Annotated in this window: 53 protein-coding genes (1 of these 53 running past the window's edge); 28 read left to right on the forward strand and 25 right to left on the reverse strand. The window is 72.4% G+C overall.

The features are described from left to right. Nucleotides 1-63: 63 nt before the first annotated feature. The 3 genes from ACXNSR_RS24050 to ACXNSR_RS24060 form a co-directional block, all read right to left on the reverse strand. Nucleotides 64-1,095, reverse strand: coding sequence for a helix-turn-helix transcriptional regulator (locus ACXNSR_RS24050; RefSeq protein ID WP_458637544.1), 1,032 nt, complete (start codon nt 1,093-1,095; stop codon nt 64-66). A gap of 309 nt (nt 1,096-1,404) precedes the next feature. Then, entirely contained in the window at nt 1,405-1,776 is a 372-nt protein-coding gene (locus ACXNSR_RS24055) for a cupin domain-containing protein (RefSeq protein WP_458637545.1), read from the reverse strand. 76 nt (nt 1,777-1,852) lie between these two features. Further along, on the reverse strand, nt 1,853-2,587 hold the full coding sequence (locus ACXNSR_RS24060; protein WP_458637546.1) for an alpha/beta hydrolase: 735 nt from the start codon (nt 2,585-2,587) through the stop codon (nt 1,853-1,855). 113 nt (nt 2,588-2,700) lie between these two features. On the opposite strand from ACXNSR_RS24060, the gene ACXNSR_RS24065 reads away from it, so the two are divergent. The 3 genes from ACXNSR_RS24065 to ACXNSR_RS24075 all read left to right on the forward strand — a co-directional run bounded on the left by ACXNSR_RS24065 (nt 2,701) and on the right by ACXNSR_RS24075 (nt 5,155). Beyond that, complete coding sequence (locus tag ACXNSR_RS24065) at nt 2,701-3,849, forward strand: adenosine deaminase (RefSeq protein WP_033219622.1); 1,149 nt, start codon at nt 2,701-2,703, stop codon at nt 3,847-3,849. Between the two features lie 139 nt (nt 3,850-3,988). Continuing rightward, nucleotides 3,989-4,246: a hypothetical protein gene (locus ACXNSR_RS24070; RefSeq protein ID WP_458637547.1), complete on the forward strand. Its 258-nt coding sequence runs from the start codon at nt 3,989-3,991 to the stop codon at nt 4,244-4,246. 132 nt (nt 4,247-4,378) lie between these two features. After that, nucleotides 4,379-5,155, forward strand: coding sequence for a hypothetical protein (locus ACXNSR_RS24075; protein ID WP_458637548.1), 777 nt, complete (start codon nt 4,379-4,381; stop codon nt 5,153-5,155). A 38-nt stretch (nt 5,156-5,193) separates the two neighbouring features. On the opposite strand, the gene ACXNSR_RS24080 is transcribed toward ACXNSR_RS24075, so the two are convergent. From ACXNSR_RS24080 to ACXNSR_RS24100, 5 genes are all read right to left on the reverse strand, one after another. Further along, a complete protein-coding gene (locus ACXNSR_RS24080; RefSeq protein ID WP_386464015.1) occupies nt 5,194-5,394 on the reverse strand; it encodes a PspC domain-containing protein in 201 nt (66 codons plus the stop codon). A gap of 37 nt (nt 5,395-5,431) precedes the next feature. Then, nucleotides 5,432-6,004, reverse strand: coding sequence for a VanZ family protein (locus tag ACXNSR_RS24085; RefSeq protein WP_458637549.1), 573 nt, complete (start codon nt 6,002-6,004; stop codon nt 5,432-5,434). Between the two features lie 109 nt (nt 6,005-6,113). Next, nucleotides 6,114-6,767 carry a PH domain-containing protein gene (locus ACXNSR_RS24090; RefSeq protein WP_458637550.1) on the reverse strand — a complete coding sequence of 218 codons (654 nt, stop codon included), beginning with the start codon at nt 6,765-6,767 and terminating at the stop codon, nt 6,114-6,116. Nucleotides 6,768-6,803: 36 nt separating this feature from the next. Continuing rightward, nucleotides 6,804-7,427, reverse strand: a complete 624-nt coding sequence (locus ACXNSR_RS24095) for a class F sortase (RefSeq protein ID WP_458637551.1) — start codon at nt 7,425-7,427, stop codon at nt 6,804-6,806. A gap of 88 nt (nt 7,428-7,515) precedes the next feature. Continuing rightward, complete coding sequence (locus ACXNSR_RS24100; protein WP_458637552.1) at nt 7,516-8,781, reverse strand: hypothetical protein; 1,266 nt, start codon at nt 8,779-8,781, stop codon at nt 7,516-7,518. A 244-nt stretch (nt 8,782-9,025) separates the two neighbouring features. On the opposite strand from ACXNSR_RS24100, the gene deoC reads away from it, so the two are divergent. The 3 genes from deoC to ACXNSR_RS24115 are packed head-to-tail and all read left to right on the forward strand — an operon-like array spanning nt 9,026 to nt 12,322. Further along, a complete protein-coding gene (deoC, locus tag ACXNSR_RS24105; protein ID WP_458643377.1) occupies nt 9,026-9,988 on the forward strand; it encodes a deoxyribose-phosphate aldolase in 963 nt (320 codons plus the stop codon). A gap of 5 nt (nt 9,989-9,993) precedes the next feature. Beyond that, on the forward strand, nt 9,994-11,430 hold the full coding sequence (locus tag ACXNSR_RS24110) for an aldehyde dehydrogenase family protein (protein WP_030010884.1): 1,437 nt from the start codon (nt 9,994-9,996) through the stop codon (nt 11,428-11,430). Next, the gene (locus ACXNSR_RS24115) at nt 11,423-12,322 is read left to right on the forward strand and encodes an aldehyde dehydrogenase family protein (RefSeq protein WP_382539948.1); all 900 of its coding nucleotides are present in this window, start codon (nt 11,423-11,425) and stop codon (nt 12,320-12,322) included. Before ACXNSR_RS24110 ends, ACXNSR_RS24115 begins: the two co-directional genes overlap by 8 nt. Nucleotides 12,323-12,769: 447 nt before the next feature. Here the strand turns inward: ACXNSR_RS24115 and ACXNSR_RS24120 are convergent, their stop codons facing one another. Further along, nucleotides 12,770-13,117, reverse strand: a complete 348-nt coding sequence (locus ACXNSR_RS24120; RefSeq protein ID WP_458637553.1) for a hypothetical protein — start codon at nt 13,115-13,117, stop codon at nt 12,770-12,772. A gap of 51 nt (nt 13,118-13,168) precedes the next feature. Here ACXNSR_RS24120 and ACXNSR_RS24125 point away from each other — a divergent pair, with 51 nt between their 5' ends. Beyond that, nucleotides 13,169-13,870 (forward strand): uridine kinase family protein, encoded by a 702-nt coding sequence (locus ACXNSR_RS24125; RefSeq protein WP_189733730.1) that lies wholly within the window; start codon nt 13,169-13,171, stop codon nt 13,868-13,870. 13 nt (nt 13,871-13,883) lie between these two features. On the opposite strand, the gene ACXNSR_RS24130 is transcribed toward ACXNSR_RS24125, so the two are convergent. Further along, the gene (locus ACXNSR_RS24130) at nt 13,884-14,750 is read right to left on the reverse strand and encodes a hypothetical protein (protein ID WP_458637554.1); all 867 of its coding nucleotides are present in this window, start codon (nt 14,748-14,750) and stop codon (nt 13,884-13,886) included. Nucleotides 14,751-15,055: 305 nt separating this feature from the next. Between ACXNSR_RS24130 and ACXNSR_RS24135 the strand changes: the two genes are divergently transcribed. The 4 genes from ACXNSR_RS24135 to ACXNSR_RS24150 are packed head-to-tail and all read left to right on the forward strand — an operon-like array spanning nt 15,056 to nt 20,480. Next, nucleotides 15,056-17,314 (forward strand): HAMP domain-containing protein, encoded by a 2,259-nt coding sequence (locus ACXNSR_RS24135; protein WP_458643378.1) that lies wholly within the window; start codon nt 15,056-15,058, stop codon nt 17,312-17,314. Between the two features lie 6 nt (nt 17,315-17,320). Beyond that, complete coding sequence (gene pgsB, locus ACXNSR_RS24140; protein ID WP_458637555.1) at nt 17,321-18,889, forward strand: poly-gamma-glutamate synthase PgsB; 1,569 nt, start codon at nt 17,321-17,323, stop codon at nt 18,887-18,889. Continuing rightward, nucleotides 18,886-19,368: a poly-gamma-glutamate biosynthesis protein PgsC/CapC gene (locus tag ACXNSR_RS24145; protein ID WP_030712455.1), complete on the forward strand. Its 483-nt coding sequence runs from the start codon at nt 18,886-18,888 to the stop codon at nt 19,366-19,368. The genes pgsB and ACXNSR_RS24145 overlap by 4 nt, the downstream gene beginning before the upstream one ends. Before the next feature lie 41 nt (nt 19,369-19,409). After that, complete coding sequence (locus tag ACXNSR_RS24150; RefSeq protein ID WP_458637556.1) at nt 19,410-20,480, forward strand: C40 family peptidase; 1,071 nt, start codon at nt 19,410-19,412, stop codon at nt 20,478-20,480. Between the two features lie 154 nt (nt 20,481-20,634). On the opposite strand, the gene ACXNSR_RS24155 is transcribed toward ACXNSR_RS24150, so the two are convergent. After that, nucleotides 20,635-21,333 (reverse strand): SigE family RNA polymerase sigma factor, encoded by a 699-nt coding sequence (locus ACXNSR_RS24155; protein ID WP_405529458.1) that lies wholly within the window; start codon nt 21,331-21,333, stop codon nt 20,635-20,637. A 189-nt stretch (nt 21,334-21,522) separates the two neighbouring features. Between ACXNSR_RS24155 and afsQ1 the strand changes: the two genes are divergently transcribed. The 3 genes from afsQ1 to ACXNSR_RS24170 are packed head-to-tail and all read left to right on the forward strand — an operon-like array spanning nt 21,523 to nt 24,294. Next, the gene (gene afsQ1 / locus ACXNSR_RS24160) at nt 21,523-22,200 is read left to right on the forward strand and encodes a two-component system response regulator AfsQ1 (protein WP_063754818.1); all 678 of its coding nucleotides are present in this window, start codon (nt 21,523-21,525) and stop codon (nt 22,198-22,200) included. 53 nt (nt 22,201-22,253) lie between these two features. Next, nucleotides 22,254-23,684, forward strand: coding sequence for a sensor histidine kinase (locus ACXNSR_RS24165; RefSeq protein WP_458643379.1), 1,431 nt, complete (start codon nt 22,254-22,256; stop codon nt 23,682-23,684). Continuing rightward, a complete protein-coding gene (locus ACXNSR_RS24170) occupies nt 23,677-24,294 on the forward strand; it encodes a hypothetical protein (protein ID WP_458637557.1) in 618 nt (205 codons plus the stop codon). The genes ACXNSR_RS24165 and ACXNSR_RS24170 overlap by 8 nt, the downstream gene beginning before the upstream one ends. A 285-nt stretch (nt 24,295-24,579) precedes the next feature. Here the strand turns inward: ACXNSR_RS24170 and ACXNSR_RS24175 are convergent, their stop codons facing one another. From ACXNSR_RS24175 to ACXNSR_RS24185, 3 genes are all read right to left on the reverse strand, one after another. Continuing rightward, nucleotides 24,580-26,244: a phospho-sugar mutase gene (locus tag ACXNSR_RS24175; RefSeq protein WP_458637558.1), complete on the reverse strand. Its 1,665-nt coding sequence runs from the start codon at nt 26,242-26,244 to the stop codon at nt 24,580-24,582. 28 nt (nt 26,245-26,272) lie between these two features. Next, nucleotides 26,273-27,079, reverse strand: coding sequence for a purine-nucleoside phosphorylase (locus ACXNSR_RS24180; RefSeq protein ID WP_150258917.1), 807 nt, complete (start codon nt 27,077-27,079; stop codon nt 26,273-26,275). 220 nt (nt 27,080-27,299) lie between these two features. Further along, nucleotides 27,300-27,737, reverse strand: a complete 438-nt coding sequence (locus ACXNSR_RS24185) for a gamma-glutamylcyclotransferase (protein WP_030012228.1) — start codon at nt 27,735-27,737, stop codon at nt 27,300-27,302. 173 nt (nt 27,738-27,910) lie between these two features. Between ACXNSR_RS24185 and ACXNSR_RS24190 the strand changes: the two genes are divergently transcribed. Together ACXNSR_RS24190 and ACXNSR_RS24195 are read left to right on the forward strand one after the other, a co-directional pair. Beyond that, nucleotides 27,911-29,350, forward strand: a complete 1,440-nt coding sequence (locus ACXNSR_RS24190) for an NAD(P)H-quinone dehydrogenase (protein WP_458637559.1) — start codon at nt 27,911-27,913, stop codon at nt 29,348-29,350. A 175-nt stretch (nt 29,351-29,525) separates the two neighbouring features. Beyond that, nucleotides 29,526-30,476, forward strand: a complete 951-nt coding sequence (locus ACXNSR_RS24195; protein WP_189733088.1) for a DeoR/GlpR family DNA-binding transcription regulator — start codon at nt 29,526-29,528, stop codon at nt 30,474-30,476. Nucleotides 30,477-30,577: 101 nt separating this feature from the next. Here the strand turns inward: ACXNSR_RS24195 and ACXNSR_RS24200 are convergent, their stop codons facing one another. Then, nucleotides 30,578-32,341, reverse strand: coding sequence for an acetyl/propionyl/methylcrotonyl-CoA carboxylase subunit alpha (locus tag ACXNSR_RS24200; protein ID WP_458637560.1), 1,764 nt, complete (start codon nt 32,339-32,341; stop codon nt 30,578-30,580). A gap of 608 nt (nt 32,342-32,949) precedes the next feature. Between ACXNSR_RS24200 and ACXNSR_RS24205 the strand changes: the two genes are divergently transcribed. After that, nucleotides 32,950-34,491 carry an MFS transporter gene (locus ACXNSR_RS24205; protein WP_458637561.1) on the forward strand — a complete coding sequence of 514 codons (1,542 nt, stop codon included), beginning with the start codon at nt 32,950-32,952 and terminating at the stop codon, nt 34,489-34,491. A gap of 132 nt (nt 34,492-34,623) precedes the next feature. Beyond that, a complete protein-coding gene (locus tag ACXNSR_RS24210) occupies nt 34,624-35,121 on the forward strand; it encodes a hypothetical protein (protein ID WP_458637562.1) in 498 nt (165 codons plus the stop codon). Here the strand turns inward: ACXNSR_RS24210 and ACXNSR_RS24215 are convergent. The 4 genes from ACXNSR_RS24215 to ACXNSR_RS24230 all read right to left on the reverse strand — a co-directional run bounded on the left by ACXNSR_RS24215 (nt 35,102) and on the right by ACXNSR_RS24230 (nt 37,978). Beyond that, nucleotides 35,102-35,737, reverse strand: a complete 636-nt coding sequence (locus tag ACXNSR_RS24215; protein WP_458637563.1) for a nucleoside triphosphate pyrophosphatase — start codon at nt 35,735-35,737, stop codon at nt 35,102-35,104. The two genes, ACXNSR_RS24210 and ACXNSR_RS24215, sit on opposite strands and share 20 nt — an antisense overlap. Before the next feature lie 205 nt (nt 35,738-35,942). Continuing rightward, nucleotides 35,943-36,077 carry a morphogenic membrane protein MmpB gene (gene mmpB, locus ACXNSR_RS24220; RefSeq protein ID WP_263411711.1) on the reverse strand — a complete coding sequence of 45 codons (135 nt, stop codon included), beginning with the start codon at nt 36,075-36,077 and terminating at the stop codon, nt 35,943-35,945. Between the two features lie 80 nt (nt 36,078-36,157). Further along, a complete protein-coding gene (locus ACXNSR_RS24225) occupies nt 36,158-36,367 on the reverse strand; it encodes an acyl-CoA carboxylase epsilon subunit (RefSeq protein WP_458637564.1) in 210 nt (69 codons plus the stop codon). A gap of 18 nt (nt 36,368-36,385) precedes the next feature. Beyond that, complete coding sequence (locus tag ACXNSR_RS24230; protein ID WP_458637565.1) at nt 36,386-37,978, reverse strand: acyl-CoA carboxylase subunit beta; 1,593 nt, start codon at nt 37,976-37,978, stop codon at nt 36,386-36,388. A 131-nt stretch (nt 37,979-38,109) separates the two neighbouring features. Here ACXNSR_RS24230 and ACXNSR_RS24235 point away from each other — a divergent pair, with 131 nt between their 5' ends. From ACXNSR_RS24235 to hutH, 5 genes are all read left to right on the forward strand, one after another. Continuing rightward, nucleotides 38,110-38,976, forward strand: a complete 867-nt coding sequence (locus ACXNSR_RS24235) for a biotin--[acetyl-CoA-carboxylase] ligase (RefSeq protein WP_458637566.1) — start codon at nt 38,110-38,112, stop codon at nt 38,974-38,976. A 196-nt stretch (nt 38,977-39,172) separates the two neighbouring features. Further along, complete coding sequence (locus ACXNSR_RS24240; RefSeq protein WP_458637567.1) at nt 39,173-40,336, forward strand: adenylate/guanylate cyclase domain-containing protein; 1,164 nt, start codon at nt 39,173-39,175, stop codon at nt 40,334-40,336. A gap of 198 nt (nt 40,337-40,534) precedes the next feature. Next, a complete protein-coding gene (locus ACXNSR_RS24245) occupies nt 40,535-41,335 on the forward strand; it encodes an enoyl-CoA hydratase/isomerase family protein (RefSeq protein ID WP_458637568.1) in 801 nt (266 codons plus the stop codon). Nucleotides 41,336-41,437: 102 nt separating this feature from the next. Then, nucleotides 41,438-42,553, forward strand: coding sequence for a GGDEF domain-containing protein (locus ACXNSR_RS24250; RefSeq protein WP_458637569.1), 1,116 nt, complete (start codon nt 41,438-41,440; stop codon nt 42,551-42,553). Nucleotides 42,554-42,660: 107 nt separating this feature from the next. Beyond that, on the forward strand, nt 42,661-44,202 hold the full coding sequence (gene hutH / locus ACXNSR_RS24255) for a histidine ammonia-lyase (protein WP_458643380.1): 1,542 nt from the start codon (nt 42,661-42,663) through the stop codon (nt 44,200-44,202). A gap of 97 nt (nt 44,203-44,299) precedes the next feature. Here hutH and ACXNSR_RS24260 read toward each other — a convergent pair whose 3' ends face one another. Next, nucleotides 44,300-44,662 carry a hypothetical protein gene (locus tag ACXNSR_RS24260; RefSeq protein WP_458637570.1) on the reverse strand — a complete coding sequence of 121 codons (363 nt, stop codon included), beginning with the start codon at nt 44,660-44,662 and terminating at the stop codon, nt 44,300-44,302. Between the two features lie 164 nt (nt 44,663-44,826). Between ACXNSR_RS24260 and ACXNSR_RS24265 the strand changes: the two genes are divergently transcribed. The 3 genes from ACXNSR_RS24265 (at nt 44,827) to ACXNSR_RS24275 (ending at nt 47,649) form a co-directional block, all read left to right on the forward strand. Continuing rightward, nucleotides 44,827-45,111, forward strand: a complete 285-nt coding sequence (locus ACXNSR_RS24265) for a hypothetical protein (protein WP_458637571.1) — start codon at nt 44,827-44,829, stop codon at nt 45,109-45,111. A gap of 134 nt (nt 45,112-45,245) precedes the next feature. Beyond that, nucleotides 45,246-46,514 carry a L,D-transpeptidase gene (locus ACXNSR_RS24270; protein WP_458637572.1) on the forward strand — a complete coding sequence of 423 codons (1,269 nt, stop codon included), beginning with the start codon at nt 45,246-45,248 and terminating at the stop codon, nt 46,512-46,514. Between the two features lie 175 nt (nt 46,515-46,689). After that, on the forward strand, nt 46,690-47,649 hold the full coding sequence (locus ACXNSR_RS24275) for a GNAT family N-acetyltransferase (RefSeq protein WP_458637573.1): 960 nt from the start codon (nt 46,690-46,692) through the stop codon (nt 47,647-47,649). 165 nt (nt 47,650-47,814) lie between these two features. Here the strand turns inward: ACXNSR_RS24275 and ACXNSR_RS24280 are convergent, their stop codons facing one another. After that, nucleotides 47,815-48,747, reverse strand: a complete 933-nt coding sequence (locus ACXNSR_RS24280; RefSeq protein ID WP_458637574.1) for a helix-turn-helix transcriptional regulator — start codon at nt 48,745-48,747, stop codon at nt 47,815-47,817. 164 nt (nt 48,748-48,911) lie between these two features. Between ACXNSR_RS24280 and ACXNSR_RS24285 the strand changes: the two genes are divergently transcribed. Then, nucleotides 48,912-49,976: an NAD(P)-dependent alcohol dehydrogenase gene (locus tag ACXNSR_RS24285; RefSeq protein WP_458637575.1), complete on the forward strand. Its 1,065-nt coding sequence runs from the start codon at nt 48,912-48,914 to the stop codon at nt 49,974-49,976. A gap of 18 nt (nt 49,977-49,994) precedes the next feature. Here the strand turns inward: ACXNSR_RS24285 and msrA are convergent, their stop codons facing one another. From msrA to ACXNSR_RS24305, 4 genes are all read right to left on the reverse strand, one after another. Beyond that, the gene (msrA, locus tag ACXNSR_RS24290; protein WP_030011412.1) at nt 49,995-50,663 is read right to left on the reverse strand and encodes a peptide-methionine (S)-S-oxide reductase MsrA; all 669 of its coding nucleotides are present in this window, start codon (nt 50,661-50,663) and stop codon (nt 49,995-49,997) included. 72 nt (nt 50,664-50,735) lie between these two features. Continuing rightward, nucleotides 50,736-51,902 (reverse strand): hypothetical protein, encoded by a 1,167-nt coding sequence (locus ACXNSR_RS24295; protein WP_458637576.1) that lies wholly within the window; start codon nt 51,900-51,902, stop codon nt 50,736-50,738. Beyond that, nucleotides 51,899-53,497 (reverse strand): M48 family metallopeptidase, encoded by a 1,599-nt coding sequence (locus ACXNSR_RS24300; RefSeq protein ID WP_458637577.1) that lies wholly within the window; start codon nt 53,495-53,497, stop codon nt 51,899-51,901. Before ACXNSR_RS24300 ends, ACXNSR_RS24295 begins: the two co-directional genes overlap by 4 nt. Nucleotides 53,498-53,796: 299 nt before the next feature. Beyond that, nucleotides 53,797-54,903, reverse strand: a complete 1,107-nt coding sequence (locus ACXNSR_RS24305) for a hypothetical protein (protein WP_458637578.1) — start codon at nt 54,901-54,903, stop codon at nt 53,797-53,799. Nucleotides 54,904-54,977: 74 nt separating this feature from the next. Between ACXNSR_RS24305 and ACXNSR_RS24310 the strand changes: the two genes are divergently transcribed. After that, nucleotides 54,978-55,772, forward strand: the 5' portion of a protein-coding gene (locus ACXNSR_RS24310) for a cystathionine gamma-synthase (RefSeq protein ID WP_458637579.1). It continues 363 nt past the right edge of the window; the window shows 795 of its 1,158 coding nt (coding positions 1-795); it begins with the start codon at nt 54,978-54,980; the stop codon falls past the right edge of the window.

Genomic DNA, 55,772 nt, shown 5'->3' on the forward strand with positions numbered 1-55,772 from the left:
GGGCCGAGCTCGTCGGGCAGGTCTCCAGGGCGAGTTTGGTGCGGTACTTCAAAGAGACACGCGCTAGGCCGGCTCCGGCGGCCGGGCCGGGGTCGGGGTCGGTGAGAGCAAGTAGCCCGCCTGGAAGCGGGACTTGGCGCCCACCGCGCGCATGATCTCGGCGATGTGGCGCTGGCAGGTCCGTTCCGACATGCCCAGGCGGCGCGCGATGACCTTGTCCTCCAGCCCCTCCGACAGCAGCCGGACGATCGTCTGCCGCAGTTCGTCCGAGATCGACCGGGCCGCCTCCGGGCTCACCGACGTGGGGAAGGGCTCCGCGCCCACCCAGGAGCGCTCGAAGGCCGCCGTCATGAAGTGCACGACGCTCGGCTCCCGCACCACCAGCGCGGCCCCGTTGCGGTCCGGCACCGCCATCACGCCCGTGTGGCCGTCGAAGACCAGCATCCGCATCAGCCCGTCACCCAGGGTCCGTACCTGGGCGCCCAGCGCCGTCACCCGCTCGACGTACGCCGCCGTGGGCCGTGAGTAGCGGGCCGTGTGCTGGTAGATCGTGCGCATCCGGACCCCGCGCGTCAGCAGGGACTCGTCCCGCCCGATCGACTCCTCCAGCGTCTCCAGCGGGCGGCCCCCGCCCGGCTGCGAGGTCAGCAGCTCCCGCTCGCACGCCGCGACGAGCTCCGCGATCAGCCCCCGTACCGCCCCGAGGTCCGTGACCAGCTCCAGCCGTCCCGAACCGCCGAGGTCCCGCTGCGCGCTCCCCGCCTCGTACGCGGGTACCAGCGCCTCCAGCCGCCCGCGCAGCCGGTCCATCTCGTCGTGGGTCTCCCGTACGAGCAGGGCCAGCGGGGCCAGGGCCCGGGCAGCCGCGGCCCGGGGAGCCACCGCGCTCCAGCGGTCCGGTTCGTCGCCCGGGACCCGCTGGAGCAGGTGCGCGGCGGCCAGCTCGGTGATCGCGGCGGCCGCGCGCACCCCGAGGGCCCCGGTGGCCTCGCACAGGTCAAAGGCGTGCCGCTCGACGGCGTACGCGTACAGGCGCCGGGCGGCGGGGCTCAGCTCCCCGGCCGCTCCGGGCGGCCCGGATTCCTCGGCAGGCATAGGCGTATCCGTCCCGGGTTGGGTCGGTTTGTAAACCCCTCGTGTTCCCGCAAGGCGGCAAGACGACGCCTGGACGGCCGTCATCGGCATATGCCGAAGAGGCACAGTGGTCAGCACGGCGTGAGGGGGAAGCGCGGTATGCGGCAGCGGACACCCAGGCGAGGACGGGGGCCCGTGTCCTGCTGAGCCCGCGGCCCGCCGTGGTGGTCGCGCCGGATCCGTCGGTGCCATCCGACCGTGAGGGGGCGGAACGGCGGGTACGGACGGACCGGCGCGACCCGGAACGCGCGCCCGAAGGGCGCGGACCCGTCAGCCGTCAGCCGGCTTTGCGTAGTCGGTGTAGCCGGTCCAGTCCAGCGCGACGCACGGCTCGTCACCCAGGACCCAGGCGTCGTGCCCGGGGGCGATCTGGATGAAGTCCCCCGGGCCGATCTCGGCGCTCTCCCCGTCATCCATGACGATCTTCATCCGGCCGCTCACGACGTACCCGGTGTGGGCCGAGCGGCAGCTGTCCGTCCCGGCCAGCGGCTTGATGTGCAGCGACCAGCGCCACCCCGGCTCGAAGACCGCACGTCCCACCGCCCCGCCCTCGGTGTTGAACAGGTCCAGCCTGCCCGTGCCGGCCTCGAAGGGCCGCGTCTCGTCGGGCTTGTCGAAGTTCCTGTGGACCAATCCGCCCATGGCCGGTCGCCTCCGGGAGTCGAGCAGCACCCCGAGTTCACCTCCCACGGTACGCGCGCCGTGCCGCGTCCGTGGATCACCGCCCGAGCGACCTCCCGAACCCCGAGGCCAGCGGCATCCGCAGGCCCAGCGGCGGGGGCGCGGCCAGGGCGTCCGTCACCGGCCGCGAGTACCGCCCCGAGGCGACCGCGCCCAGGATGAAGTCCACGGCCAGTGCCACCACTTCCGGCTGGTGCTCGCGCAGCCCGTGCCCGTCCGAATGCACCTCGAAGCGGCAGGTCGAACGATTCGCCTTCTTCGCGCGCGCCGCCAGCTGGAAGGAGGCCTCCGGGTCGCTGCGGGCGTCGTTGGTGCCGTGCACGATCAGCACCTGCCGTCCCGACAGCTGTTTCACCGGTTCAGGGGAGCCGTCCGGTGCCGCCGCCGGTAAGCAAGGGGCGATCACCACGACCGAGTTGACGGCCCCGTGCCCCGCCGCCCGCAGCGCGGCCAGGCCCCCCGCGTCGTATCCGGCCAGGCACACCGGCACGTCCCCGTACCGCCGCACCGCCTCGTCCGCGGCCCACCCCGCCTGCTCCTCCCGGGCGGAGTCCCCGCCGTGGATGACCATGTGCGTGACCAGCCCCTCCGCCCCGCCCGCCCGGGCCAGCGCCCGTGCGAGCGGACGCATGGGACCCGGCGAGAACCGGGAGGCCCCGGGCAGCAGGAGCACCACCCCGTTGACCGCACTTTCCGTCGAACCCGAGCCGGTTCTCGCGCCGGCCGCCCGCCCCAGGCGGGCCCCGCGCGCCGGCGGCGCATGCTGTGCCATGGCGGAACAGTCTCAGACCTTCAGGTGTACGCCATCCGTCCGCGCGGTCTCTGTTACATATCGACGCCCGCCGGGGACATTCCGCTCTACGCGCGTAGGAGTAGAGTGCGCAGATGACGAGCGAGACCCCCAACCTGCCGACCCCGGATCAGATCCGTCGTTCCCCGAAGGTGCTCCTGCACGATCACCTCGACGGTGGACTTCGCCCCGGGACCATCATCGAGCTGGCCCGCGAGGTCGGTTACGAGAACCTCCCCGAGACCGATGCCGACAAGCTCGGCATCTGGTTCCGCGAGGCCGCCGACTCCGGTTCCCTGCCGCGCTACCTGGAGACCTTCGCGCACACCTGCGCGGTCATGCAGACGAAGGCCGCCCTCTTCCGGGTCGCCGCCGAGTGCGCCGAGGACCTGGCCGAGGACGGCGTCGTGTACGCCGAGATCCGCTACGCGCCCGAGCAGCACCTGGAAGCCGGCCTTTCCCTCGAAGAGGTCGTCGAGGCCGTCAATGACGGCTTCCGCGAGGGCGAGCGCCGCGCGAAGGCCAACGGGCACCGCATCCGCGTCGGCGCCCTGCTGACCGCGATGCGCCATGCCGCCCGTGCGCTGGAGATCGCCGAGCTGGCCAACCGCTACCGCGACAACGGTGTGGTCGGCTTCGACATCGCCGGTGCCGAGGCCGGGTTCCCCCCCACCCGCCACCTCGACGCCTTCGAGTACCTCAAGCGCGAGAACAACCACTTCACCATCCACGCGGGCGAGGCCTTCGGCCTGCCGTCGATCTGGCAGGCCCTGCAGTGGTGCGGCGCCGACCGCCTCGGTCACGGCGTGAAGATCATCGATGACATCGAGGTCGCCGAGGACGGCTCCGTGACCCTGGGCCGCCTGGCCTCGTACGTCCGGGACAAGCGCATCCCCCTGGAGATGTGCCCGACCTCGAACCTGCAGACCGCCGCGGCCGCCTCGTACGCCGAACACCCGATCGGTCTGCTGCGCAAGCTGCACTTCAGGCTCACGGTCAACACGGACAACCGCCTGATGAGCGGCACCAGCATGAGCCGCGAGTTCGAGCACCTGGTCGACACCTTCGGCTACACCCTCGACGACATGCAGTGGTTCACCGTCAATGCGATGAAGTCCGCGTTCATTCCTTTCGATGAACGACTGGCCATGATCAACGAAGTGATCAAGCCCGGTTACGCGGAGCTGAAGTCGGAGTGGCTGTTCCAGCAGACCGCTTCCACCAGCGGTTCCGTCTCGGCCTAGGCCATGGCATGACATAGCGGGAGCGCCCGGGAAGGATAATTCCCGGGCGCTTTCTCGTATTTAAGGATGTTTGCGGACCGGGGTTTGAAGTGACTAGTTTGCGGAGCCGCTCAATTCCCCGTCGCAAGGACAACTCTTCATGAAGAAGTCAGCTGCCAAGACCCTCGGTACCGCCGTTCTCGGTGTCGCGTTCGCCGCGGTCGCCGCCGGTACCGCCTCCGCCGCCGTTCCGGCGGTCGGCCTCACCGACGCGCTGGGATCCGCCACGGGCATGCTCCAGGGCGCCACCAGCCAGCAGAAGGTGGGCGGCGAGGCTCAGCAGTCGAGCGACCCCACCACCCAGATCACCGGGGCCCTGAACCCGCTGACCAACGCCCTGAACGGCCTCGGCGGCTAATACTGCCTCCGCTGTGACGCGTACACGTGTGCGGTGGGTGCATGCTCCTCGATCGGGCATGTGTCCCGCCGTCCCGTGTGCCACGATCGCCACCAACTGCCCGCCGACGTCTTGGGTACGAGGTTCTCGGTCATGCGCATGAAGGCACGAGCGACGATGGTCGCGCTGGTCCCCGTCCTGCTGTTCGCGGCGGTGGGGTGCAGCAGTACGAACACCCCCGCGACGGGCGAGGCCCCCGACCCCAAGGGCTCCGCGGGCAGCGCCCCCACCGCGCCCGGAGCCCCGGCGCCGTCCGCCGCGGCGACGGCATCGGCAGCGCCCAAGACCGGTGGCAGCAGGCTTGAGCGGTCCGCGCTGGCACAGGGCGACCTGCCCGGCTACCAGGTCTCCGTCCAGGGCAAGAACCCCAATGCCCCGGAAGGCCGGCCGACGGCCGACAAGAAGGCCTGCCAGCCGCTGGCCGACGTCATGCGCGACGCCCCGGATCCCTCCGCGCGCGAGACCCTCAGCCGCACCATCGGCTCCCAGAAGCAGGTCGGGCTGGCCGTCTCCGCCGCCGTCAGCTCCTACTCCGAGAGCGACGCCAAGGCGCTGATCACCCGGCTCAAGGCGGCGGTCGCCGCCTGCGGTACGGGCTTCTCCGCCACGATCGGGAAGCAGACCGGCGCCTACCGCGAGGTGCGCCCCGCCGACTACCGCACGGGCGGCGACGAGAGGGTCAGCTGGACCATGACCGCCGCCGCCGAGGGGGTCTCGGCGCAGGTCCACCTGGTCGTCGTGCGCGAGGGCGACACCGTCGTGCGGCTGACGGCCCTCGATGTGGCGGGGGGACAGCAGAAGGCGCGGGTGCCGCAGGAAGTGGCCGACAAGCAGCTGGAGAAGATCCGGAAGGTCCAGCAGTCCGGCTGACCGGCCGCTCTCGACCGGCCGCCCCGCCGGCCGCCGGACTACCAGGCGGCCGAAGCGGACTTCTCGTTCGGCAGCAGCACCCACAGCGCTATGTAGATCAGGAACTGCGGGCCGGGCAGCAGACACGAGACGGCGAAAATGGCGCGCATCGTGTTGGCGGAAATTCCGAAACGCCGCGCCAGTCCGGCGCACACTCCACCGATCCAGCGGCCGTCACGGGGGCGGACCAGGGCGCTCATGAGATTCTCCTTCGTCGGTATCGCTTTCTGCGATGACTCAATACTCCCGCTGGACCGCCGACAGAACGTCGGTCCAGGGGCCGAGCCCGACCCTGGAAATCTTCGGGGTCTCCCCCTGATAAACGGTGTGTGAGCGCCTCAGCCGGGCCCGCAGCGCCGGTACGACGGCCACGTGCGCGAGCACCACGCCGAGGGTGTTCAGCAGCACCGAGTCCACGTCCACGACCTGCCCCGGAACCGCGGTCTGCAGCATCTCGATGCACACCGAGACCAGCGCGCCCGCGGCGGCCGTCCGGGCCAGCGAGGACCACGCGGACAGCGCCGACGGCGCGAGCCGTCCGCTGATCAACGGCACCAGCACCCCGAGCGGGGCCAGCAGCGCGAGCCCCTCACCGATCTGCCGGGCGGCCTCCAGCGGTCCGAGAGCCAGGTCCGCCGCGATCCCGTCCAGCGGGCTCAGATTGGCCGCCGCGGCCCAGGGCACGTCCAGCGGCCGCAGAGTCAGCCAGCCGACGACCACGAAATGGGCGGCGAGCAGGACCCCGGCCAGGAGTCGGAGACGGACGTGGATCGCGGTGGCGGCGTTTTCGCCGCCCTCATGACGCTGCACACCTGCGAGGACGCAGCACCCGGTGGCCCCGGTTCCGGCCCGGAGGGGGGGTGTGGCGGGGAGCACCCGACAGCACCAGGACAGGGCCGGGATCCGGCATCCCGGCCGGTCAGCGCGTGGCGATGAGGACGATCAGGAGCAGCGCGCCGACCAGGGCGGGCGCGATGATCTCGTACGACCAGCGCACGCGCACACTGCCCTGCGCGGCCGGCCGCGCGGCGTTCAGCTCGGCCAGTCCCTGGAGCTCGTCGACGATCCGGTCGGCGCTGGCCCGCATCGGTTCGGAGGCGGCGGCGGAGGTGCGGGACCGCGCGGCGGGGTCGCCCGTGCTGCCCGGGTCGCGGCGGTCGATCGCGTTGCGGCGCATCTGCTGCCGGTTGGCCTTCTTCCGCTCCCGCAGCGAGACCGGCACGGACCACAGCTGGTACTTCGACCCCTCGGCCAGCACCTCGGCCGAGTATCCGGCGCGCACCGCGTCCACGGCCGCCCAGGGCAGTTCGACGATCCGGAAGGGGTTGCGCACGCGCAGCCGGTTCTCGTTGGCGAAGACGGCCGGGCGGATCGTGAACGCGACGACCAGGGGTACGGCGCACAGCGCAACCGCCAGCCCGATCCACCGGGTGCTGCCGGAGCCCCGCAGCACGGCGTCGCCGCACAGCCAGGCGATCAGCGCGAGCAGCAGGACCCCCGAGACGATGCCCATGGAGGATCGGTAGACCCGGTCTGCGTACACCGGCTCGTCGGTCGGCTGCTGGCTGCTCATGGGGTCGATTCTGCCCCACTGCGCCGCCCGGGTGTATCAGCCCACGAGATCGGCGTACAGGATGATGTTGTCGGGCCGGTGGCCGTCGGCGAGCTCGCCGCCGCAGGTGATGACGCGCAGCTCAGGGCGGGTGGTGTCGCCGTACACCTTGGCGGTCGGGAACTCCTTCTTCCCGACCTGCTCCAGCTCCCGGACGCGGAAGACGGCGGTGGTGCCGTCCGCCCGGGAGACGGTGATCTCCTCGCCGGTGCGCACGCGGGAGACGTCCTTGAGCACGGCCGGGCCGCGCGCGGTGTCGAAGTGGCCGATCAGTACGGCGGGACCGGTCTGGCCGGGCGTGACGCCCTTGGTGTACCAGCCGATCTTGTCGGCGTCGGCCACCGAGGGCACCTCGACGGTGCCGTCGGCGGCCAGCCCCAGGCCCAGCACCGGGGAGGCGTCCACCCCGGCGGAGGGGATCCGTACGCGTACCGGCTCCGAGGCGGGCATCGGGCGGGCGGCCGGGGCCTCGGCCGGAGCGGCGGAGGCCGGGGCGATGTACGGGGTGGCCTGCGGGGCGGCCGGCGCCGGGTCCGCGGCGGGGGCGCCGCCGCAGCCGGTCAGGGCGGCGAAGGCGAGCGGGGCGAGCAGTGCGGTGGCGCGGAGGGCGGCGCGGGACATGCGGGGCTCCTGAACGGGGACCGGCGGGCCACCACGAGGGTGGCCCGCCTGAAGGGGTGTCACGGGGGCCGCGCGGGGCGGCCGTTGGTCAGCTGTGGCTGCGGCGGCGGCGCAGGAACGTCGCACCGAGCACGGCGCCGAGCGCGAGGAGGGCGGAGCCGGCCGCGACCGTGATGCTGTTGTCGGTGTCCTCGGCGGCGATCTCGGCGCCCGCGGCGACGGCACCCCGGGGGACGACCGTGGTCTGGCCGGTGGTCTGGGCGGAGACGTTCGTGGTGGCGGTCACCGGCTTGGCGGTGGAGGGCTCGGGCTTCGGGGCCGGGGTCTCCTCCGTGACCTTGTACGCGAGGGTGCAGCCCTTGGGGAGGGCGGGGAAGTCGGCGAAGTGGGAGGGGACGTTCGGGCCGCCCTGGGTCTTCCACTCGAAGACGGGCTTGGCGCCGTTCGGGTCGTTGATGCGGGCGAAGTAGTCCGGGGAGCCCTGGGGGGCGTACCGGTTGAGGCTCTGCTTCCAGGTCGAGCCGGGCTCGGTGCTGTACATGAAGGCCACGGGGCCCTCGGTGGACATGGTCAGGTCGACCAGGAGCCCGGCGCCGAGGCCGATCGCCTTGAGCTGGGAGACGCAGGTCGTGGACTCGTTGTCGTGGAGCGGGTACCCGGGGGTGCAGCCCTTGGGGAGGGCGGGGAAGTCCACGAAGTGGGAGGGGACGTGGCCGCCCTGGGTCCTCCACTCGAAGACGGGCTTGGCGCCGCTCGGGTTGTCGATGCGGGCGAAGTAGTCCCGGGAGCCCTGGGGGCTGGTGCGGGTGAGGGTCTGGGACCAGGTGTCGCCGGGCTCGTCGCCGTGCATGAAGGCCTTGGGGCCCTCGGGGGACATGGTCAGCTCGACCAGCAGCCCGCCGCCGAGGTTGAGGTGCTTGGCCTCGGAGACGCATTCGGCCGGGGCAGCCGTCGCCTGCGGCAGCGGGTAGGACTTGGTCGCGCCGTCCTTGGTCGCCGTGAGGGCGTGGCCCTTGCCGCTCTTGACGAGCTCCAGCTCCAGGCCCTTCACCGAGGCCTTGGGGTGCTTGGCGTCCAGCGTGGCGAGCGCGCCGGACGTGTACTCGTCGCCCGGCTTCCAGCTGTCGGAAACGGCGTGGATGCGGGCCTCGGGACCCTCGGACCCGTTGCGCAGGACCGCGACGACGCCCGGGCCGATCAGGACGGGGGTGCCGGCCTCGGCGTCGGGGGCGGTCCCGGCGGCCGCCGCGGCCGGGCCGGTGGTCGTGGCGGCATGCGCGGTGCCCGCGATCGGGGCGAGGAGGGCGCCGGCGAGGACGGCGGTGGAGATGGAGGCACGGAGGGCGGTACGCATAACGACTCCTTGAAGCGTTGTCTCGGGAAAGTGGAGGAGAGTCGCATGCCGCGGTTTTCTCTGTCGGTGAGAGCCGGGTGAGTGTCTGGCGGGCTGCTGAGAACAAAGTTATGGATCTTGTGCGCGCGGAAGATCATGCTCCTGTCATCGCTTCGTAACGGAGAGTGGAGGTGTCGATTCCGTAGCGGATCCGGGGGCGGGGGTGACAGGTCGCTACGCGCGTAGATATGCTCATCTGGTGACCATGCCCACCACCCTCACCGCATTCGCTGACGTGACGACGTCCGACAGTGCGCTGCGCCGCTTCCTGCACGGGCTGCCCGGCGTCGACGCTGTCGGCCTGGAGGCCCGCGCGGCCTCCCTCGGCACCCGTTCGATCAAGACGACGGCCAAGGCGTACGCCATCGACCTGGCCATCTCGATGATCGACCTGACGACGCTCGAAGGCGCGGACACCCCGGGCAAGGTCCGGGCGCTCTCCGCCAAGGCCGTCAATCCCGATCCGACCGACCGTACGACCCCGATGACGGCCGCCGTCTGTGTCTACCCCGACATGGTGGCCACGGCGAAGGCGGCGCTGAACGGCGCCGACGTCAAGATCGCCTCCGTCGCGACCGCCTTCCCGGCCGGCCGCGCCGCCCTGCCCGTCAAGCTCGCGGACACCCGTGACGCCGTCGCCGCCGGCGCCGACGAGATCGACATGGTCATCGACCGTGGCGCCTTCCTCGCCGGCCGCTACCTGGAGACGTACGAGCTGATCAGGGCCGTCAAGGAGGCCTGCGTCCGCGAGGACGGCAGCGCCGCGCGCCTGAAGGTCATCTTCGAGACCGGTGAGCTGTCGACCTACGACAACATCCGCCGCGCCTCCTGGATCGGCATGCTGGCGGGCGCCGACTTCATCAAGACGTCGACCGGCAAGGTCGGGGTCAACGCCACTCCGGCGAACACCCTGCTCATGCTCGAAGCCGTACGCGACTTCCGCGCGCAGACTGGAATCCAGATCGGCGTGAAGCCGGCCGGCGGCATCCGCACCACCAAGGACGCGATCAAGTTCCTGGTCCTGGTCAACGAGACCGCGGGCGAGGACTGGCTGAGCAACACCTGGTTCCGCTTCGGCGCCTCCAGCCTGCTCAACGACCTGTTGATGCAGCGCCAGAAGCTGAGCACCGGCCGTTACTCCGGTCCCGACTACGTGACGGTGGACTGATCACCATGGCATCTGCATTCGAGTACGCACCGGCTCCCGAGTCCCGCTCGGTCGTCGACATCGCCCCCTCCTACGGGCTCTTCATCGACGGTGAGTTCACCGACGCCGCCGACGGCAAGGTCTTCAAGACCGTCTCGCCGAGCAGTGAGGAGGTGCTCGCCGAGGTCGCCCAGGCGGGCGCCGCCGATGTGGACCGCGCCGTCAAGGCCGCCCGCAAGGCCTTCGCCTCCTGGTCCGCGCTGCCGGGCTCCGAGCGCGCCAAGTACCTCTTCCGCATCGCCCGGATCATCCAGGAGCGCAGCCGCGAGCTCGCCGTCCTGGAGACCCTGGACAACGGCAAGCCGATCAAGGAGACCCGCGACGCGGACCTCCCGCTGGTCGCCGCGCACTTCTTCTACTACGCGGGCTGGGCCGACAAGCTCGACCACGCGGGCTACGGCCCGAACCCGCGCCCCCTCGGCGTGGCCGGCCAGGTCATCCCGTGGAACTTCCCGCTGCTGATGCTGGCCTGGAAGATCGCCCCGGCGCTCGCCACCGGCAACACCGTCGTGCTGAAGCCCGCAGAGACGACCCCCCTCTCCGCGCTGTTCTTCGCGGACATCTGCCGCCAGGCGGGTCTGCCCAAGGGCGTCGTCAACATCCTCACCGGCTACGGCGACGCGGGCGCGGCCCTCGTCGAGCACCCGGACGTCAACAAGGTCGCCTTCACCGGCTCGACCGCGGTGGGCAAGAAGATCGCCCGCCACGTCGCCGGCACCGACAAGAAGGTCACCCTGGAACTGGGCGGCAAGGGCGCCAACATCGTCTTCGACGACGCCCCCATCGACCAGGCCGTCGAGGGCATCGTCAACGGCATCTTCTTCAACCAGGGCCAGGTCTGCTGCGCGGGCTCCCGCCTGCTGGTCCAGGAGTCGATCCACGACGAGCTGCTGGACTCCCTCAAGCGCCGCCTCTCCACGCTGCGCCTGGGCGACCCGCTCGACAAGAACACCGACATCGGCGCGATCAACTCCGCCGAGCAGCTCGCCCGGATCACCGCGCTCGCGGAGACCGGCGAGGCCGAGGGTGCCGAGCGCTGGTCCCCGGCGTGCGAGCTGCCGTCCTCCGGCTACTGGTTCGCCCCGACGCTCTTCACGAACGTCACCCAGGCGCACACCGTCGCCCGTGACGAGATCTTCGGCCCGGTGCTGTCCGTGCTGACCTTCCGCACGCCCGACGAGGCCGTCGCCAAGGCCAACAACAGCCAGTACGGCCTGTCCGCCGGCATCTGGACGGAGAAGGGCTCGCGCATCCTCGCGGTCGCGAACCAGCTGCGCGCCGGAGTCGTCTGGGCCAACACGTTCAACAAGTTCGACCCGACCTCGCCCTTCGGCGGCTACAAGGAGTCGGGCTTCGGCCGCGAGGGCGGCCGCCACGGCCTGGAGGGCTACCTCGATGTCTGAGTCTTCTGCGACCCGTCTGAACGTCTTCAAGACCTACAAGCTGTACGTCGGGGGCAAGTTCCCCCGCTCCGAGAGCGGCCGGGTGTACGAGGTGAGCGACTCCAAGGGCAAGTGGCTGGCCAACGCCCCGCTGTCCTCCCGCAAGGACGCGCGTGACGCCGTCGTCGCGGCCCGCAAGGCCTTCGGCGGCTGGTCCGGCGCGACCGCGTACAACCGCGGGCAGATCCTCTACCGCATCGCCGAGATGCTGGAGGGCCGCCGCGAGCAGTTCGTCCGCGAGGTCGGCGAGGCCGAGGGCCTGTCGAAGTCGAAGGCCGGCGCGGTCGTCGACGCGGCCATCGACCGCTGGGTCTGGTACGCGGGCTGGACCGACAAGATCGGCCAGATCGTGGGCGGGGCCAACCCGGTCGCGGGCCCGTTCTTCAACCTCTCCACCCCGGAGCCGACCGGTGTCGTCACGGTCGTCGCCCCGCAGGAGTCGTCCTTCCTGGGCCTGGTCTCGGTGATCGCCCCGGTGATCGCGACGGGCAACACCGCCGTCGTCATCGCCAGCGAGAAGTCCCCGCTGCCGGCCCTGTCCCTGGGTGAGGTGCTCGCCACCTCCGACCTGCCCGGCGGCGTGGTCAACATCCTGTCCGGCAAGGCCGGCGAGATGGGCCCGCACCTGGCGTCCCACCAGGACGTCAACGCGATCGACCTGGCCGGAGCCGATGCGGCGCTGGCCAAGGAGCTGGAGATCGCGGCGGCCGACAACCTCAAGCGCGTCCTGCGTCCACAGCCTGTGGACGACTGGAGCGCCGACCCGGGCACCTCCCGGATGACGGCGTTCCTGGAGACCAAGACCGTCTGGCACCCCACCGGGTCGCTGGGCGCGGGCGGCTCGTCCTACTAGTACGTCCGGGACGGCCCCCGTACGAGACCGGCCCCGGCAGCGTCCCCCGCGCTGCCGGGGCCTCCTCTTTTTTTGGGGCTCGGTTCGCCTCCGGCGGCGCTTCTGCCGGCTCCAGGCGTGCGTGCGTCCTCGAAACCGCTCGTTCCTCACGGTTCCTCCGGGCGCTCGCCCGCCTTCGCCGGCGCGCCGCCTTCGGCTCACTCGCCGGGGGCGTGTGCCGGCTCCAGGTGTGCGTGCGTCCTCGAAACCGTTCGTTCCTCACGGTTCCTCCGGGCGCTCGCCCGCCTTCGCCGGCGCGCCGCCTTCGGCTCACTCGCCGGGGGCGTGTGCCGGCTCCAGGCGTGCGTGCGTCCTCGAAACCGCTCGTTCCTCACGGTTCCTCCGGGCGCTCGCCCGCCTTCGCCGGCGCGCCGCCTTCGGCTCACTCGCCGGGGGCGTGGTGGGACCTCAGCGGGGGGCGAGGGGGCCCAGGAGGGACGAGACCGTCGCCGCGGGCAGCTCGCCCACGGAGGGCCCCTGGGTCAGGATTCCGGTGACCATGCCCGTCCCGACGGACGGGAAGTCGGCGACCTTCGTGGCGACGCCGTTGTCCAGCGGGTCCACGCCGGTGTGGGCGAGCGGGTTCACCTTCAGGTTCGCGATGGGGTCGGTGACCCCGGCCACGGCCGCCGGTACGTCGAGTTCACCGGCCTGCGCCCCGCCCGCGGCCATCGCCAGGGCCGCACCGGCCATCGAGACGGTCAGTCCCGCGCTGCGGAGCCTGTTCGGAAGGGAAGGGGCTGCGTGACGTGCCATGGGGATCCCGCCTGAGGTCGTGGTCGCGTGCGCACGCAGCGTAGTCGAGGTGTGTTCCTGGACACCAACCGGTCACCGGGAGGATCCCCTACCCGGGGGAATGGTTCAGACTGGTGTCCCGTGAGCTCCCCCTCTACTTCACCGACCCGCGTCGTCCTGCTGACCGGTCCGTCGGGCTCCGGAAAATCCTCGCTGGCCGCCCGATCGGGCCTGCCCGTGCTGCGCCTCGACGACTTCTACAAGGAAGGCGTCGACCCGACCCTCCCGCTCGTCGACGGCAGCTCCGACATCGACTGGGACTCCCCGCTGTCCTGGGACGCGGACGCGGCGGTCGCCGCGATCGCCGAACTGTGCGCGGCGGGGCGGACCGACGTCCCCGTCTACGACATCGCGACGAGCTCCCGCACGGGCACCGAGAGCCTCGACATCGCCCGCACCCCGCTGTTCATCGCGGAGGGCATCTTCGCCGCCGACGTGGCCGCCCGCTGCCAGGAGCTCGGCCTCCTCGCGGACGCCATCTGCCTGCGGGGGCGCCCCTCGACGACCTTCCGCCGCCGGCTGGCCCGCGACCTGCGCGAAGGCCGCAAGTCGGTGCCGTTCCTGCTGCGCAGGGGCCTGCGGCTGATGCGCGCCGAACGCGGCATCGTGGCCCGCCATGTCGCGCTGGGCGCGCACGCCTGCGCCGGCGACGAGGCGCTCGGCCGCCTGGCGGCGGCCGCGGCGGGCCGCCACCGCACGGCGACCCCGGCGTAGGGGTACGGCTCGCTCACCGCCGGGACCAGCGGTCCGTCAGGGTGGTGAGGGCGGCCGCGGCCCGGTCGAGGCCGCGGTCGTCGCCGCGGAGCGTCTTGTTCAGTTCGACGTGAAGGAAGCGGGACTGCCGGTCGGCGGCGGTCCTGCCCTGTTCGTTCTCCCGCCCGGCGAGCTTGCAGCGCTCGGAGTACGCCGTGCAGACCGCCAGGCCGTCGCGCCGCAGCGCGGCGGTCAGCCGCTCGGCGTCCGCCACGGCGCTGTCGCCGGCTCCCGTGGAGACCACCGCGTCGCGCCCGCGGAACGACTCGTCCGCGAATCCGTGCAGCTGGACCCCCGGCAGGTTCCGCCGGGCCAGCTCCTCCACCACGCCGTGGAAGACCGAGTCGTCGCGGTGCGCCACGTCCGCCGCCCCGTCCTCGCCCGCGTCGCGGTGGGCGCCCGCGAGGACCAGTACCCCGCCGGGTGCGCCGCGCAGCACCCGGGCCCCCAGGAGCTCGGTGCGCGAATCGGCGACGGGGTGGGGGACCTGGACCGACCAGCGTGCGGGCCGGTCCAGGTCGACGTACACCCGGCCCCAGCCGCGGCCGGTGTGGCCCGATTCACTCACCCCGTCGGCCACCTCGGCGTACCGGCGCCCGCCGTCGGCGTCCGTGACGGTGCGCAGGGTGAAGTCGATCTCGGCGAAGCCGGTCCGCGCCGCTTCCTCGTCGCCGTCGAGGAGGTGGGCGAACGCCCGGACGAACGCGAGTCTTTCCTGTTCCGTGGGGGTGCGGTACCCGCCGCTCTCGCCGAAGCCGGCGGTGAAGCGGGCGATCCGCTGCTCCAGGCCGAGGTCGGCCGGGCGCTGTGGAGCGGGACCGGCCGGACGGGCCGGCGGCACGTCTCCCGAGCGCTCCGCCCGAAGAGCCAAAACGGCACAAAGGGCGATGAAAACGCCGCACAGAACCGCAATCGTTATTCGCCTGGTCAGTGGAGCGTTCATAGTCGTACGAAAATAACGGAGTGATGCCCTCCGCTTCTCGTTGCCGACCGGACGCACCGAGGCCCGCGCGGTAATCCCCGCGCGCCAGTGAGCCGGATCATCACACTCCTTTGGCCGCACCGGCTCCAGGACAGAACGAAGAGGAGCCCGCGTTGGCCGCGTCGCGACCGAAGCGGCGGCATGGGATCCGCCGCCGGGCCGACATGTCGCTGCTGGGCGGCATCCGTCCGCCCATCGCCGCCCTGTCAGCCCTGCTGCTGGCCCTCGCCGCCCTCACCGCGTTCCAGCTCGGCCACGTCGGCCGGGAGAGCGTACCGCCGGCCGTCCGCACTTCCCAGCAGTACTTCGCGGAGGACGGCGCCATCGCCCTGCGCGCCTCCCTGGACGAGAGCATCACGGACATCGGCAGGACCGCCTCCCTGTTCAGCTCCGGCGAACCGGTCTCGCCCGACTCCGTGCTCGACAAGCTCGGCAGCGTCTACCAGAAGTGGCGCGGCACGGCCGTCATCGAGATCAAGTCGGGCCGGCTGGAGGCACAGCGCGGCGAGAACCTCCCGCTGACCGCCCTCGACCTGACCGCGCTCGACGGGGAGTCCGGCCTCGCGCCCCGCATGGTCCGGCTGGAGAACGGCGAGACCCGCCTGCTCACCCTCGCCCTGCTGTCCTGGCCCGACCGCCCCCAGCAGCTCCTGGTCGCCTCCAGCAGCCTGAACGTCCCCGGCATCAGCCTGGGTCCCTCCCGCGCCATCGCCGTCCTCGACTCCTCCGGCCAGGTCCTCGGCAGCGACGGCATCGGTGGTTCCGGGCAGGAGAAGAAGCAGCTCGCGAAGTTCGCGAAGACCGTCGCCCAGAAGGCCGGGCAGCACCCCCTCCAGGCCAAGGAACCCGGATCCGGTGGCTTCGCGGGCGTCAGCGGCAGCCTCCTCGGGGACTCCAGGGACGGTCGCCGCTCCGTGGCCGGCTACGCGAAGCTCACCGGTTCGCAGCCCGGCGTGGGCACCGACGCGACCGCCCTCGGCCTCACCGTCGTCTCGTTCGTCGGCGTCGCCGAGGAACGCTCCGCCGCCGTCGACTCCTTCTTCTGGATCGCCGCGTCCGCCGCCCTGCTCGTGCTCGGAGCACTGGCCGTGGCCCTGCTCGTGACCACCGTGCAGCGCCCGCTGCTGCGGCTGTTCCTGGAGAGCCGCCGGATCGGCCGCGGCGACCTGAACCGGCCGGTCACCGTGCCGAAGTACGGCGAGGCCGCCCGTATCGGCGCCGCCCTCGACCGGCTGCGCCGGCAGCTCCTCGGCGAGCCCGGAGCGCAGACCGGGAGCCCCCGCGGGGGCCGCCGCTCCCGGATCGGGACCCGCGCCCTCCTCGGGGTGTGCGGGATCCTGCTCCTGGTGTGGTCGGCGCCGCTCCTGCTGACGCTCAACCGGGCGGGCGCCTCCGTCGACGTACCCAAGGCGATCGTCGACGACCAGCGCGAACGCACCGACACCCTGGCCGACCGGGTACGCCGCGCCCTCAACGAAGGACACGCCGACCTCACCTCCGTCGCCTCGGTCATCAGCGACAGGACCACCCCGGCCGAGCTGACCAAGCTGCTGGAGCGCACCCGGAACCAGCACGGACGCTACGAATCCCTGTACGTCCTGAAGGCCGACGGCACCGTCCTGGCCCGCGCCGGAGGCACGCCCCACCACCCCGCCGGCAAGGGCCCCTCGAAGCAGCCCGTGACCCTCGTCGACAGCGGCAACCGGCCGGTCATCACCGAGTACGCCGAGGCGACCGGCCTGGCCGGCGCGGCCGTCGTCGGCGAGCTGCGCATCGACTTCCTCAACGCCCTGCTCAAGCGGCCCGGCCTCGGCGAGGTCCGCGTCGTCGACGCGGATCACCGGGTGATCGGCTCCAGCGACGGGTACCGGGCCTTCACGCCGCTGTCGGACGCGGGGCTCGACGCCCTGGTCGGCTCCGCCAACGACACGAGCGGCGCGGACGCGAAGAGCGCCGCCGGCGAGAAGCCGGGCAAGGGACCGCGCGCCAAGAGCGCCCTGATCCGCGACGGCGGCGTCGCCGTCGCCGCCGCGGCGCCGATGACCGGCGGCGGCGTGGCCCAGCCCCTGGCCTGGACCGTCGTCACCCACCAGTCCGCCAAGGGCCTGGAGATCCCGGCGTACACCGCCCAGAACCGCACCGTCCTGGCCGGACTGCTCGGCCTCACGGGCGCCGTGGCCTGCCTCGGCTGGATCCACATCATCGTGGTGCGGCCGCTGCGCGACCTCGCCCGGCGCGCGGAGGCCCTGGCCGACGGCGACCGCCGCACCGTCGTCTACCCGACCCACCACGACGAGGTCGGCGCCGTCACCCGCAGCCTCGAAGTCATCCGCCTGCAGCTGCTGGAGCAGCGCAAGCGGGACGCCGCCGGCGGCACCACCGGCCGGACGCCCGGCCCTGCCACCCCGGCCGGAAGGAACTGATCCGCCGTGCTCTTCCTCTACTGCGTGCTGCTCTTCTGCTGCCTGGTCATGCTCGTCGCGGGCGTCGTCGAGCAGCGCCGGCACTACGCCAACCTCGCGCAGATACCCAACCGGGTGCTGGTCAACGGCATCCGCGGCAAGAGCTCCATCACCCGGCTGTGCGCGGGAGCCCTGCGCGGCGGCGGGCTGCTGACGGTCGCGAAGACCACCGGCACCGCGGCCCGGTTCATCCACCCGGACGCGACCGAGGAGCCCGTCTACCGGAAGTTCGGCATCGCCAACGTCGTCGAACAGATCGGCATCGTCCGGCGCGCCGCGGCCTACCGGCCGCACGCCCTGGTCATGGAGTGCATGGCCGTCATGCCCGCACTCCAGGAGATCAACCAGTCGAAGCTGATCCAGTCGACCATCGGCGTCCTGTGCAACGTCCGCGAGGACCACGTCGCCGAGATGGGACCCACCCTCGACGACATCGCGCGCTCCCTGTCCCGCTCGATGCCGCACGGCGGAATCTGTGTCACTGCCGAGAAGGAACGTTTCCACGTCCTCCAGGAGGAGGCCGACGCGCGCAACTGCACGCTCGTCTACGCCGACCCCGACACGGTCAGCGACGACGAGCTGCGCGGCTTCAGCTGGTTCACCTTCAAGGAGAACGTCGCCATCGCGCTCACCGTCGCCGAGCTCCTCGGCGTCGACCGCGAAACCGCCCTCCAGGGGATGTACGACGCCCCGCCGGACCCCGGCGTGCTCTCCGTCGAGCGGTACGTGGCCCCCGGCGGCAAGCGGGTGCGCTTCGCCAACGTCTTCGCCGCGAACGACCCCGAGTCGACGCTGATGAACATCAACCAGCTCCTCGACCTCGGCGCCGTCGACCGCCCCCTCAACGTCGTCATCAACTGCCGCCCGGACCGCGTCGAGCGCAACGGCCAGATGGGCGCGATCGTCCCGGACCTGATGCCCGACAAGGTCTTCGTGATCGGGCACCCGGCCAAGAGCGCCATCGACGCGATCCCGGCCGAGTGGCGCGGGCGCGCCGTCGACCTCGGCGGCGACCAGCGCGACGGCGAGGAGTTCATGAACGAGCTGCTCGGCCACCTGGGCGAGAGCTCCTCCCTGGTCGCCATCGGCAACATCCACGGCCAGGGCGAGATCCTCCTGGAACACCTGGCGGAACTCCCCGGCTTCGAGGACGAGCCCGACCGGGACGAGCCCGACCGGGACGAGCCCCCCGCGGCGGCCCGGGACCGCGAGCCCGGCGTGCCCCGGCAGGCCGCCCCCGTGGCGCCGCTGTACGTACCGCACCTCGACCCGTACGCCGACCTCACCGCCGCCCAGGAACTCCGGTTCGCGCAGCCCCCCGTGCCGCGGCAGTACGTCCACCCACCGCAGCAGCATCCCCGGCCCGCCCCCCAGGACCGGCCGCCGTACCAGGAGCAGGGCCCGTACCCGCCGCAGCCGGACGGGCAGTGGCACCAGGGCCCGTATCCCCAGCAGCAGTACGGGGAGCCGTGGCCGCCCCGCCCGTACGAGCCCCACCCGAACCAGCAGTGGCAGAGTCCAGGAGACCCCCGTTGATCCCCGCAGTCCTCACCCCCGAGATCGCCGCGATCGGCATCGCGCTGGGCCTGCTCTTCTCCCTGCTGTGCTACCTGACGACGAACCTCTCGCCCGGCGGCATGATCACCCCCGGCTGGCTCGCGCTCACCCTCATCGAGGACCTGCAGCGCGCCGCGCTCGTCGTCGGCATCACCGCCCTGACGTACGCGCTCACCCTCGTCACCCAGAAGTTCGTCATCCTCTACGGCAAGCGCCTGTTCGCGGCCGTCGTCCTCATCGGAGTGCTCCTCCAGGCCACCGTGGTCATCGTGCTCCAGATGAAGTTCCCGCTGCTGTACGCGAACCAGACCCTCGGCTTCATCGTCCCCGGCCTGATCGCCTACCAGCTCGTCCGCCAGCCCAAGGGCGCCACGCTGCTCGCCACCGGCTCCGCGACCCTCATGACCTACGTCGTGCTGACCGCGGGCATCCTGCTCGGCTTCATGCCGCACGCCTGACCGACGCCGGCCCGACCACCCGCACCGCCCGGAGCACACCGATGACCGCCAAGCCCGCCCGCCGCACCCGTCCCGTCCTGCACGCCGCCGTCGTGGGGGTCCTGCTGGCAGGCAGCGCGTACTTCACCTACGAGCTGCGCAAGGAGGAGCAGGCCAAGGCCCCCGCCGTGCTGCGCGTCACCGACCGGGCCCAGCAGGGCGGCGCCCAGCAGGGCGCCCAGAAGTGGGAGCGGCTGAAGAACCCGGAACGCTCGGTCCTGCGTGGCGCCGACGGCGCCGTCCTCGCCACCTTCACGGACGGCGCGCGCACCGCGTCGCTCACCGGCAAGAGCCGCACCTTCACCGAGCCGGCCACCACCGGGACCCGCGTCGTCACCGACAACTGGGTCCGCCTGCTGCCGGAGAGCTGGCGCAGCGGCGCGGAGCGCGAGCAGTGGTTCCAGGACTGGTTCAAGAAGTACTACGGGAGCGAGGAGGACGACCTCTTCGCCATCGCCTTCCAGTACGGGGACCAGGCGCCGGTCAAGAAGGACGCGGCCGGCGTCCTGTACGCGGGCGACGCGTCCTTCGGGCCGATCAACCCGAACGGCTCCGTGGGCAACGACCTCCGCCTGGAGCAGTCGGACTTCTACGACTACCTCGGCATCCCGTACACCTTCCGCAACGGCACCACGCAGACGCCGGAGAAGGCCAAGCACCGGTCCCTGGACTGCTCCGGCTTCATCCGCACGGTCTTCGGCTACCGCGGCCGCTTCCCCCTGATGGCCTCCGACACCACCGGCAACGGACTGCCGCGCACCGCCAACGGAATGGCCCGCTCGAAGACCGGCGTGGACATCCTGCCCCTCAAGGGCGTCGGCCCGCAGGACCGGCCGGCCTCCGTCGACGTCCTCCAGCCCGGCGACCTGGTGTTCTTCAAGCTCGACGCGCGCACCGGCGAACGGCTGGACCACACCGGCATGTACCTCGGCAACGACACCGAAGGGCACAAGATCTTCATATCGAGCCGTGAAGAGGCCAACGGCCCCACCATCGGCGACAAGGGCGGCGCCTCCCGCCTCGACGGCAACGGCTACTACGCCGCCGCCCTGCGCAGCGCCAAGCGCCTGTGACCGGCCGTCCGCGCGGCCCGCGGACGCACCGGACATGCGAAAAGGCGGGATCAGGCGGACCCCCGTCCGCTTGATCCCGCCTTTTCCCCCCGCGACCCCCGTCCCACCCCCGTAGGACGGGCCCCCCGGCCCGATGGCTTTTGTGGTCGCCGCGCTACGCGACGAGCTCCTCGAAGGACTCCGCCTCGTCACGGCCGAAGCTGAGCGCCTCGTCCTCCCGCAGGCGGCGCAGCGAGCGCCAGATGCTCGACTTCACCGTGCCGACGCTGATGCCGAGGATCTCCGCGATCTCCGGGTCCGTGCGGCCCTCGTAGTAGCGGAGCACCAGCATCGTGCGCTGCGGCTCCGGGATACGGGTCAGGGCCTGCCACAGCACCGCGCGCAGCTCCGTACCGCGCATCGCGTCCGTGTCGGAGGCCGTCTCGGGCAGCTCCTCCGTCGGGTACTCGTTCAGCTTCCGCCGACGCCACGCGCTGATGTGCAGGTTCGTCATCGTGCGGCGCAGGTAGCCGCCGACGGCCGCCTTGTCGCTGATCCGGTCCCAGGCGCGGTAGGTGGAGAACAGCGCGCTCTGCAGCAGGTCCTCGGCCTCGTACCGGTCGCCGGTGAGGTGGAAGGCCGTCGCGTACAGGGCGGCGCGCCGTTCCTGGACGTACGCCGTGAACTCCGCCTCCGAGGTGGTGGAAGGAGTCTGCTCGGCGGCGGGAACCGCCTGGTACTGGTTTGCGTCAATGGCTACGACGTGGGCCGGCCGGGGACGGGCGACCGCCACCGTACGGACACCCGCCCGGCGGTTCACATCGTGCAGCCGCGTGACAACCGCGCTGGTCGTGGTGCTGTGCAGCGTGTTCATCTCGCGCCCCCCGTCGTGGAGTGTCTGTGCTTCGGTCCGCTGTGCGTTGATGAAAAGATTGCCGGGCCGACTTAACCGCGGTGTCCGTCGACTGTCACAGCCGTGTCACAGCGACTCCTGACAGGACCCCGACAGGATCACGTCGCACGACGGTCGAACTCCCGACGGCCGATGGGTCAGAATGAGCCCGTGCCTTTCCTGTTGCTGATCGAGGACGACGACGCCATCCGCACGGCCCTCGAACTCTCCCTGTCACGCCAGGGCCACCGTGTGGCCACCGCGGCGACGGGCGAGGACGGCCTGAAACTGCTGCGCGAGCAGCGGCCGGATCTGATCGTGCTGGACGTGATGCTGCCCGGGATCGACGGCTTCGAGGTGTGCCGGCGGATCCGCCGCACCGACCAGCTGCCGATCATCCTGCTCACCGCGCGCAGCGATGACATCGACGTGGTCGTCGGCCTGGAGTCCGGCGCCGACGACTACGTGGTCAAGCCCGTCCAGGGCCGGGTCCTCGACGCCCGGATCCGGGCCGTACTGCGCCGGGGCGAGCGCGAGTCGAGCGATTCGGCGAGCTTCGGCTCCCTGGTCATCGACCGGGCCGCCATGACCGTGACGAAGAACGGCGAGGACCTGCAGCTCACGCCGACCGAGCTGAGGCTGCTGCTCGAACTGAGCCGCCGGCCCGGGCAGGCGCTCTCGCGCCAGCAGCTGCTGCGGCTGGTCTGGGAGCACGACTACCTCGGTGACTCGCGGCTCGTCGACGCCTGCGTGCAGCGGCTGCGCGCCAAGGTCGAGGACGTGCCCTCCTCGCCCACCCTGATCCGTACGGTCCGGGGCGTCGGCTACCGCCTGGACTCCCCACAGTGATCCGCGCGTTGCTCGCGGGCCGGCGCTGGACCAGCCTGCGGCTGCGGCTCCTCATGGTGTTCTGCCTGGTCGCGCTGACGGCCGCGGTCTCGGCCTCCGGGATCGCCTACTGGCTCAACCGCGAGGCCGTGCTCACCCGCGTCCAGGACGCGGCGCTCGGCGACTTCCGGCAGGAGATGCAGAACCGTGCCGCCGCGCTGCCCGCCGACCCCACCGCCGAGGAGCTGCAGCGCACCGCCGAACTGATGGCGGGCAGCAGCCCCGGCTACAGCGTGCTGCTGGTGCAGGTGGGCAAGGACAACCGGCAGATCTTCGGCGCGGCGGGGCCCGACTCCTTCGGGCTGGCCAGCGTGCCGAAGTCCCTGCAGAACGCGGTGAACGACCGGCAGAAGACCACCGCCGCGAACGACTCCGAGTACCACGTGTACTGGCAGCGGACGAAGCCGCACGGCAATCCGTACCTGGTCGGCGGGACGCGGATCGTGGGCGGCGGGCTCACCGGCTACATGTACAAGTCCCTCGCGCAGGAGCGGGACGACCTGAACGCGCTCGGCTGGTCGCTGACCATCGCCACCGGTCTCGCGCTGCTCGGCTCCGCCCTGCTGGCGCAGGCCGCGGCCCGTACCGTCCTCAAGCCCGTGCAGCGGCTCGGGGACGCGGCGCGGCGGCTCGGCGAGGGCGAGCTGGACCACCGCCTCGACGTGTCGGGCACGGACGAACTCGCCGACCTGTCGCACACCTTCAACAAGACGGCCGAGGCGCTGGAGAAGAAGGTCGCCGACATGAGCGCGCGGGAGGAGGCCAGCCGGCGCTTCGTCGCGGACATGTCGCACGAACTGCGCACTCCGCTGACGGCGCTGACGGCGGTCGCCGAGGTGCTGGAGGAGGAGGTCGAAGACCTCGATCCGATGATCGCACCGGCGGTGGCGCTGGTGGTCAGCGAGACCCGGCGGCTGAACATCCTGGTGGAGAACCTGATGGAGGTCACCCGCTTCGACGCGGGTACGGCCAAGCTGGTCCTGGACGACGTGGACGTCGCCGACCAGGTCACGGCCTGCATCGACGCCCGGGCCTGGCTCGACGCGGTCGAACTCGACGCCGAGCGGGGCATCGTGGTCCGCCTCGACCCGCGCCGCCTCGACGTCATCCTCGCCAACCTGATCGGCAACGCGCTCAAGCACGGCGGCTCGCCGGTCCGGGTGTCGGTGACGGTGGAGGGGGAGTGGCTGGCCATCGCGGTGCAGGACAACGGTCCCGGCATTCCCGAGGAAGTCCTGCCGCACGTCTTCGACCGGTTCTACAAGGCGAGCGCGTCGCGGCCGAAGTCGGACGGCAGCGGGCTCGGCCTGTCGATCGCCGTGGAGAACGCGCACATCCACGGCGGCGACATCACGGCCGCCAACGTGGCGGGCGGCGGTGCGCTGTTCACGCTGCGGCTGCCGGTGGACGTGGGAAAGGTGATCGCGGGTGACGAGGATGCGTAGGACTCTGCCGGTGGTCGCGGTCCTGATGCTCGCGACGTCGGCCTGCGGGATCCGGGCGACGACCGTGCCGGTGGACGTGGGCCCGGCGCCGTCGCGGGTGTCGTGCGACACGCAGGAACAGCCCGGCGGGGTGCAGGGCTTCCGGGCCACCGTGGAGCTGGTCTGCGGATCACAGCTGGTGGGCGTGGAGCGGGTGATCCCGGTACCCGAGAAGAAGCCCGTACGGGACCCCCTGGCACTGGTCGCGCAGGCGCTGCTGGAAGCGCTGGAGCGGACGCCGAGCACGGAGGAGCGGGACGCCGGCTTCACGAGCGAGGTCCCGCTCGGGCTGTCGGCGGGGGTACCGCGGGCGGGCGACCCGGCCGGCACGGTGCGGCTCAGCCGCAGGCCGGAGGACCTGCCGCCGGTGGCGCTCTCGCAGATCGTGTGCACGCTGGCGGGCAGCGAGGCCCTGAAGGCGACCCCGGGCCCGGTGATCCTGGGCGGGCCCGACGTGGACCCGCCACGGGCGTGGGAGTGCACGGACGCGGTCCGCTCGCGGCCGGAGTCGGTGCCGACGCTGGGCGAACTGGCCAGCCCGACGCCGTCCGCCTCGCCGTCCCCTTCCTGACGCGCCGCACGCCTTCCCGACGCGCCGCTCTCCTTCTTGACGCGCCGCTCGCGCGGCTCGGCGCCGGGGCGCCTCACCGGCTTCGCGCCGCTGCGCCGGCCTCCGACCGGCGGGTGCCGCCGAGCGGGCCGGACATGCGAAGGCCCGGTCCCGCCGGACGGGGCGGGACCGGGCCGGGCAGGGGGCCGAAACCCCGGCCCTGTGCCGGACGGACGGAGTCCGGCGCGGCGGCGCGGGGCTGGTGAGGCTCCCCGGGGCCGGGGCGCGCGAGGCGCCCCGGCGGGATCAGATGCCCATGGCCACCGAGAGGTCCTTCTTGATCGCGTCCAGGACCTCCTGGCCGCGGACGCGGGCCGCCGCCAGGTCGGAGGCCTCGGCCACCGGGACCACGACCTCCAGGTAGCACTTCAGCTTGGGCTCGGTACCCGACGGGCGGGCGATGACCCGGGCCTTGTACGTGCCGTCCAGGTAGTAGCGCAGGCCGTCCGTGGGCGGGAGGGCCTCCGTGCCCTGGGACAGGTCCTCCGCCGAGACCACCCGCAGACCGGCCAGCGACACCGGCGGCTGCGCGCGCAGCGCCGCCATCGCGTCGGCGATGATCGACAGGTCCGAGACGCGCACCGACAGCTGGTCCGTGGCGTGCAGGCCGTGGGCCATCGCCAGGTCGTCCAGCAGATCGGTCAGGGTGCGGCCCTGCTCCTTGAGCACCGAGGCCAGCTCCGCCACCAGCAGGGCGGCGGTGACGCCGTCCTTGTCGCGGACCCCCTCGGGGTCCACGCAGTAGCCGAGCGCCTCCTCGTAGCCGTAGCGCAGGCCCTCGACGCGGGCGATCCACTTGAAGCCGGTGAGGGTCTCCTCGTAGCCGACGCCCGCCGCCTCCGCGATCCGGCCCAGGAGGCTGGAGGAGACGATGGACTCCGCGAAGACGCCCTGCGCCCCCTTGTGGACCAGGTGGGCCGCCAGCAGCGCGCCGACCTCGTCGCCGCGCAGCATCCGCCAGCCGTCCCCGGTGGGGACGGCCACGGCGCAGCGGTCCGCGTCCGGGTCGTTGGCGATCACGATGTCGGGCTGGACCTCGGCGGCCTTCGCGAAGGCCAGGTCCATCGCGCCCGGCTCCTCCGGGTTCGGGAACGCCACGGTCGGGAAGGCCGGGTCGGGCTCGGCCTGCTCGGCGACGAGGACCGGCTCCGGGAAGCCGTGCCGGGCGAAGGCCGCCAGGACGACGTCCTTGCCGACGCCGTGCATGGCCGTGTAGACCGTCCGCACGCCCCGGGGGGAGCCGGGGGTGAGGACGGCGTCCGTGCGCGCCAGGTAGGCCTCCAGGACCTCGTCGCCGAGCTCCTGCCAGCCGGACTCCGGGCGCGGTACGTCGGCCAGCTTCTCGACCGCCGCGATCTGCGCGGCGATCTCGGAGTCGGCCGGGGAGACGATCTGCGAGCCGTCGCCGAGGTAGACCTTGTAGCCGTTGTCCCGGGGCGGGTTGTGGCTCGCGGTCACCTCGACGCCGGCGACGGCACCGAGGTGCCTTATCGCGTACGCGAGGACGGGCGTCGGAAGCGGGCGGGGCAGGAGGGCCGCGCGCAGCCCGGCACCGGTCATGACGGCCGCGGTGTCGCGGGCGAAGTCCGCCGACTTGTAGCGGGCGTCGTAGCCGACGACGACCAGGCCGCCGTCGTGGCCCTGGGCCTTCAGGTAGGCCGCGAGGCCCGCCGCGGCCCGGATGACCACACCGCGGTTCATCCGCATCGGGCCGGCACCGATCTCACCGCGCAGTCCGGCGGTGCCGAACTGCAGGGTGCCCGAGAAACGGTCCGCGAGCTCCGCGGTGTCGCCGGCCTCGATGAGCGCGGCCAGCTCCGCGGCCGTCTCCGGATCCGGGTCCTCGGCCAGCCAGGCCTGCGCCCGGGTGATCAGGTCGTCCTGTGCCTGTGCCTGTGCCTGTTCCTGCACTGCTTCCGCCTTAGCTCTCGTACGTCGATCAGATGCGGGCGAGGACCTGCGTCAGCAGCGTGCCCATGCGGGCGGCCGAGTCGCGGCCGGCCTGGAGGACCTCTTCGTGGTTCAGCGGCTCGCCGGACAGGCCCGCCGCCAGGTTGGTGACCAGGGAGATGCCGAGCACCTCGGCGCCGGCCTCACGGGCGGCGATGGCCTCCAGGACGGTGGACATGCCGACCAGGTCGGCACCCATGACGCGGATCATGTTGATCTCGGCCGGGGTCTCGTAGTGCGGGCCGGGGAACTGGACGTAGACGCCCTCTTCGAGGCTCGCGTCGATCTCCTTGCACATCGCGCGCAGGCGCGGCGAGTACAGGTCGGTGAGGTCGACGAAGTTCGCCCCGACGATCGGCGAGGTGGCCGTCAGGTTGAGGTGGTCGCTGATCAGGACGGGCTGGCCGGGCTTCATGCCCTCGCGCAGACCACCGCAGCCGTTGGTCAGCACGACGGTCTTGCAGCCGGCGGCGACGGCGGTGCGCACGCCGTGGGCGACGGCGGCGACGCCGCGGCCCTCGTAGAAGTGGGTCCGGCCGAGGAAGACCAGGGCGCGCTTGTCGCCGATCTTGTACGAGCGGATCTTGCCGCCGTGGCCCTCGACGGCGGCGGGCGGGAAGCCGGGCAGCTCGGTGACCAGGAACTCGGCCTCGGGGGCGCCGAGCGCCTCTGCGGCGGGGGCCCATCCGGAGCCCATGACGAGGGCGACATCGTGGGTGTCCACGCCGGTCAGCTCACGCAGGCGGGCGGCTGCGGCGTCGGCGGCGGCGAAGGGGTCGGTAACAGATGCGTTCACGCGGACGAGCGTAACCGTTTTCTGGCTACGCGCGTAGATGGCACAGCTCACGGTGTTCGGATCGTTGCCTTGTCGTTTCCGCCGAAACGTCCCGTGGGGCGGCCGGCGAGCGGGCGGCCGGCGGGGCCGAAGGATCGGGGCTCCGCCCCGGACCCCGCGCCTCGGTCGCCGGCGGGGCCGGGATTGCGCGGCGGAATCGGGCGAGCGTCCCCGCAGGGGGTCAGCAGGGGCGCTTGCGGATTTCCATCACGTAGTCGTGGGGAGCGCCCGCGGACTCCGCGGCATCCGCGATCTCGCCCAGGTAGCGCGCCGAGGGCAGACCGCCCTCGTAGCCGTTCAGGACGTACACCCACGCCGCCTCCTCGCCGTCCAGCGTGTGCACGCGCACCCGCATCCGGCGGTAGATGTCGAGTCCGACACCCTCCCAGCGGTCCATCGAGTCCTCGTCCAGCGGCGCGATGTCGTACAGGGCGACGAAGACCTGGTGGCGCGGGGCTTCGACGATCGTCGCGAGAGCGCCCTCCCAGCCCATCTGCTCGCCGCCGAAGGTCAGCCGCCAGTCGTTGATCCAGCCCGTGCCGCGCAGCGGCGAATGCGGAGCGCGGCGCGTCATCAGCCGCGGGTCGAGGTTGCCGGCGTACGCGGCGTAGAGCGACATGTGGTCGAGAGTACGGGAGGGGTGCCGGTGCACGCGTGCCCGGATGGCGGGACCGGGCGCGAAGCACCTTGAAGCGTGCGGGACAATGGAGCACGGAATGCATCCCCCGGGGAGACCCCCCGGAACACCGGCCGGGGCGGCAGCCGGCCGGGTAGACGTGAGGCGGACTTTTCGTGACCCGGATCGTGATCATCGGCGGCGGACCCGGCGGGTATGAGGCAGCCCTGGTGGGGGCCCAGCTCGGCGCGGAGGTGACCGTCGTCGACTGCGACGGTCTGGGCGGGGCCTCGGTCCTGACCGACTGCGTACCTTCCAAGACTCTGATCGCGACCGCCGAGGTGATGACGACCTTCGACTCCTCGTACGAGGAGCTCGGCATCGTCGTCGCGGACGACACCTCGCACATCGAGCAGGCCGCGCGCGTCGTCGGCGTGGACCTCGGCAAGGTGAACCGGCGCGTCAAGCGCCTCGCGCTCGCCCAGTCGCACGACATCACCGCCTCCGTCACCCGGGCCGGCGCCCGCGTGGTGCGCGGCCGCGGCAAGCTCGGCGGGCCGCAGGGCATCGACGGCACCCGGGACGTCATCGTCACGGCCGCCGACGGGTCGGAGACCATCCTGACCGCGGACGCCGTCCTGATCGCGACCGGCGGCACCCCCCGCGAGATCCCCGACGCCATGCCCGACGGCGAGCGGATCCTGAACTGGACCCAGGTCTACGACCTCGACGAACTCCCCGAGGAGCTCATCGTGGTCGGCTCCGGCGTGACCGGCGCCGAGTTCGCCGGCGCGTACCAGGCCCTCGGCTCCCGGGTGACCCTCGTGTCCTCCCGCGACCGCGTGCTGCCCGGCGAGGACCCGGACGCCGCCGCCGTGCTGGAGGACGTCTTCCGGCGCCGCGGCATGAACGTCGTCGGGCGCTCGCGCGCCGAATCCGCCAAGCGGGTGGGCGACCGGGTCGAGGTCACCCTCTCCGACGGCCGCGTGCTGACCGGTACGCACTGCCTGATGGCGGTCGGCGCGATCCCCAACACCGCGAACATGAACCTGGAGGAGTCCGGGGTCCGGCTCAAGGACTCCGGGCACATCTGGACCGACAAGGTCTCGCGCACCTCCGCGCCCGGCGTGTACGCCGCCGGTGACGTCACGGGCGTCTTCGCGCTCGCGTCGGTCGCGGCGATGCAGGGCCGCATCGCGATGTACCACTTCCTCGGTGACGCGGTGGCCCCGCTGAACCTCAAGACGGTCTCCTCGAACGTCTTCACCGACCCGGAGATCGCCACCGTCGGCTACACCCAGGCGGACGTGGACGCGGGCAAGATCGACGCCCGTGTGGTGAAGCTCCCGCTGCTGCGCAACCCGCGCGCCAAGATGCAGGGCATCCGGGACGGCTTCGTGAAGCTGTTCTGCCGTCCGGGCACCGGCATCGTGGTCGGCGGTGTGGTCGTCTCCCCGCGCGCGAGCGAGCTGATCCACCCCATCTCGATCGCCGTCGACAACAACCTGACGGTCGAGCAGATCGCAAAAGCGTTCACCGTGTACCCCTCGCTGTCGGGTTCGATCGCCGAGGTGGCCCGTCAGCTGCACACGCGGAAGGCCGCCGGCGAGGCGTGAGCCCCGCTAACCGCCGCACGCCATAAGGAGTTTGGGGCGGGGCGCGGTTTCGTGGCGAGAAGTTCACCCAACTCTCGGGCCGCGTATACCACTAGTCGCCCCGCCTTATGGACAACTTCGGTATTCCGGCGCAAAGAGCTGAAAGCAGACGGTCGTTGGCGTTACTGTCAGTTTCGTGTTCGCTGCAGAACGTCGCCAATTGATCCTCGAAATGGTGCGGGCCAACGGAGCGGTATCGCTCCGGGAGCTCGCCCGCGTCGTCCAGACCTCCGAAGTGACCGTACGGCGGGACGTGCGGGCACTGGAGGCAGAAGGACTCCTCGACCGCCGACACGGCGGTGCGGTCTTGCCGGGCGGTTTCACGCGGGAGTCCGGCTTTCCGCAAAAGTCCCATCTCGCGACGGCGGAGAAGACCGCCATCGCCGATGTCGCCGCCTCCCTCGTCGAAGAGGGCGAGGCCGTCGTCGTCGGCGCGGGCACCACGACCCAGGAGCTGGCCCGCCGGCTCGCCCGCGTGCCCGGACTGACCGTCGTCACCAACTCGCTGCTCGTCGCCCAGGCCCTGGCCCACGCCAACCGGGTGGAGGTGGTCATGACCGGCGGCACCCTGCGCGGGTCCAACTACGCCCTCGTGGGCAGCGGGGCCGAACAGTCCCTCCAGGGGCTGCGGGTCTCGCGGGCCTTCCTGTCGGGCAGCGGTCTGACCGCCGAGCGCGGGCTGTCCACGTCCAACATGCTGTCCGCCAGTGTGGACCGGGCGCTGGTGCAGGCGGCGGCGGAGGTGGTGGTGCTGGCCGACCACACGAAGCTCGGTACCGACACCATGTTCCAGACCGTGCCCACCGACGTGATGACGAGGCTGGTGACGGACGAGCCGCCGCCGCACGACGACCGGGCGGGTACGGAGCTGCAGGCGCTGGCGGACCAGGGCGTGCAGATCACCGTGGCCGGCGGGGCCGTGGCCTCCGGCGGCGTGGACGGGATGCAGGGGCGGCGGCCGCGCCGCGAATCGCCGTTGCCGGTGCAGCGGCGGGGCGGCCCGACGGCGCAGCTGCGCAGTGCCGCCGGCGGGATGCTGGAGCCGCAGGCGGAGCGGGCCCGCGTGGCCGACATGCGGCGCCGCTAGGTCCCCGGGCCGTGTGCCGGGGCTCCGCCCCGGACCCCGCGCCTCGAACGCCGGCGGGGCTGATTTCTCAGCCCCGCCGGCGTTCGAGGCGTTCTCGGACGTCAGTCCTTGATCTCGCAGATGGTGGCGCCCGAGGTGACCGACGCGCCGACCTCGGCGGTGAGGCCGACGACGGTGCCGGAGCGGTGCGCGTTCAGCGGCTGCTCCATCTTCATGGCCTCGAGCACGACGACCAGGTCGCCCTCGTTGACCTGCTGGCCCTCCTCGACCGCGACCTTGACGATCGTGCCCTGCATCGGGGAGGCGAGGGTGTCGCCGGAGGCGGCCGGGCCGGACTTCTTCGCCGCGCGGCGCTTCGGCTTCGCGCCACCGGCGGCGGCCGTGCGCGCCAGGGTCATGCCCAGGGACGACGGGAGCGAGACCTCCAGGCGCTTGCCGCCGACCTCGACGACCACCGTCTCGCGACCCGGCTCGTCCTCGGTGTCCTCCGCGGCCGGAGCCGTGAACGCCGGGATCTCGTTGACGAACTCGGTCTCGATCCACCGGGTGTAGACGGTGAACGGGGTGCCGTCCGTGGGGGCGAACGCCGGGTCGACGACGACCGCACGGTGGAAGGGGATGGCCGTGGCCATGCCCTCGACCTCGAACTCGGCCAGCGCGCGGGCCGCGCGCTGCAGGGCCTGCTCGCGGGTGGCACCGGTGACGATCAGCTTGGCCAGGAGCGAGTCCCACGCCGGGCCGATGACCGAGCCGGACTCGACGCCCGCGTCGAGGCGGACGCCCGGGCCGGACGGCGCGGCGAACTTGGTGACGGTGCCGGGCGCCGGGAGGAAGCCGCGGCCCGGGTCCTCGCCGTTGATGCGGAACTCGATGGAGTGACCGCGCAGGACCGGGTCGCCGTAGCCGAGCTCCTCGCCGTCGGCGATGCGGAACATCTCGCGGACCAGGTCGATGCCCGAGACCTCTTCGGTGACCGGGTGCTCGACCTGGAGGCGGGTGTTGACCTCCAGGAAGGAGATCAGGCCGTCGGCGGAGACGAGGAACTCGACGGTGCCGGCGCCGACGTAGCCGGCTTCCTTCAGGATGGCCTTGGAGGCGGCGTACAGCTCCGCGTTCTGAGCGTCGCTCAGGAACGGTGCCGGGGCCTCCTCCACGAGCTTCTGGTGGCGGCGCTGGAGCGAGCAGTCACGGGTCGACACGACGACGACGTTGCCGTGCGAGTCGGCCAGGCACTGGGTCTCGACGTGGCGCGGCTTGTCGAGGTAACGCTCGACGAAGCACTCGCCGCGGCCGAAGGCGGCGACGGCCTCACGGACGGCGGATTCGTAGAGCTCCGGGACCTCTTCGAGGGTGCGGGCGACCTTCAGGCCGCGACCGCCACCGCCGAAGGCCGCCTTGATGGCGATCGGCAGGCCGTGCTCCTTGGCGAAGGCGACGACCTCCTCGGCTCCGGAGACCGGGTCCGGCGTACCGGCGACCAGCGGCGCCCCGGCGCGCTGGGCGATGTGACGGGCGGCCACCTTGTCGCCGAGGTCACGGATGGCCTGCGGCGGCGGACCGATCCAGGTCAGGCCGGCGTCGATCACGGCCTGGGCGAAGTCGGCGTTCTCGGAGAGGAAGCCGTATCCGGGATGGATGGCGTCCGCACCGGAGTCGGCTGCGGCCTGGAGGACCTTGGAGATGTCCAGGTAGCTGGCGGCCGGGGTGTCACCGCCCAACGCGAAAGCTTCGTCGGCCGCGCGGACGTGCAGAGCGTCCCGGTCCGGATCGGCGTAGACGGCTACGCTCCCGATCCCGGCGTCCCGGCAGGCCCGAGCAACGCGGACAGCGATTTCGCCACGGTTGGCGATGAGCACCTTGCGCACGATGGCTCCCTCCTTGAAACAAGCTGAGTTTAGGGACAGCCCACACGGCCTTTCGACCCTTCCCCGGTGGTGACCTTGCCCACACAGAGTGTGATGCGAGGGCCGATCCGCCGGGGAACCCTTGTGGCGCCCCAGGTCAGGGGGATCCCCGACTGCACAGTAACCCCGTCATGTAGCCAAGGTCTCTGTCCCCCCGGTCAGCCGCCCCGGGTGATTCTTTGTCGAGTCCCTACGAACGGCCCACAGTTTCTTTGCGGTCGTGAGCGGAGTTGTCCCCTTGTTTACTGATTGGTAGCCCGGTCGTCCCGCAGGGCGAACAGGGACAACACCGTACCCACAGCGATGCGGCTCGTACGGGCCCGGGCGGTCGGCAGCGCGCCGGGCGTGTCCTACGGATGGACGACACCGGGGCCCGCGACCGTGCGGCGGCGGTGTACCGGCGAGTTGACAACCCGGGCGGGCCGAACGGCGTCCTACGGACGGCATGGAAACGACGACGACGGCGAGACGAGGACCGGACACATGGCGTTAGAGGACTCCGTCGCGGGGCCCGCCCCCACCCGATCCGGCACGGCGGGGGCCGGGAACTGCCCGCCGGCCGCCGAAGCGTGAGCGCCGGGACGCGGGCGCCCACGGATCCGGCCGGGCGCCGGGTCCTGTCGGCGGCGCTGCTCGCGAGCGCCCCGGCGGAGGTGCTCGATTTCCTGCTGCCGCTGTGGGCGGGTTCGACGCTGGGGGCCGGGGCCTTCGTGGTCGGCGCGCTGATCGCCTTCGAGGCCGTGCTGTCGCTGATCGTGCGCCCGCTGGCCGGGGAGCTGGCCGACCGCTTCGACCAGCGGCGGGTGGCCGCGGCCGGTGCGGGGCTGTACGCCCTGTCGTTCGCGGGCTACGCGCTCGCCGGCTCGCCGGCGGTGGCCTTCGTCGCGGCGGGCCTGGGCGGCGCCGGCGGAGCCCTGTTCTGGGTCGCGCTGCGGGCCTGGACCGGGCGGCGGGCGCAGGACGGCGACAGCACCTCCGCGTACGGCACGTTGCTGTCGGCGGAGGGCCAGGGTGCCTTCGTCGGCTACCTGGTGGCGTTCTCCCTGCTCGAACGCGGCGGCTACCCGCTGCTGTTCTGGCTGGGCGGCGCCGCCTGCGCGGTGGCCGCCGGCCTGCTGCTGCGCGGGCCCCGCCAGGAGCCGGCCCGGGCCGAGACCGAGCGCCGGGAGCGGCGGGGCGCGGCGGAGCGGCGGCTGCTGCCGCTGATGGTGGTGTCCGCGGTGACGGCCGCGGCCGAGGCGGGGCTGTGGATGCTCCTGCTGCTCCGGCTGCAGACGGACCTGGGCCTGTCCCCGAACGGGATCGCGCTGGTCTTCACCCCCGGCTTCGTGGTGTTCGTCCTGCTGCCGGCGCACGCCCACCGCCTCACCGACCGGGTGGGCCGCACACCGGCGATGGTCGCCTCGTTCGCCGCGAGCGCGCTGTTCGCCGCGGGGCTCGCCGTGGCCACCACGCCGCCGGTCATCGCCGTTCTGTGGACCGTGGCCGCCGCCTGTTTCGCCGCCCAGATCCCGGTGGAGCAGGCGACCGTGGCCGCCGCCTCCGGGGGGCGCATCGGCCGGGCCATGGGCCTGTACGAGAGCGCCCGCCTGGCCGGCGTGGTGGTCGGCCCCCTGCTGATGGGCCTGCTCTACGAGGAGGCCGGCTGGGTCGCCGCCTGCGTGGCGGCCGCGGCCACCTCGGCCCTGGGGGCGCTCGTGGTGCCGTACGCCGTCCGCACCCTGGGGCTGCGACAGGAGCGGAAGGGGTCCGGGCCGCGGACCGGCGACGTGGAAGAGGACTGGGAGGACCGGGAAGGCATGGAGATGGACATGGACACGGACACGGGCAAGAACGCGGGGAGCGTCCTCGGCCCGAAGGCCCACGCCCGCAAGGAGCGGCGGGACTGGTACGTCCACTCGGCCGCGTTCGCGCTGGGGCAGCTGATCCTCTGGAGCCTGGACTCCAGCTGGCTCGTATGGCAGATCACGGACGGCGGCGTGCCAGACGGCGAGCGCGGACCGCTGGTCTGGGTCGGCCGGATCTGGCTGACCATCTGGGTGATCGACACCGTCTGGTCCTGGTCGTACACCGTGTGGCCGCGGGAGAAGAAGCCGAAGCCGTCGTCGTAGCGGCGTCGTACGGCCGTCCGCGAGGCGGGAGGCGCCCGCAAGCCGGGTGTGCGGATCCCTTGCCCACGGGGCTACCCGTTAGTAGCCTCCAGGGCGTCGAACGGGCTTGTGACACGTGGGGGGTGGGGCGTCGTGCTGCGAAGACTCGTGGCCGGACTGGCCGCGATCGTGCTCGTCGTGGAAGCGGCCGTGCTCGTGCTCGTCCACATCGTGCTGGGCCGGACCACGGCGAACCAGTCGATGTCGATCGCGGGCAGCGATCCGGATGTCATGTCCAAGGCGACTTACGCCATGGGGGCGGGCATGGGCGCCTTCCTCGTCCTGTGCGCCGTGCTCGCCGCCGTCACCGCGCTCGGCGACCGCCCCCCGGGCCGCTTCGGCCGCGTCGTGCTCATCAGCGGCGCCGTCGCCCACGGGGTGCTCGGCATCCTCTGCGTCGCCCTGGTCGGCTGGGCCGCCTTCGCGGCGATGATGCTGATCCTGTGTCTGCTCGTACTGACCCTGACGTCCTACGCCGCCGGGCCCGCCCGGACCGGCGGGAACGGCGGCGGCGAGGGCGACCCGGGCGGGGACACCCCGCCCCTGCCGCCACCACCGCCGTTCGGGGAACTCAAGCCCACAAGTCAGTGATCGACACGTCCAGTTCGCCCAGCAGGGAACGCAGCAGCGGCAGCGACAGCCCGATGACGTTGCCGTGATCCCCGTCGATGCCGTCGATGAACGGCGCCGACAGCCCGTCCAGGGTGAACGCCCCCGCCACGTGCAGGGGCTCCCCGCTCGCCACGTACGCCGCCACCTCGGCGTCCGTGGGCTCACCGAACCGGACCGTCGTCGACGCCGTCGCCGAGACCTGACGGCCGTCCGCCGTGTCGATCACACAGTGACCGGTGCGCAGCACGCCCGCCCGGCCGCGCATCGACTTCCAGCGCGCGGTGGCCTCCTCGGCGTCCGCCGGCTTGCCCAGCGCCTCGCCGTCCAGCTCCAGCACCGAGTCGCAGCCGATCACCAGGGCGCCCGCGGCCTCGTCCAGCCCCGCCACGACTGCGGCCTTGGCCTCGGCCAGGGCCAGCGCCAGGGCGGCCGGCTCGTCGTGGTTCAGGGTGTCCTCGTCGAAACCGCTGACGATCACGTGCGGGGCGAGCCCGGCCTGCCGCAGCAGGTTCAGCCGGGCGGGGGAGGCGGAGGCGAGGACGAGCTTGCGCCCGGTCGTCGTCCGGGGCTCAGGTGTCGCAGTCATGCGGGCCATCGTAGGCGCGCCCCGCACACCCCGGACAGCGCCTGGACCGCCCGGCCGTCTCTTCCGGATCTTGCCGGGCCCGCGACGCCCGGCACCGCACCCGGCCGCGTTGTCGGGGCGCCCGAGTACGTCCAGTACGAGGTGCGCACCTCCGCCTTGCCGGGCACGTCGCCGGACGCCGCGGGCTCGGCCGACAAGATCCGGAAGAGACGGCCTAGAAGTGGCCCACGCCCAGGACGTACACCACCACGAGCATGGCGAGCGCGAGCACCAGGGTCAGCCGCCGGATCATCGCCTGCGCGTCGCGCATGTCCTTGGGCGGCTCGTTCTTCGGGTCGGACCAGAGCATGTCCCGATCCTGGACCCGGAACGGGCCGTGGCGCCTGAGTACGGGTACTCAGGCGCCACGGCCCGTTCGTATCGATCGGGCTACGCGGGCCAGTACGTACGGCCCCAGGCCCGCGGTCCCGGATGCGGAACCCGCCGCCGGGCCACCCGGGCCGGGGCCGACCACTCGTCCGCGACCTGCGGGGCGTCCGACGGCGCCATGGCCAGCGCCGCCGCGCGCGCCCGGACCACCGCCAGTGCGGCGGCCAGCTCCTCCGGGGTCGGGTTGCCCTTGACGACCTTGATCACCACAGAGTCCTCCTGGAGGGGCTAGAGCGGGATGTTGCCGTGCTTCTTCGGGGGCAGGGACTCCCGCTTGGTACGCAGCTGCCGGAGCCCCTTCACCACGTGCGCCCGGGTCTCGGACGGCATGGTCACCGCGTCGATGTACCCGCGCTCGGCCGCCGTGTACGGGTTGAGCAGGGCGTCCTCGTACTCCGCGATGAGCCGGGCCCGGGTCTGCTCCACCTCCTCGGGGGCGGCCTCCGCGATGGTGCGGCGGTGCAGGATGTTCACGGCACCCTGCGCGCCCATGACGGCGATCTGCGCGGTCGGCCAGGCCAGGTTCAGGTCGGCGCCGAGGTGCTTGGAGCCCATGACGTCGTACGCGCCGCCGAAGGCCTTGCGGGTGATGACGGTGATCAGCGGAACGGTGGCCTCGGCGTACGCGTAGATCAGCTTGGCGCCGCGCCGGATGATTCCGTTGTACTCCTGGTCGGTGCCCGGAAGGAAGCCCGGGACGTCGACGAAGGTCAGCACGGGGATGTTGAAGGCGTCGCAGGTCCGCACGAACCGCGCCGCCTTCTCGGAGGCGTCGATGTCCAGGCAGCCGGCGAACTGCATCGGCTGGTTGGCGACGACACCCACCGGGTGGCCCTCGACCCGGCCGAAGCCGGTCAGGATGTTCGGCGCGAAGAGCGCCTGCGTCTCCAGGAACTCCGCGTCGTCGAGCACGTGCTCGATCACGGTGTGCATGTCGTACGGCTGGTTCGCGCTGTCCGGGATCAGCACGTCGAGCTCGCGGTCGGTGTCGGAGACCTCGGTGTCCGCCTCCTCCGGGAAGGAGGGCGGCTCGGAGAGGTTGTTCGACGGCAGGTACGCGAGCAGTGACTTCACGTACTCGATGGCGTCCTTCTCGTCGCCCGCCATGTGGTGGGCCACGCCGGACGTGCTGTTGTGCGTGCGCGCCCCGCCCAGCTCCTCGAAGCCGACGTCCTCGCCGGTGACCGTCTTGATGACGTCCGGGCCGGTGATGAACATGTGCGAGGTCTGGTCGACCATGACCGTGAAGTCGGTGATGGCGGGGGAGTACACGGCGCCGCCCGCGCAGGGCCCGACGATCAGGCTGATCTGCGGGATCACCCCGGACGCGTGCACGTTGCGGCGGAAGATCTCGCCGTACATGCCCAGCGCGCTGACGCCCTCCTGGATGCGGGCGCCGCCGGAGTCGTTGATGCCGACGAGCGGGCATCCGGTCTTCAGCGCGAAGTCCATGACCTTCATGATCTTCTGGCCGTAGGTCTCGCCGAGGGCCCCGCCGAAGACGGTGAAGTCCTGCGAGAACACGGCCACCGGGCGGCCGTCCACGGTGCCGTAGCCGGTGACGACGCCGTCGCCGTAGGGCCGGGTCTTCTCCAGGCCGAAGCTGGTGGAACGGTGCCGGGCGAACTCGTCGAGCTCGACGAAGGATCCCTCGTCCAGCAGCAGGGCGACCCGCTCACGCGCCGTCAGCTTGCCCTTGGCGTGCTGCTTCTCCACGGCACGGGCGGAACCGGCGTGGGTGGCTTCGTCGATGCGGCGCTGCAGATCCGCGATCTTGCCCGCGGTGGTGTGCATGTCGATCGGCTCTGACGGATGTGACATCGGGGTCGCGGCTCCCTGCGTGGTGTCAACTGCCTGGTCAATTGATTGACTACTGCTGGCTACTGGTGCGTAGCGTATCGGCGGGCATGGCGCTCGGCAGTGCGGCGTTTGACACACCTACATTGGGTTGCATGACGCCATCAGATGCCTCAGCAGCAGCTCCCTCCGGTCGCTGGTCGAGCCTGGACCGGCCGCCCCTCAATGCCGCCGCCCTCCAGAGGGCACTCGTCACCGGGGACGGGCTGTGGACCTCCGTGGAGGTCGTCGCCAGTACCGGGTCCACCAATACCGACCTTGCCACCCGGGCGGCCGAGCTGCCCGAGGGGGCCGTGCTCGTCGCCGAGGAGCAGAGTGCCGGGCGCGGGCGGCTGGACCGCAGCTGGGTCGCGCCCGCGCGGTCGGGGCTGTTCTTCTCCGTCCTGCTCAAGCCGGGCGACGCGGTGCCGCAGGAGCGGTGGGGGTGGCTGACCCTGCTGGCCGGTGTGGCCACCGCGACCGGGCTGTCCCGGGCGGCCGGCGTGGACACCGCCCTCAAGTGGCCCAACGACCTGCTGGTCACCGTGGACGGCGAGGAGCGCAAGACCGGCGGGATCCTCGCCGAGCGGGTCGAGGACGGCGTGGTCCTCGGGATCGGGCTCAACGTCAGCCTGACCGAGGACGAGCTGCCGGTACCGGCCGCGGGGTCGCTCGCGCTCGCCAAGGCCTCCGTGACCGACCGGGACCCGCTGCTGAAGGCCGTACTGCGCTCGCTGGAGGAGTGGTACGGCCGGTGGCGGGCGTCCGGCGGCGACCCGGCCGCCAGCGGCCTCCAGGAGACCTACGCGGCGGGCTGCGCGACCCTGGGCCGGCACGTCCGCGCGGAACTGCCCGGCGGGCGCACCCTCACCGGAACGGCCGAAGCGGTGGACACCGATGGCCGCCTGGTGATCCGCACGGCCGAGGACCGGCACGAGACGGTGGGCGCGGGCGACGTCGTCCACCTGCGTTCCGTGCACTGACACGGGGAGCGGGTGCCGGGTGCGGCGCCGCACCCGGGCCGCCGCCCCGGACCCCGCGGCCGGGTCGCGGGCGGGCCGGAAGCGGGGAGGGGGAGTGAGCTACGGCACACCTGCCGTATGGTTTAGGCGATCCCGGTGCTCGTGGTGATCAACCGGTTCGCAGGGCAGTGCGCACGGAATGGACAGGAGGCGGCCCTTGACCGTCGACGACCCTACGTCCAGCGCGTCCGCCGGTGGCGGCTCCGCGTCCGGCCCGGGCACCCCGATCGGACGTGACCAGCACACTCCGCACCACGAGGTCGACCACACGGTCCAGCCGACGGCGGATCCGCTCGCCATCCGGCTGGAGCAGCTGATCCTCGGTGCCGAGCGCCGGTACACCCCGTTCCAGGCCGCCCGGAGCGCGGGCGTGTCCATGGAGCTGGCTTCGCGCTTCTGGCGGGCCATGGGCTTCGCCGACATCGGGCAGGCCCGGGCGCTGACCGAGGCCGACGTGCTGGCCCTGCGCCGGCTCGCCGGCCTGGTGGAGGCCGGGCTGCTGTCCGAGCCGATGGCCGTGCAGGTGGCGCGGTCCACCGGGCAGACCACCGCCCGGCTGGCGGAGTGGCAGATCGACTCGTTCCTGGAGGGCCTGACGGAGCCGCCGGAGCCGGGCATGACCCGTACGGAGGTCACGTACCCCCTGGTCGAGCTGCTGCTGCCCGAGCTGGAGGAGTTCCTCGTCTACGTGTGGCGGCGCCAGCTGGCGGCCGCGACCGGGCGCGTGGTGCAGGTGGCCGACGACGACGAGATGGTCGACCGGCGGCTCGCCGTGGGCTTCGCCGACCTGGTGGGCTTCACGCGCCTGACCCGGCGGCTGGAGGAGGAGGAGCTCGGCGAGCTGGTCGAGTCCTTCGAGACGACCGCGGCGGACCTGGTGGCCGCGTACGGCGGCCGGCTGATCAAGACCCTCGGCGACGAGGTGCTGTACTGCGCCGACGACGCGGCGACGGCGGCGGAGATCGCGCTGCGGTTGATCGAGACGATGGAGCTCGACGCGCAGATGCCCGAGCTGCGGGTCGGGATCGCCTTCGGCACGGTGACCACCCGGATGGGCGATGTCTTCGGGACCACGGTGAACCTGGCCAGCCGGCTGACGTCCATAGCCCCCAAGGACGCGGTGCTGGTGGACGGGGCGATGGCCGAGGAACTCTCCCGGACCGGGGCCGCCCCGGTGTCGGAGAAGGAGGCCGAGACGGCGCCGGACGAGGGTGCGTCCTACCGTTTCGCGCTGCAGCCGATGTGGCAGCGGCCGGTGCGCGGACTCGGCGTCGTGGAGCCCTGGTCGCTGACGCGGCGCAAGCCCAAGAACCCCGCCTGACGCGACTGCGGGCCCTGCGGCGTGTCCTGCCGATCACGCCGGGCCCGCGGGGGCGGGGCACCGCGCCTCGCCGCGGTGTCCTCGGTCGGCGGCGGGCCGGGGAGCGGCCCTGTCCCGCGGCGGCGCAGCCTTGACCCGGTGGCCTCCCCGCGCACTAGAGTGCGGCGATAACGCTCGTTAACCGGGAGGGTCGCAGGCATGTCTGAGCAGCGCTTCGGAGAGTTCGTCGCGGTACGTCGGGAGGGCGACGGGCACGTCGCGGAGCTTGCGATGGACCGCCCCAAGGCCATGAACGCGGTGTCGACGGAGATGGCCCGCTCGATCGGCGCCGCCTGCGCGGCGCTCGCGGCGGACCCGTCGGTGCGGGTGGTGGTGCTGTCCTCCACCGCGGAGCGGGCCTTCTGCGTCGGGGCGGACCTCAAGGAGCGGAACTCCTTCTCGGACACCGAGCTGGTCCGGCAGCGGCCGACCACGCGCGGGGCGTACGGGGGCGTGCTGGCGCTGCCGATGCCCACGATCGCGGCGGTGCACGGGTTCGCGCTGGGCGGCGGCTTCGAGCTGGCCCTGGCCTGCGACGTGATCGTGGCCGACGAGACCGCGGTGGTGGGCCTGCCCGAGGTGTCGGTGGGCGTGATCCCCGGCGGCGGGGGCACGCAGCTGCTGCCGCGCCGGGTGGGTGCGGCGCGGGCCGCGGAGCTGATCTTCACGGCGCGCCGGGTGGAGGCGCCCGAGGCGCTCTCCCTGGGCCTGGTGGACTCGGTGGTCCCGGCCGGCCAGGACACGGCGGAGGCGCTGGCGCTGGCGACCCGGATGGCGGCGAACTCCCCGGTGGGTCTGCGGGCGGCCAAGCGGGCGCTGCGGCTGGGGCACGGGATGGACCTGGAAGCCGGCCTGGAGATCGAGGACGCGGCCTGGCGGACGGTGGCCTTCTCGGGCGACCGGGTGGAGGGCGTCGCGGCGTTCAACGAGAAGCGCAAGCCGAACTGGCCGGGGGAGTAGCGGCCCGCGCCCCGTTGCCGCCGATCACCCTTGGTGATCTTGGTGGCACCGAAAGTCGCGCCAATTGTCTCCAAATCTGACAAAAGTCCCTAGCCTGGGGTGATGGGAGTTGACGGGCGGCTACGAGCCGTGGTGGGACTCGCTCAGGCGATGGCCGCGGCGCACGCGCCGCGGGACAGTGTGCGGGCGGCCGCGCGGGGCGCGCGCGTGGCGCTGGACGGCTCGTTCGCCGCGATCTCCGCGTGGGAGCGGGAGCGGGGGAGCCTGCGGGTGCTCGTGAACGAGGGCGAGCGCCGGGCGGGCGAGGAGGAGTTCCCCGAGGACGAGTCCTACCCCGTGCACGACTTCCCCGAGATCACCGAATTCCTGCACGAGCTCTGGGTGGGCGGCGGCGGCCCGCACGCCTGGGTCGAGAGCGCCGTCGGCGACCGGCCGGGGCGGCGCGGGGAGGCCCTGCGCCGGCGCGGCCGCGGGACCTGTGTGGTGGCGCCCATCGTGCTCAGCGGCCGCGCCTGGGGCGAGCTGTACGTCGCCCGGGACGAGGGGCTGCCCGACTTCGACGAGGACGACGCCGATTTCGCCACCGTGCTCGCCGCCGTGATCGCGGCCGGTCTCGCGCAGAACGAGCGGCTGGAGGAGGCCCGGCGGCTCGCCTTCACCGACCCGCTGACCGGGCTCGCGAACCGGCGGGCGGTCGACATGCGGCTCGACGAGGCCCTGGAGGAGCACCGGCGGACCGGGGTGGTCGTCAGCCTCGTCGTCTGCGACCTGAACGGGCTCAAGACGGTCAACGACACCCTCGGCCACGCCATGGGCGACCGGCTCCTGGAGCGGTTCGGGTCGGTCCTGAGCCTGTGCGGGGCGATGCTGCCCGGATCGCTGGTGGCCCGGCTCGGCGGCGACGAGTTCTGCCTGGTCGGGGTCGGCCCGACGGCGGACGAGATCGTGCGCGTCACCGAGGAGGTGTGCACCCGGGCGGCCGAGCTGGAGCTGGGCGAGGGGGTGGCCTGCGGGGTGGCCTCCACCGGGGACCCGATCGGGCTGGTGAAGTCCTCCCGGCGGCTGTTCCGGCTGGCGGACGCCGCCCAGTACAAGGCGAAGGCCGCGCGCTCGCCGAAACCCGTCGTGGCGGGCCGGGACACCGCGGTGGTCCGGCTCGCGGACGCCGCCGCCGAGGAGGCTCCCGGGGAGCGGCGCCGCTTCCGGGGCCGTCTGTGACCGGCCGCTCGCGCTACCGGTCCGTAAGGGGTCCAACCGCGTCGCGATCGTGACGAATCCAGCTAGTGACATGAAGCGATTCAATCCGTAGGGTGCTGAATATGGATATGCACACTGTCGTGGTGGGGACGTCCGGGACCACCGCCGAGGACGTCATCGCCGTAGCCCGCGGCAACGCACGCGTCGAGCTCTCCGCGGAGGCGCTGGACGCGCTCGCCCGGGCCCGCGAGATCGTCGACGCGCTGGCCGCCAAGCCCGAGCCCGTCTACGGCGTGTCCACCGGCTTCGGTGCGCTCGCCTCCCGGCACATCAGCCCCGAGCTGCGTGCCCAGCTCCAGCGCAACATCGTCCGCTCGCACGCCGCCGGCATGGGCCCGCGCGTCGAGCGGGAGGTCGTCCGCGCGCTGATGTTCCTCCGCCTCAAGACCGTCGCCTCCGGTCACACCGGCGTACGCCCCTCCTTCGCGCAGACCATGGCCGACGTGCTCAACGCCGGGATCACCCCCGTCGTCCACGAGTACGGCTCCCTGGGCTGCTCCGGCGACCTCGCCCCGCTGTCCCACTGCGCCCTCGCCCTCATGGGCGAGGGTGACGCGGAGGGCCCCGACGGCACCGTCCGCCCCGCTGGCGAGCTGCTCGCCGAAGCCGGCATCGAACCCGTCGTCCTCCGCGAGAAGGAGGGCCTCGCCCTCCTCAACGGCACCGACGGCATGCTCGGCATGCTGATCATGGCCCTCGCCGACCTCGGCAAGCTCTACACCTCCGCCGACATCACCGCCGCCCTCACCCTGGAGGCGCTGCTCGGCACGGAGAAGGTGCTGGAGCCCGAGCTGCACGCCATCCGCCCGCACCCGGGGCAGGGCGCCTCCGCCGCGAACATGGCCGCCGTCCTCAAGGGCTCCGGGCTCGTGCGCCACTACCAGGAGGAGACCGCCCCGCGCGTGCAGGACGCCTACTCCGTGCGCTGCGCCCCGCAGGTCGCCGGCGCCGGCCGCGACACCATGGCGCACGCCGCCCTGGTGGCCTCCCGCGAGCTGGCCGCCGCCGTCGACAACCCGGTGGTGCTGCCCGACGGGCGCGTCGAGTCCAACGGCAACTTCCACGGGGCCCCGGTCGCCTACGTCCTGGACTTCCTCGCCATCGCGGCCGCCGACCTCGGCTCCATCGCCGAGCGCCGCACCGACCGGCTGCTCGACAAGAACCGCTCGCACGGCCTGCCGCCGTTCCTCGCGGACGACGCCGGCGTGGACTCCGGTCTGATGATCGCCCAGTACACGCAGGCCGCCCTGGTCAGCGAGATGAAGCGGCTCGCGGTGCCGGCCTCGGCCGACTCGATCCCCTCCTCCGCCATGCAGGAGGACCACGTCTCGATGGGCTGGTCGGCCGCGCGCAAGCTGCGCACCGCCGTCGACAACCTGACGCGGATCATCGCCATCGAGCTCTACGCGGCCACCCGCGCCATCGAGCTGCGCCACGGCCTGACCCCGGCCCCGGCCAGCCAGGCCGCGATCGCGGGCGCCCGTGCGGCGGGTGTGCAGGGCCCCGGGCCGGATCGTTTCCTCGCCCCCGACCTGGCCGCAGCCGACGAGTACATCCGTACGGGCGGCCTGCTGGCCGCGGTGGAGCCGGTGACGGGTCCGCTCGCCTGACGGCGGGCCGCGTACGTGCCGAAGGGCCGCCCCGGGACCTGACCCCGTGGCGGCCCTTCGCCGTGTCCGGAGCCCCGCGGCCCCGGGGCCCGCAGTCCTACGGCGCGTGCGAGCGCCGGACCGAGAAGGCCACGAAGCCGGCTCCGACGCCGAGGAAGAGGGTGCCGCCCAGGAGGTAGGGGGTGGTGTCCACGGATCCGGTGGCGGCGAGCAGCGGCTGCGGGTGCGAGGCCGGTCCGGAAGCCGTTCCCGTGACCGCCCCGGGGGCCTCGGAAGTGGAATCGGATCCGGTGGAGCCGGTCGCGCCGGTGGCCGCTCCGGCGGCGTTCGCGCCCGCGGGCACGCCGGAGCCGGTCTCCTCGACACCGGCCGAGGTGGCGCCCGCCGAGGGTACGAACCACAGGGCGGCGAGGAGGGTGGTCGCTCCGAGAGCGGTGAGCAGCGGTCGGCGTGCGGACACGGTGCGATCCCCCTTGTGGCAGCAGCGAATTGGCCGTGTGCGGTGATGCTACGGAAAGGGGCGGGTCGTGGGAAAGTCGGGGCTTCCGCGGGCTTACTCTCCGTCGTATGAACTCTTCTGAGGTATCACGCTATGTACGACTTCGGGTTGATTTGGTCCTGGAGGTGCCGGACGTTCAGGCACTCACGGGAGCCGCGCTCGCACACATCAAGGCCGACGAGTTCATGCCGGACGAGGAGCGCGGCCACGCCGAGTCCGCCGTCCGCGAGGACGAGTCGGAGGCCCTCGCCTACCTCGTCGACCCCACTGACCTGGTCGCGGACATTCCCGGGGTGGAGCTCGCCCAGGCCTCCTGGAGCAGCGAGCCCGTCGAATACGACCCCGAGTCCATGGAGTGGGACCTGGACGAGGAAGATGGGGAGTTCGACGAAGAACCCGACAACGCCTGACCGTGTGGTGGACCACATCCGAACGGAATGTGGAACCGGCCGGCGCCGTTAACGCGTTGTCATGACCAGGCAGGGGGCGCGCCCCCTGCCCGGCCCACCCCGGGGACGGCCAGCCTCCGGGGTATCCGGCAACGATGGAGTGGCGTGTGAGGACGGACAGTATGCGGCGGAGCAGGTCCCTGGTGGCCATATCCGCCGTGCTCGGTGGGGTACTGATGCTCACGGCGTGCGGCGGCGGAGACGACGCGAAGCCGAAGGGCTCCGAGGCGGGCAAGGCGCAGGCGGATGTCGACGCGGCGGCCGCCAAGGACACCTCGAAGGCCAAGATAACCATCACGCCGAAGGACGGGGCCACGAACGTCGGCCTCAACGACGCGGCCAACGTGGCCGTCGCCGACGGCACCCTGACCCAGGTCGAGCTGAAGACCAGCGAGGGCACGGCCGTGGCCGGCAAGATCGCCGCCGACGGCAAGAGCTGGAAGCCGGACGCCGCGCTGAAGCGCTCCACGAAGTACGCCCTGGCGGCTACCGCCAAGGACGCGGACGGCAAGGAGGCGCACGAGAACGCCTCCTTCACCACCGTCTCCCCGGAGAACAGCTTCGTCGGCTCGTTCGTCCCGGACGAGGGCCAGACGGTCGGCGTGGGCATGCCGGTCTCGATCACCTTCAACAAGCCGATCCAGGACAAGAAGGCCGTCCAGGCGGCCATCTCCGTCAGCTCCAGCAGCGGCCAGGAAGTCGTCGGCCACTGGTTCGGCGCGCAGCGCCTGGACTTCCGCCCGGAGCAGTACTGGCAGGCGAACTCCACCGTCACCATGAAGCTGGCGCTGGAAGGCGTCCAGGGCGCTCCCGGCGTCCAGGGCGTCCAGAACAAGACCGTCACCTTCAAGATCGGCCGCAGCCAGGTCTCCACGGTCGACACGAAGACCAAGAAGATGACGGTCACCCGGGACGGCGCGGTCATCAAGACCATCCCGATCTCGGCGGGCTCCCCGGACAACCCGACCTACAACGGTCAGATGGTGATCTCCGAGAAGTTCAAGGAGACCCGGATGGACGGCTCCACCGTCGGCTTCAAGGACAGCGAGGGCAAGGGCGAGTACGACATCAAGGACGTCCCGCACGCCATGCGCCTGTCCCAGTCCGGCACCTTCCTCCACGGCAACTACTGGGGCGCCGACTCGGTCTTCGGCAGCGCGAACACCAGCCACGGCTGCGTGGGCCTGAACGACGTCAAGGGCGCGGGCGACCCGAACCAGCCCGCCGCCTGGTTCTACGACAACTCGCTCATCGGCGACGTGGTCACCGTGGTCAACTCCCCGGACAAGACCATCAAGCCCGACAACGGCCTCAACGGCTGGAACATGGGCTGGGCGGAGTGGAAGGCCGGCTCGGCCGCCTGACCCCGCGCACGCGCACCGCGCACGCCGAACGGCGGGGACCCCTCACGGGGTCCCCGCCGTTCGGCTTCGTGCGGGGCGCGTTCGTGCGGGGTGCGGTGGGGTGCGGTGCCGGGCCGGGGCGACGTGGCCGAAAAGCGCTCAACGGCGGCCCCGGGGCGCGTCTAGGGTCGGGGACATGATGATCCACTCCCTTGACCTGCCTCCGTCCGACGACGCGGTCGACGCCTGGCTGGCGGTCCTGACCGAGGCCGGGGCCGCCGATCTGCCGCAGCTGCCCGCCCCGTCCCGCAGGGAGGTCGGCGGGCGGCTGCGCGTCGGGCCGGCGCGCGGCCGGTACGCGCTCTGGGCGGCGGACGGGGACGCGGGCGTCGCGGCCCTGGTCCTGTTCACGGACGAGGGCAACACGCACACCGCGCTGCTGGACGTGCTGGCCGTACGGCCGCAGGAGCGGCGGCGGGGCGTGGCCACCGCCCTGTGGGAGCGGGTCCGCGAGGAACTGCTCGCGCAGGGCCGGACCTCGGTCATGGCCCAGCTGGACCTGGGAGGCCCGGGGCAGGCGTTCGCGCAGTCGCTGGGGTTCGTGAACGTCCTGCCGATGGCCTGGTACGAACAGGCCCTCCCCGCCGACGGGCCCGCGCGGGTTCCGGCCGCCCCCGGATACGAGCTCCTCACCTGGCACGGCCCGGTCCCCGACGCCTGGGCGCCGGCCGCCGCCGCGGCCCACGACGCGATGGAGGACGCGCCGAGCGGGGACATGGACGAGCGGTCCCCGGTCTGGACGGTGCAGCGGCTGCACGACATGCAGCAGGTGATCATCGACCGGGGCTGGGAGCAGCTGACGGTCGCGGCCGTGACCGGGGCCGGCGAGGTGGCGGCGTACACCGAGCTCGTCCTGCCGGACCCTGCCGGCCCGCGCGCCCTCCAGCACGGCACGGTGGTCGTCCCCGGTCACCGCGGCCACGGCCTCGGCCGGGCCGTCAAACTGCGCATGGCGGCGGAAGCCGCCGCACGCTACCCGGCGCTGCGCGCCATCGCCACGACGGTGGCCGAGGCGAACCCCCACATGCGGGCGGTGAACGAGTCCATCGGCTACCGGCGGGGGCGCGAGGCGGGCATCTTCCAGCTCAAGCTGTAGGCCGTCTCCTTCGGATCCTGCCGGGCCCGCGACGCCCGGAACCGCACCCGGCCGCGTTGTCGGGGCGCCCGAGTACGTCCAGTACGCGGTGCGCACCTCCGCCTTGCCGGGTACGGCACCGGACGCCGTCGACCGTGCCGCCGGTCGCGCCGCCGGTCGCGCCGGTCACCGGGTGGCCGAGCGATCCGCCGATGGTTCCGCCGGGTGCGCGGGCGCCTGACCGGGCACCTGGCCCGTCCGCGCACCGGCCCCCTCCGACGGGGCCGACCACGACGCCAGCAGACGCAGGGCGTCCGCCGACGGGGAGCCGGGTGCCGCGTGGAAGGTGACCAGCGACTGCGCCGGGTCGTCCGGGAGCTTCAGCGTCTCGAAGGACAGCCGCAGCTCACCCACGAGCGGGTGCCGCAGCACCTTCTCCCCGTGCGTCTTGTCCGCCACCGTGTGCGCCGCCCACAGCCGCCGGAACTCCTCGTTCTTCACCGACAGCTCCCCGACCAGCGCCGACAGCTGCTCGTCGTCCGGGTTCTGGCCGGCGTACATCCGCAGGTTGCTCACCACCTCGCACGCCCGGCACTCCCACTCCCCGTACAGTTCCGCCGTCGCCGGGTCCAGGAACACCAGCCGCACCAGGTTCCGCTCGGCGGCCGGCAGCGCCCCGAAGTCCCCGAAGACCGCGGCCGCCAGCCGGTTCCAGCCGATGACGTCCTGCCGGTGCCCCACCAGGTACGCCGGTACGCCGCACATCGCGTCCATCAGCGTGCGCAGCTCCGGCCGCACCTGCTGCGGGCGCCGGCTGTGGCGGCGCCGGTGCGCCTTCGGCCGCGCCAGGTCCATCAGGTGGGCCCGCTCGCTCCCGTCGAGGCGCAGGGCCCGCGCGAGCGCGTCCAGGACCTCCACCGACACGTTGTGCCCGTCACGCTGCTCCAGCCGCGTGTAGTACGCGACCGACACCCCCGCCAGCTGCGCCAGCTCCTCCCGGCGCAGCCCGGGCACGCGCCGGCGCCCGTGGTCGGGCAGGCCCACGTCCTCGGGGCGCAGCCGCGCACGCCGGGAACGGAGGAACTCGCCGAGGCAGGCTCGCTGATCAAGCTGGTCCATTGCGCAATTATCCCCGGGCGGTGCGCCGCGGGGCAGCCGTGAGCCTGACCCCGCCAGGAGTAGGTTCACCGGTCGTAGGCACGGCAGGGGGCTGGCTGCCCGCCGGACGGACCGGCAGCGTGGGGGCCACCGCAGAGGCACCACCCCGTTCGAGGAGCACCCCCATGTCCGTCGCCCGGCCCACCCAGGCCACCCAGGTCGCCGCCTACGCCGCCCCCGCCCCCAAGGCCCCGCTGGAGCGCACCACCGTCCCGCGCCGCCCCGTCGGCGAGCACGACGTCCTCATCGACATCAAGTACTCCGGTATCTGCCACTCGGACATCCACCAGGTCCGCGACGGCTGGGGCGAGGGCATCTACCCCATGGTCCCCGGTCACGAGATCGCCGGAGTGGTCACGGAAGTGGGCCCGGGCGTCACGAAGTTCGCCGTCGGGGACCGCGTGGGCGTCGGCTGCTTCGTCGACTCCTGCCGCCGCTGCGAGTACTGCCTGCGCGGCCAGGAGCAGTACTGCGCCGAGGGCATGACCGGCACCTACAACGCCCTCGACCGCAGCGGCGAGCCCACCTACGGCGGCTACTCGACCCACCTCGTCGTCGACGAGAACTACACCGTCCGCATACCCGACGGCCTCGCCCTGGACGCCGCCGCCCCGCTGCTGTGCGCCGGCATCACCCTCTACTCCCCGCTCCGGCACTGGCAGGCCGGCCCCGGCAAGAAGGTCGCGATCGTCGGTCTCGGCGGCCTCGGCCACATGGGAGTGAAGATCGCCGCGGCCCTCGGCGCGGAGGTGACCGTACTGTCGCAGACCCTGCGCAAGAAGGAGGACGGCCTGAAGCTGGGCGCCTCCCACTACTACGCCACCAGCGACGAGGCCACCTTCGACGAGCTGGCGGGCCGCTTCGACCTGGTCCTGTCCACCGTCTCCGCGCCGCTCGGACTGGACCGGTACCTCGGCCTGCTGAAGGTCGACGGCGCGCTGGTGAACGTCGGCGCCCCGGAGGAGCCCGTCGCGCTGAACCTCTTCTCCGTCATCGGCGGCCGCAAGACCCTCGCCGGATCGATGATCGGCGGGATCGCCGAGACCCAGGAGATGCTGGACTTCTGCGCCGAGCACGGACTGGGCGCGGAGATCGAGCTGATCGCCGCCGGGCAGATCAACGAGGCGTACGAGCGGGTGCTGGCGAGCGACGTGCGCTACCGCTTCGTGATCGACGCGTCGACGATCTGACCCCGGCGGCGGGGGCCGTCACGCCCCGGGAGCCTTCGCCACACCGATCGGGCAGGACACGCCCGTGCCGCCGATGCCGCAGTAGCCGCCCGGGTTCTTGTCCAGGTACTGCTGGTGGTGGGCTTCCGCGGGCCAGAAGGGGCGCTCCGCCGCCGGCAGCACCGCCGTGGTGATCGGGCCGTAGCCCGAGGAGGCCAGGACCTGCTGGTAGGCCGTGCGGGAGGCCTCCGCCGTCGCCTGCTGGTCGGGGGAGTGGGTGTAGACCGCCGAGCGGTACTGGGTGCCGACGTCGTTGCCCTGGCGGAAGCCCTGGGTGGGGTCGTGGGACTCCCAGAACAGCTTCAGCAGCGCGGCGTAGGAGACCTGGGACGGGTCGAAGACCACGCGGACCACCTCGGTGTGGCCGGTCAGACCCGAGCAGACCTCCTCGTAGGTCGGATTCTCGGTGAAGCCGCCCTGGTAGCCGGCCAGCGTGGTCCACACCCCGGGGGTCTGCCAGAACTTGCGCTCCGCACCCCAGAAGCAGCCCAGACCGAAGTCGGCGACCTCCAGGTGCGCGGGGTAGGGGCCGGACAGCGGGTTGCCCAGCACGGTGTGCCGGTCGGGCACGGCGAACAACGGCTCCGCGCGGCCCGTCAGGGCCTCCTCGCGGGTGGGGAGCTCGGGCGTACGGCGGTACGAGAACATGGATTCCCTCCTTGTGGGAGTGACAACGTGCGGAGGGCGGGCCGGGATTCCCCGGCCCGCCCTCCGCCGCCGTCAGGGCTCCAGACCCGGCGTGGTCACGCCCACCGCCCAGTCACGGGCGTACAGGTACCGGCTCTTCGGCGAGCCCGCGTAGCTCCACGGCAGCGCCCCGATGTACCCGTCGATGTGGCGGAACTGCTCGACGGCCTGCTCGTCGCGGTCCTGCCAGAACAGCAGGTACGCCAGCATGTGCCGGATGCGTGCCGTCCCCGGGTGGTCGTCGCCCGCAGCCGCCAGGTCCAGCAGTGCCGCGTCCACCGCCGCGACGACGTCCGGCTCCTTGAAGAACGTCTCGGCCGCCAGGTCGTCCTCGTGCGTCTCCTGCTCGAAGTACGCGATCAGCGGCAGCAGCGACAGCAGGTCGCCGGGCGCTCCGGCCGCGGCCGACTCGCGCGCGAAGGCGAGCGCCAGCTCGTGCGAACCGCGCCACTTCATGCACCAGTACTGCAGGCCGCTGACGTGCGACCACAGCACCTTGGGGTCGCGCTCGACGATCTGCGCCCACAGCTCGCGGTAGCGTTCGTGCGAGTAGCCCAGGCCCTGCCCGATGGGCTGCTCCACGATGTACGGGGTCGGGTCCGCCGGGTCGGCGAGGCGCTGGGCCTCGTGGGCGACCTCCTGCGCCTTGACCAGCAGGTCGCGGAAGAGCCGGAACTGCTCCTGCGTGGTGCGGCTGCCCGACTGGGACCCGCGCACGTTCCACGCCACCATGATCGCGGTGTCGGCGTCCACCAGGGCGGCCGTCGGGTCCGAGGGCCGCGCCGCGCGCCAGGCCAGCAGCCACGCGTCGTCCTCGGCGGCCGCCTCGGCCAGCGGGCGGACGCGCTCCATGCGCTCCTGCCAGTCCTTGCCGGCCGCCTCGATGTACGCGGCTCCCGCCTCCCAGTCGCCCGAGCGGACGGCTTCGAGCGCGGCGGTCCGCCCGGGCGGTACCGGGGCCGGGTTCTCGGTGTCGAGGTCGGCTTCCGCCACGAAGCCCAGCGCGACGACCGCGGCCGCCTTCTCGGCCTTCCGCTCCGCCTTGAGGGCGGCCGTCTCGGCGTTCGTGGCCTCGGTGCGGCCCTCGATGACGGCGATCTCCGCCTCCAGCCGCTTCGCCTTGCGGATGTAGTAGACGCCGCGCAGCACCTTGAACGCGCCGAACAGCAGCATGGCGCCCAGGATGTAGAGGCCGATCACGGGGCAAGCACCAGCTTTCGCAGGGATTCAGTGTCGGGCAGGTCGGCGACGGCCGCGTCCAGAGCGGCGCCCAGGCGGTCCTCGAACCCGTCGGCCGGGTAGCTCAGCGAGGCCGAGTCGGACCAGGACAGCTGCCAGCGGGCGGCGCCGCGGGCCGTCAGCTCGACGGTGACCAGCTGGTTCAGCGCGCGCCGGACGACCGGGCGGGCGAACTCGCGGGCCGTGCGGCCGGTGGCGGCCTGCGCCTCCTCGGACTTCGGGAACCGGTCGGCGATGCGCCAGCGCACCGCCGGGTCGGCGTCGAACGCGTCGAGCACGGCGTCGAGCCCGGGGCCGGCGCCCTCGGCGGCGAAGGCCTCGCGGATGTCCTCCGCGCCCTGGCCGACGTACTTGGTCATGGACTCGTGGACGAGGTCCTCCCAGCCGACCCGCTTCAGCGTGAGCGCCTCCGGGGTGAGCACGACCTGCTCCAGCGCGGCCAGCGCCGCGTCGGCGTCGGCCAGCAGCTCCAGGGACGGCCGGGCGGCCTGCCCGCCGCGGCCGTCGTCGGGCAGGGCCTCGATGCGGGCCACGCGCTCGGCGAGCGCGGGGTGGGAGTCGTAGGGGGAGGCGGGCTCGGTCGACAGTTCGTGGCGCAGCTCGTCCAGATCGGCCGAGCGCGCGTCCAGGAGCCGGCGCAGACCGCCGAAGACCTCGCCCTGGCGGGGCAGCAGGCCGGCCCCGACGCCGAGGGTGGCGTAGGAGCTCATGTAGAAGTCGTGCGCCGAGCCGAGGGCGTTCAGCTCGCGCAGCGCGGACGCGGCGGAGTCGCGGCCGGCGACCCGCACCGAGGCGAGGTCGGCGGCGAGTTCCTGGCGGCGCGAGGTCGAGAGGGTGGCGCGCATGTAGAAGTTGCCGTACGCGATGTAGATCTTGGCCATGGCGCGGTACATCGCGCCCTCGCCCGCGGTGTCGACGCCCTTGGCCTTCTTGCCCTTGGCGATCCGCTTCTCGTCCTTGCGCTCCTGCTTCGCGCGCTCCTTGGCCTCCTTCTTGTCGGCCCGGTCGTGGAAGTAGCCGATGGTGCGGATCAGCTGGCCGCGGCCGCGGGCGATCAGCGGGGTCAGGCGCGTGTCGAAGTTGGCGTAGTGGCCCATCTCGTGGGCGAGCACCGCGCGCAGCTGCATCTCGTCCAGGCCCGTCATCAGCGGCAGGCCGAGGTAGAGGCGACGGGTGCCGGGCCGCAGGCCCAGCAGCTTGGAGTCCTCGCTGACCGCCGCGTTCACCTCGTCGATCAGCACGATCTCGTCGGGGGCGCGGGTGCCGACCTGCTGCGCGATGTCGCGTACGACCGCCCACAGTTCGGGCTCCTGCGCCTCGCCGACCGTGACACCGGCCAGGGGCTCGCCCTTGGGCGTGCGCAGCATGAACAGGCCGCGCACGATCGGGATGGCGAGGACGACGGAGACCAGCAGCAGCTTGCCCGCGATCGGGCCGTGCAGCGTGGTGACGACGGCGTAGTCAATGCCGCCGAGGGCGGCCAGCAGGAACACGCCGAGCAGGTAGAAGCCTGCGAGCAGGACGAGAGCGCGCAAGGCGCGCAGTGAAGCGCCCATATGGACAGATCCCCCCACGGGATGAAAGCGGTGCTGAAGCAGGTGGCGGGGCAGAGGGCCGGCCACCGCCGCATCATGCGGCCTGTGATTACTTACGGCAACTTTATTGGCCGAAGCTTCGGCCCATCCCGTGGGGTGGGGTCACGATGGGGACACATCCGCCCGGGCGGCCGGGGCCTGCGCGGGGCGGGCCCGGCGCCGCCGGGCGGGCGGCGGGACCGCGGACCCGCCGACCGGCCCGGACGGCTGGGCCGTCCCTTCCGGATCCTGCCGGGCCCGCAGGATCCGGAAGAGACGGCCTACTGCGCCAGCGTCGCCGGCGAGCCGCCGTTCGCCTCGTACCCCGCCACCGCCATCGCCCGGTACACCGCGTACGCGGCGGCCGGGTCCGGCGCCTCCGACCACGGCAGCGCGCCCACGTACCCGTCCACGTGCCGCACCTGCTCCATGGCCTCCGCCCACCGCTCCATGCAGACCAGGAACATCAGCAGCAGGTGCCGCACGTGCGCCACCATCGGGTCGTCCTGCCGCGCCGAGTGCACCGCGTACAGGGCACCCTCCACCGCCCGCGTGACGACCGCGCCCCGGTAGAAGCTCGGGCTCAGCACGACGTCCGGCTGGTTCTCGCGCAGCGCGAACATCGGCAGGGCCGCCAGCAGCGAGCCCTGCGGGGCGCGCGCCGCGGCCGCGTGCGCGAAGGCGTCGGCCAGCTCCCGCGAGCCGTGCCACTTCGCACCCCAGTAGTGCAGCGCCGCCAGGTGGGCGCCCATGTGCTCCGGGGCCCGGTCGACGACCTTCGCCCACAGCTCGTCGAACTCCGCCTCCGGGTACGCCAGTCCGCGCGCGATCGCCAGCTCGGTGATGTACGGGACCGGGTCCCCCGGAGCCAGCAGCGCGGCCCTGCGGCACGCCTCCCGGGCCTCCTCCAGGATGATCCGGTGGTCCTCGGAGCCGACACCGCCCGAGTGCCGCCAGGCCTGCTGCACCAGCAGCTCCGCGTGCACCTGCGCACCGCCCGGGTCCTCAGGCGCCTCCAGCCGCCACGCCTTCAGCCACTGCGCGCCCGTCCCGGGCTGCGCCATCAGTTCCAGGGCCGCGGCCCCGCCGAAGGCCTGCACGCGCTGCCAGCGCCGCTCCCCCTCCCGCGGGGTCCCGGCGAGCAGCTGCGAGGCCGCCTGCCAGCCGCCGGTGAGCCGCACGTTGTCGAGGGCGTCCATCAGGTCCTGGTCGGGCCCGGGGATGCGGATGTCGAGCTCTTCCTGCCGGTCGAACCCGTAGTTCGCCGGGTCGGCGGCGTCGGGGCTGTCCGGCGCGACCAGGCGGATACCACCGCGTCGGCGCCGTATGTACGGACCGAGAATGATCACGACCATGAGCATCGCGAACACCAACCACACAATCTCCATGCCTCCAGCGAACCAGACCGGAGGGGGAGCAGGCCAATAGGGGGCCCGGCACCGGGCGGGCATAGCATCGGACCATGAGCGACGACAGCCACGAGCACCAGAGCTTCGAGACCCGCGCGATCCACGCGGGCAATACGGCGGACCCGCTGACCGGCGCGGTCGTACCCCCGATCTACCAGGTTTCCACCTACAAGCAGGACGGCGTCGGAGGGCTCCGCGGCGGCTACGAGTACAGCCGCAGCGCCAACCCGACCCGGACCGCGCTGGAGGAGAACCTCGCGGCCCTGGAAGGCGGCCGTCGTGGTCTCGCCTTCGCGTCCGGACTCGCCGCCGAGGACTGCCTGCTGCGCACGCTGCTCGTCCCGGGCGACCACGTGGTCATCCCGAACGACGCGTACGGCGGAACCTTCCGCCTCTTCGCGAAGGTCGTCTCCCGCTGGGGCGTGGAGTGGTCGGTGGCCGACACCTCCGGCCCCGAGTCGGTACGGGCGGCCCTCACCCCGAAGACGAAGGTCATCTGGGTCGAGACCCCTTCCAACCCGCTGCTCGGCATCACCGACATCGCCGTGGTCGCGGAGATCGCGCGCTCGGCCGGCGCCAAGCTGGTCGTGGACAACACCTTCGCCTCGCCGTACCTCCAGCAGCCCCTGGCGCTGGGTGCGGACGTGGTCGTGCACTCGCTGACCAAGTACATGGGCGGGCACTCCGACGTGGTCGGCGGCGCGCTGGTCGCCGCGGACGCGGCGCTGGGCGAGGAGCTGGCCTACCACCAGAACGCGATGGGCGCGGTGGCCGGCCCGTTCGACTCGTGGGTCGTGCTGCGGGGCATCAAGACCCTGGCCGTGCGTATGGACCGGCACGCGGAGAAC

The sequence above is a fragment of the Streptomyces sp. NC-S4 genome (assembly GCF_054353315.1).

Bases quoted from the DNA above. Each gene is read 5' to 3' on its own strand.
- ACXNSR_RS24050 (WP_458637544.1), bottom strand. From the start codon at position 1,095: ATGCCTGCCGAGGAATCCGGGCCGCCCGGAGCGGCCGGGGAGCTGAGC.
- ACXNSR_RS24055 (WP_458637545.1), bottom strand. From the start codon at position 1,776: ATGGGCGGATTGGTCCACAGGAACTTCGACAAGCCCGACGAGACGCGG.
- ACXNSR_RS24060 (WP_458637546.1), bottom strand. From the start codon at position 2,587: ATGGCACAGCATGCGCCGCCGGCGCGCGGGGCCCGCCTGGGGCGGGCG.
- ACXNSR_RS24065 (WP_033219622.1), top strand. From the start codon at position 2,701: ATGACGAGCGAGACCCCCAACCTGCCGACCCCGGATCAGATCCGTCGT.
- ACXNSR_RS24070 (WP_458637547.1), top strand. From the start codon at position 3,989: ATGAAGAAGTCAGCTGCCAAGACCCTCGGTACCGCCGTTCTCGGTGTC.
- ACXNSR_RS24075 (WP_458637548.1), top strand. From the start codon at position 4,379: ATGCGCATGAAGGCACGAGCGACGATGGTCGCGCTGGTCCCCGTCCTG.
- ACXNSR_RS24080 (WP_386464015.1), bottom strand. From the start codon at position 5,394: ATGAGCGCCCTGGTCCGCCCCCGTGACGGCCGCTGGATCGGTGGAGTG.
- ACXNSR_RS24090 (WP_458637550.1), bottom strand. From the start codon at position 6,767: ATGAGCAGCCAGCAGCCGACCGACGAGCCGGTGTACGCAGACCGGGTC.
- ACXNSR_RS24095 (WP_458637551.1), bottom strand. From the start codon at position 7,427: ATGTCCCGCGCCGCCCTCCGCGCCACCGCACTGCTCGCCCCGCTCGCC.
- ACXNSR_RS24100 (WP_458637552.1), bottom strand. From the start codon at position 8,781: ATGCGTACCGCCCTCCGTGCCTCCATCTCCACCGCCGTCCTCGCCGGC.
- deoC (WP_458643377.1), top strand. From the start codon at position 9,026: ATGCCCACCACCCTCACCGCATTCGCTGACGTGACGACGTCCGACAGT.
- ACXNSR_RS24110 (WP_030010884.1), top strand. From the start codon at position 9,994: ATGGCATCTGCATTCGAGTACGCACCGGCTCCCGAGTCCCGCTCGGTC.
- ACXNSR_RS24115 (WP_382539948.1), top strand. From the start codon at position 11,423: ATGTCTGAGTCTTCTGCGACCCGTCTGAACGTCTTCAAGACCTACAAG.
- ACXNSR_RS24120 (WP_458637553.1), bottom strand. From the start codon at position 13,117: ATGGCACGTCACGCAGCCCCTTCCCTTCCGAACAGGCTCCGCAGCGCG.
- ACXNSR_RS24135 (WP_458643378.1), top strand. From the start codon at position 15,056: ATGTCGCTGCTGGGCGGCATCCGTCCGCCCATCGCCGCCCTGTCAGCC.
- ACXNSR_RS24150 (WP_458637556.1), top strand. From the start codon at position 19,410: ATGACCGCCAAGCCCGCCCGCCGCACCCGTCCCGTCCTGCACGCCGCC.
- ACXNSR_RS24155 (WP_405529458.1), bottom strand. From the start codon at position 21,333: ATGAACACGCTGCACAGCACCACGACCAGCGCGGTTGTCACGCGGCTG.
- ACXNSR_RS24165 (WP_458643379.1), top strand. From the start codon at position 22,254: ATGGTGTTCTGCCTGGTCGCGCTGACGGCCGCGGTCTCGGCCTCCGGG.
- ACXNSR_RS24170 (WP_458637557.1), top strand. From the start codon at position 23,677: ATGCGTAGGACTCTGCCGGTGGTCGCGGTCCTGATGCTCGCGACGTCG.
- ACXNSR_RS24185 (WP_030012228.1), bottom strand. From the start codon at position 27,737: ATGTCGCTCTACGCCGCGTACGCCGGCAACCTCGACCCGCGGCTGATG.
- ACXNSR_RS24215 (WP_458637563.1), bottom strand. From the start codon at position 35,737: ATGGCCCGCATGACTGCGACACCTGAGCCCCGGACGACGACCGGGCGC.
- mmpB (WP_263411711.1), bottom strand. From the start codon at position 36,077: ATGCTCTGGTCCGACCCGAAGAACGAGCCGCCCAAGGACATGCGCGAC.
- ACXNSR_RS24230 (WP_458637565.1), bottom strand. From the start codon at position 37,978: ATGTCACATCCGTCAGAGCCGATCGACATGCACACCACCGCGGGCAAG.
- ACXNSR_RS24235 (WP_458637566.1), top strand. From the start codon at position 38,110: ATGACGCCATCAGATGCCTCAGCAGCAGCTCCCTCCGGTCGCTGGTCG.
- ACXNSR_RS24245 (WP_458637568.1), top strand. From the start codon at position 40,535: ATGTCTGAGCAGCGCTTCGGAGAGTTCGTCGCGGTACGTCGGGAGGGC.
- ACXNSR_RS24250 (WP_458637569.1), top strand. From the start codon at position 41,438: ATGGGAGTTGACGGGCGGCTACGAGCCGTGGTGGGACTCGCTCAGGCG.
- hutH (WP_458643380.1), top strand. From the start codon at position 42,661: ATGCACACTGTCGTGGTGGGGACGTCCGGGACCACCGCCGAGGACGTC.
- ACXNSR_RS24270 (WP_458637572.1), top strand. From the start codon at position 45,246: ATGGAGTGGCGTGTGAGGACGGACAGTATGCGGCGGAGCAGGTCCCTG.
- ACXNSR_RS24275 (WP_458637573.1), top strand. From the start codon at position 46,690: ATGATGATCCACTCCCTTGACCTGCCTCCGTCCGACGACGCGGTCGAC.
- ACXNSR_RS24280 (WP_458637574.1), bottom strand. From the start codon at position 48,747: ATGGACCAGCTTGATCAGCGAGCCTGCCTCGGCGAGTTCCTCCGTTCC.
- ACXNSR_RS24285 (WP_458637575.1), top strand. From the start codon at position 48,912: ATGTCCGTCGCCCGGCCCACCCAGGCCACCCAGGTCGCCGCCTACGCC.
- msrA (WP_030011412.1), bottom strand. From the start codon at position 50,663: ATGTTCTCGTACCGCCGTACGCCCGAGCTCCCCACCCGCGAGGAGGCC.
- ACXNSR_RS24300 (WP_458637577.1), bottom strand. From the start codon at position 53,497: ATGGGCGCTTCACTGCGCGCCTTGCGCGCTCTCGTCCTGCTCGCAGGC.
- ACXNSR_RS24305 (WP_458637578.1), bottom strand. From the start codon at position 54,903: ATGGAGATTGTGTGGTTGGTGTTCGCGATGCTCATGGTCGTGATCATT.